This window comes from Streptomyces sp. NPDC014995, assembly GCF_043080745.1.
In the GTDB taxonomy this organism is placed as follows: domain Bacteria; phylum Actinomycetota; class Actinomycetes; order Streptomycetales; family Streptomycetaceae; genus Streptomyces.
Window position 1 is genome coordinate 57,672 of sequence record NZ_JBIBVX010000014.1, and the last position, 55,385, is coordinate 113,056.

Sequence of the window (55,385 nt, forward strand, 5' to 3'; positions counted from 1 at the left end):
CGACCGTCATCCCACTTGCTCCTTACCGCGCTTCAGCTGCTCGTTCATGACGGAGTTCAGGCGGCCCGCGAGGGTGTCGACCGACATGTCCCCCTGCATGGCGGCCGGGGCGGTCTGGTTGAAGAGCGCGAAGAGCGAGTCCGACGTGGCGTACGGCGTGAAGGCGATCACCGAGAAGTGCTCCAGTTCGGCGTTCTGCACCTCCAGGGCCCGTTTCTGGTAGGTCTCCTGGGCGGGCATGAGGGGCCGCAGGGACTTCAGGGTGGGGATGCCCCAGCCGCTGGAGGCGCGGGCCTTTGCCGGCGCCTCGCCGAAGAACCACTCGAAGACCCGCCAGGCGGCGTCCTTGTTCCGTGCCTTCTTCGGCATCCACAGGCCGGTGCCCGCCTGGCAGGAGCTGATCCGCCGGCCGCCCTCGAAGACGGGGGCGGGAGCCAGGCGGGAGACCTGTGCCAGTTTCTTGTCGGTGTTGATCAGGCCGCCGAGCCAGTAACCGTTGCCCGACATGGCCATCCGGCTCGCCTGATAGGTGGGACCGTCCCAGGTGTTGGGGTCGGGCTGGATGATGCTCGGCCCGACCCTGGCCCGGCAGTAGTCGATGTACCAGCCGAGCGCTTTGCGGGCCTCGGGGGTGGTGAAGTCGACCCGGGAGAAGTCGTCACTGAAGAGGTTTCCTCCGGCGGCCACCGTCAGGCTCGCGAGGAGATTCGGAGTTTGCACGCCGTTGTAGCTGCCGCCGAAAACGGTTGTCTGGCCGTTGCTGCGCCGGGTGAGCCGTTTGGCGCTGGCCAGCCACTCCCCGTACGTCACCGGCTCGGTCTCCGGCGGGTGGTCGATGCCCGCCGTGTCGAAGAGCGCGGTGTTGTACCAGTACATGGAGTCCTGGGAGAAGTCCTTGGCCATGCCGTAGCGCGGGCCCTTGCCCTGGGTGCGGCCGTCGTAGCGCCACAGGTCGTTGACCGGGTCCAGGTCGTCGAGGTCGAGGACGCTGCTCCCCGCGAAGTACGGGTCCAGCTCCTGCATGACGTCCCGTGCCGCGAAGTACGGGGCGTCCGTGGCGCCGACACCGCGCACCAGGTCGGGCGGGTTGCCGTTGGTCATCATCCCGATCAGCTTGGTGAGGTCGTACCGCACCGTGACGATCTTGACGCCGATGTCCTTCTGGGCCTGCTTGACCAGTTCCGGGGAGATGTCGTCGGGCTTGACCATCAGCGTGACGGTCTCGCCCGGGCCGCTGACCGCGCTGGACACCTGCATCGCGCAGCCGCTGAGCGCCGCCGCTCCGGCCACGGCACCACCGGCCGACAGGGTGAGGAAGCGTCGACGGCTGGGTGGAGTGCCGGCATGGGAGCGCATGGAGGCCTCGCCTTCTGGATCGGGGTTCGGGTGCGGCGCTGAGATGCACGGAGTGCGGAGCGCGGTGCGGGGAGCGCTGCGCAGGTGTGACGCCAAACGCACAGTGCGTGGTGCGTGATGCGCGGTGCGCGGTGCTCAGGGCGGGGAAGTTCAGTTCTCAGTGCGGGAGACGCAGTAACATGTAGCAACCGGTTGCTAAGGGCAAGTGGGCTGAGCTTCTTCCGCTCCCGGAGGCCCGTCAAGGGTCTGCGCGTACTTTCGAAAACTCTTTGCCCGGGCGATCGGTTCACCGGGGCGCCGCACACGGCCGGCTTTCAGCTCCCCCTCGAACAGCCCTGACCAGCGGGAATCGCGTGCGCTACAGGGAAAGCCGCGTAGGCCCGGCCGGCCCCCTCGGAACTCCGTCACCACCGAAAAGACAGTTCGTGGGCACGACGGCAACCGGCGGGGACAGCGTGCCGGTCACGCGGCTCCGCTCATACGGGAAACACGTTTCCCCGCACCCGCCGAACCTCCCGCACCCATCGCCCTCACCACCCCAACAGCGCCCCTGAAGTGCCCGTTTGCCTGTCTCCCCGGCCGAAATATTTCCCTCCAGGCGATCCGGCCGACCGATTGACCGAGCCTCCACGCCAGACCTACGGTAGAAGACGCTTTCAGAAAACGTTTCCCTCGCGCCTCAGGAGAGTCATGCCCAGCGCCCAGTTGCCCAGGGCCGTGTTCGCCATGGATCCGGTGCACCTGCCCCTGCTGTTCCCCGCGCCGCTCCTGGCCCGGCTGCGGCGGACGGCCGAGATCGACCCGGCGCTCGTCGTACGGGACTTCGCCGACCCCACCGCCGCCTCCGCGCTGGCCGGCGCGGATGTCCTGATCACCGGCTGGGGCTGTCCCCATCTGGGGACGGACACGCTGACCGCGGCACCCCGGCTGCGCACGGTGCTGCACGCCGCCGGCTCCGTCCGCTCCCTGATCGGCGAGCCGTTGTGGAGCCACGGCGTCAGCGTCTCCAGCGCGGTCACCGGCAACGCCGTCCCCGTCGCGGAGTACACCCTCGCGATGATCCTGCTCGCCGGGAAGGACGCCTTCGCCCACCGTGAGCGCTTCCGCCGCAGCCACGCCTACCCCACGCCCGCCGAAACCGCCGCCACCGGCAACCTCGGCCGCCGCGTCGGCGTCATCGGCGCCTCGCGGGTGGGCCGCCGCCTGCTGGAACTGCTACGGCCGTACGACTTCGAGGTCCTGCTGCACGACCCGTACGTCGACGCCGCCGAGGCCGCCGAGCTGGGCGCCCAACTGCTGTCCCTGGAGGACCTGCTGCGGCACAGCGACATCGTCAGCCTGCACGCGCCCGACATCCCCGAGACCCACCACATGCTCGACCGGGCGCGGCTCGCCCTGCTCCGCGACGGCGGCGTCCTGATCAACACCTCGCGGGGGGCCCTGGTCGACCACGCGGCCCTCACCGACGAGCTGGTCTCCGGCCGGTTGCACGCCGTCCTCGACGTCACCGAGCCCGAGCCGCTGCCCGCGGACTCCCCTCTCTACCGGCTCCCGAACGTCTTCCTCACCCCGCACATCGCGGGCTCCCTCGGCAACGAGCTGGAGCGGCTCGGCCGCATCGTCGTCGAGGAGCTGGAACGCCTGGCCGGCGGTCTGCCCCTGGCCCACGAGGTGCGCCACGCGGACCTGGTCCGGGTGGCCTGATGCGGGCCCCGAGGACTGCCCCGGTCGTTGTCCACAGGCCGCCCCCGACCGTTGTCCACAGGCCGCGCGACCTGGAGGAACGGTGGGATACGGTTTCCGCAACGGCGTGGGACCGGGCCCCGGCCCGCCCGGTGAGCGGGGGACGAGGGTGAAGGAGCCACAGCGGTGAGTCAGCGCAAAGTGATCGGTGACGCCGGCCGGGCGACCATCCGGGACGTGGCGGAGCGCGCGGGCGTGTCCGTGGCGAGCGTCTCGCGCGTGCTGTCGGGAAACTACCCGGTCTCCGAGGAGCTGCGCCGCCGGGTGATGAAGGTGGTCCACGACCTGGACTACGTCACGAACGCGCACGCCCGCTCCCTGGCCGGAGGCGGCACACCGACGGTGGCGATCCTCATCAACAACATCACCGGCGCCGCGTTCGCGCATGTGGCGAAGGGTGTCGAGGGCGCGGCCACCCTGCGCGGCTGGCTGTCCCTGGTCGGCACCACCGGCGACGACCCCGAACGCGAACTCGCCCTCGTCAATCTCATGCGCCAGCAGGGCGTGGCCGCGGTGGTCCTGCTCGGCGGGGCCTACGACTTCGAGGAGTACCAGCTGCGCATGGCCCGCTTCGCGCGCTCCCTCGACGCCGCGGGCTCGCAACTCGTCCTGGTGGGCCGGCCGCCCCTGGAGGGCGACGTCCCGGCCACCACGGTCGACTACGACAACGAGTCCGGCGCCTACGCCATGGCCAGCCACCTGCTCTCCGCGGGCCACCGGCGTGTGCTGATCCTGCCGGGGCCGGCCGGACTGACCACGGCGCAGGGCAGGTTGCACGGGGTGAGGCGCGCCTTCGAGGCGTACGGGGTGCCGTTCGACCGGGGTCTGGTGCGGCACGGTCCGTACGACGACGAGCACGGGTACGCGGCCGTGGAGGCGGCGCTGCACGACACGCCGGACTTCACCGCCGTGCTGGCGGGCACCGACGTCGTCGCCGCCGGTTCCCTGCGGGCCCTGCGCGCGGCGGGTCTGCGGGTGCCGGACGACGTGTCGCTCGTCGGCTACGACGACATCCCTCTCGCCTCGCAACTCACCCCCCAGCTGACCACCGTGCACGTGCCGTACGAGGAGATGGGACGCGTCGCCCTGCGCGCGGTGGCCGACCGGCGGGAGGGGACCGGCCCGGGGGGCCGGCGCAAGGGTGGCGGGGACGGCGAGCATCTCGTGCTGGGCACCCATGTGGTCGTACGGGACTCGGTGCGGCCGCCGCGGCGGTAGCGGGGACGCGCGGGGCCACCCCGCCGGTCCTGCCCGAGTCCCGAGCCATTTCGATTCCTCCTGGGTCCTCCCGGTCCCTCCCGGTTTCACCTCCGTTCCCGTTCTTCCCGCCCGAGCTTCCGCCGGGTCTGCGTCGAGTTCCCCTCGGCCCGGCTCGCTTCCGCTCGGCCTGCGGTGAACTCCCCCTCGACCTGGTGCGCTTCCACCGGGCCTGCGTCGAGCTTTCAGCAGCGGACGACATCGTTTCGTAACCGGTTTCCCCTGTCTGACCTCGCATCAGCCAACTTTTTCTTGCACACCTCTTGATAAGGCCGACCCTCTCGGCCTACGGTCCACAGCAACCGGTTACTACGACTTCCGCTTCGGCCGATTCCCCCGCACCGCGAGCCGCTGTCGCCGCCGAGCCGCCCAAGCCGCCGACGTCTTCCGGCCGCCGTTTCCGGCCAGTACCCGAGCCGCCGTTCTCTCGTTCCGAGACGCCTAATTCCCGAAGGATCACGGTCAGATGAACTCCACCAGCCCCCGGAGAAGGTTCGCCCGCGCCGCCGTGGCGGGCATCGCTCTGACAGGTCTGCTCTCCGCCTGCGGCGGATCCGGTGACGGGGACTCCTCGGCCTCCGGCCCGGTCACCCTGCCCTTCTGGGGCTGGGCCAACGGCCAGGAAGCCGTCGTGAAGGCGTTCAACGCCTCTCACAAGGACGTCCAGCTCAAGTACACCAAGGTCACCGACCAGCTGACGATGCAGAAGCAGCTCACCAACGCGGTCAAGGCAGGCAACGCGCCCTGCCTGGTGCAGAACACCGCCGAGTACGTGACGAGCTGGGTCTCGCAGGACGCCCTCGCCGACATCACGAAGTACGTCGAGTCCAGCAAGGACAAGTTCAACCCGGGTTCCTGGGCGGGCGCCCAGGTGCAGGGCAAGCTCTACGGCGTGCCCACCAGTTCCTCCCCCAACTTCACGATCTACCGCACCGACGTCTTCACCAAGTACGGCATCAAGCCCCCCGCCACCTGGGACGACTTCATCGCCGCGGGCAAGGAGCTGAAGAAGCACGGCATCAAGATCACCAACTACGCGGGCGAGGACCCGAGCACCCTGGAGGTGCTCGCCATGCAGGCCGGCGCGCACTGGTACTCCGTCGACGGCGACGCCTGGAAGGTGGACTTCCAGGACGCCGGCACCCTGAAGGCCGCCAAGGTGATCCAGGAGATCATCGACAACGACCTCAACTCCAAGCTGTCCTTCGCCGACTACGCGGCCGTCCAGCGCAACTTCGACAACGGCGGCACCGCCACCCGGCAGATCTCCACCTGGCAGATGGCCGGCATGGTGCAGAACTTCACCAAGTCCTTCGGCAAGTGGGCGCTCACCCCCTGGCCGACCTTCACCGGTGAGGCGGCCAAGACCCCGGCCGGCACCAACCTCACCGGCAGCGTGACCCTGGTGACCAAGGAGTGCGAGCACCAGCAGCAGGCCGCCGAGGCCGCCCTGTGGATGTCCACGGACCCCGGCGCGGTGAAGACGATGGCGAGCCCGGAGACCGGTAACGGTGTGATGCCGGCGCTGGCCGACAGCGACACCTACGTCGCCGAGTCGATCTCGGAGAAGCTGCTCGGCAGCAACTACCAGCCCGCCCAGCAGATCGTGAAGGACAGCCTGAAGACGGTTACTACCGACTGGACCTTCGGTCCGAACTGGACGGCGATGTTCACGGAGATGCAAGCCGGCTGGGCCAAGGTCGTCAGCAAGGAGCAGAAGGTCACCGACCTGCTGGCCCACATGCAGCAATGGACGGTCGCCGATCTGAAGTCCCGCGGCATCAACGTCAAGGGCTGAGGAAGCGTCGATGATCCGCTCCCTGCGCTGGAAGGGTGCCGCCTTCACGGTGCCCTTCCAGCTCGGCTTCGTGTTCCTGTACCTGGTTCCGATCGGGTACGCCGTCTACCAGTCGCTCTTCCGGGAGCAGCAGTCCGGGCTGGGCCTCGGCGGGGCGACGCAGGAGTTCTCCGGGTTCGCCAACTACCGTCAGGGACTGACCGACTCCGCGTTCCTCGGCTCCATCCTGCGCGTGGTGCTGTTCGCCTGTGTGCAGATCCCGGTGATGCTGGTCATCAGCCTCGTCCTGGCGCTGTTGCTGGACGCGCTCACCGCGCGGGCGGCGAGCCGTTTCCGGATCCTGCTCCTGTTGCCGTACATGATCCCGGGCGTGGTCGCGGCGATCGTGTGGATCAACCTCTACAGCCCGGAGGTCGGTCCGCTCACGACGCTGGGCCGGGCACTCGGCTTCGGCTGGGACTTCTTCGCGCCGTCGATGGTGTGGCCGTCGATCGGCAACCTGCTCACCTGGCACGGCATCGGCTACAACATGGTGATCATCTACGGGGCGCTGCAGGCCGTGCCCCGTGAGCTGTTCGAGGCCGCCCGTCTCGACGGCGCCTCGGAGATCCGGATCGCCCGCAGCATCAAGGTGCCGTATGTGCGCGGGGCGCTGGTGCTGACGGGGCTTCTCTCCATCATCCAGATGCTCCAGCTCTTCAATGAGCCCGCGCTGTTCCGGAACGTCACCCCGCAGACGGTGAACGACAGCTTCACCCCCATCATGATCATCTACAACCAGGCGTTCAACGCGTCCAACTACCACTACGCCGCCGCCCTGTCGGTCCTGCTCGCCCTGATCCTGGGTGTGGCGTCCTTCCTCTTCTACCGGCTGACCTCGAGGGAGGCGGACTGATGACGCTCACTCAGGATCCTGCGCAGAAAACGGTGCCGCCGACCGTGCGCCGTCGCACCCGTCCCGATCAGGCCGTCCGCACGCGCGGCAGCCAGCGTTTCCTGCTGCTCGGCCTGATCCTGGCCAGTGTCTACAGCCTGTTCCCGGTGTGGTGGCTGATCGTCGCCGCCACCAAGGACCGCACCGGGCTGTACCAGAGCAACGGCCTGTGGTTCTCCGGGATGCACCTGTGGGACAACCTGCACCAGCTGTTCACGTACCAGGACGGCATCTTCCTGCGCTGGACGGCCAACTCGCTGCTGTACGCGGGGGCCGGCTCGCTGGGCGGCACACTCATCGCCCTCGCCACCGGCTACGGCCTGGCCCGCTTCGACTTCCCCGGCCGCAGTGTCGTGTTCGCCTGTGTGGTGGGTTCCTTCCTGATCCCGATCGCCCTGCTGACCCTCCCGCTGTACCTGCTGTTCTCGGAGATCGGTCTGGTCGACACGCCCTGGGCGATGCTGATCCCCTGCCTGATCAACCCGTTCAGCGTGTACCTCGCCAAGGTGTACACCGAGTCCACGATCCCCTACGAGCTCCTGGAGGCGGCCCGCCTGGACGGCGCGGGCGAGCTGCGGATCTTCGTCAGCATCGTGCTGCGGATGATGACGACCGGCGGCGCCACGGTGTTCCTGCTGGCCTTCGTCAACACCTGGAACGCGTTCTTCCTGCCGCTGACCGTGCTGCGCGGCGAGGAGAACTGGACGCTCAACATCGGCCTGTACAACTGGAGCGGCAAGCGCCTGGAGTCGGGCGTCGACCTGACGAGCCTGGTCCTGACCGGCGCGCTGCTGTCGATCGTGCCGATGGCGATCATGATGGTCGCGATGCGCCGCTACTGGCGGACGGGGGTCACTCTGGGGGCGCTCAAGTGAAGAACGCAGACAGTGGACTGCGTCCTGGAGACCGGCGACGGGATACCGGGCCCATCCGACTGCATACCGAAGACACGACACGGCATACCAGGTCCAGCGGACTGCATACCGGAGACGTCGGACACCACACCGAAGACAGCGGACCCCACACCGAAGGCAGCGGACCGGATACCGAAGGCAGTGGACGGGATGCCAGCCGCGCCATACGGCATACCGGCGACACCGGGCCGACAGTCGACCGCATACACCCGACCGTGGCCCGCAACCCCGTCATCCGCGGCTTCGCCCCCGACCCCTCCCTGGTCCGGGCCGGCGACTGGTACTACGTGGCGACGAGCTCCTTCGAGTGGTTCCCGACCATCCCCATCCACCGTTCACGCGATCTGGCGCACTGGGAGTACGCGGGCCACGTCCAGGGCGCTGCCCCGGGGGGAACGCTGGCCGGCGTGCCCGACTCGGGTGGCATCTGGGCGCCGTCGCTGAGCTGGGACGGTGACCGCTTCTGGGTGGTGTATGCCGTCGTACGGTCCGTCGGCACGCCGTACTTCGACCTGGACACGTATGTCAGTACGGCGCCGGATGTGGCCGGCCCCTGGGCGGAGCCGCGTCGCGTGGCGAGCCATGGTTTCGATCCCGCGCTCTTCCACGAGGACGGCCGGCTGTGGCTGCTCAACCTGCAGAACGACCACCGGCCCGGCGGCCGGCGCTTCGCGGGGATCGTCCTGACGGAACTGGACCGGGAGACGCTCGCCCCGCGCGGGGAGACGCATCTGCTCCTCCAGCACGAACGGCTGATCGAGGGGCCGAAGGTGGTCAGGCGGGACGGCTGGTACCACCTGGTCCTCGCCGAGGGTGGAACCGGTTTCGAGCACGGCGTCCGTACGGCCCGCAGCCGCCGCCTCACCGGGCCGTACGTGCTCGCCGACCTGCCGTTGCTCACCTCCCGGGACGACCCGAAGCTGCCGTTGCAGAAGGCGGGACACGCGGAGCTGGTGGAGACGCCGGGCGGCGAGTGGTTCCTGAGCCACCTCGCGGCCCGTCCTCTCGACACCCCGCACGGCCCGCGCTGCACCCTCGGCCGTGAGACCGCGATCCAGGCGGTGACGTGGGACGCGGAGGGCAACCCCCGTCTGCGACAGGGAGGTTGGCATCCCGCGGTCGAAGTCGATGTCGATGTCGATGTCGACCGCGACCTACCGAAACGACCCCAGCCCCAGCAGCCCCAGCAGCCCCAGTCTCCTTTGGGCTGGCCCTGGAGTTCCCTGCGGGAGCCCCCCGATCCGTCCTGGGCGGACGTCACCTCCCGGCCCGGCTGGATCCGGCTCCGTGGCCGGCACGGGCCGGAGTCGCGCTGGGCGCAGAGTCTGCTGGCGCAGCGCCTCACGGAGCACCGGGCCACCGCGCAGGTCACCGTCGAGGCGAGGCCGTCGAGCTTCACGCAGGCTGCCGGGCTGATCCTGCGGTACGACGCGGAGGCGTATCTGTGTCTCGATCTGACGTGGGCGGAGCCGGAGGGCGAGCCGCAGTGCGGGCAGCAGTGGAGCGGGGGTGGGGGTGGCCGGACGGTGTTGAGTCTGCTGGAACGTGACGAGAGGGGTGCGCGGGAGGCGGCGGTCGTGGAGGTCGATGCGAGCGGGCCGCTCACGCTGGGGGTGACGGTCGAGGGGGTGGAGGCGTGTTTCTGGTACGTCCGTGACGGTGTGCGGGTGCCGGTCGGGCCGTCGCTGGACTGCGGTCGGCTCTCCGACGATCACGGGGATCGGCTCCGTTTCACCGGCACGTTGGCGGGGGTGCATGTGCGGGATCTGGTGGACGCGTCGTTCACGGCGGATTTCCGTGACTTCCGGTTGACGTGCACGCCGTGCTGAGCCGGATGTCCGCGCGGGTGGCGGGACTTGGGGGTCGCGCCATCCGGCCACTCCCGGTGTCTTCCCGTCACGTTGAGGCACACCTAGGATAGCAAGCGCTTTCTGCGAGCCGTCGGTCAGGGTCGGCTCGGAAAGGGCGGTGGTCGAACTTTCGCTGGCCCTCGGGCGGGCCGGAGAGGTGGTTCCCGATGGTCCGCACGGCGAGTGCGAGCGTGGCGGCCGGACCGACGCTGGCGGTCGTGGCCCGTGAGGCGGGAGTGTCCGTGCCGACGGCCTCCAAGGTGGTCAACGGCCGTGAGGACGTGGCTCCGGAGACCCGGCGCCGGGTCACGGAGGCGCTGGACCGGCTCGGGTATGTGCGCAGACCGCGCTTCGACGCGACGAAGCCGCCCCGGCTGGTGGATCTCGTCGTGCACTCGCTGGAGAGTTCCTGGTCGGGTGCGGTGCTGCACGGTGTGGAGGAGGCGGCGCACGACGCGGGTCTGGACGTGGTGGTCTCCGCGTCGCTCTCGCGTACCCGGGCGGATCGCCCGCAGCGCGGCTGGCTGGACAAGCTCACCACGCGGGGTTCGGCGGGGGTGCTGTTCAACCTGGCCGAGTTGACGGAGTCCCAGTACCTGTGGCTGGAGCAGCATCGCATCCCGTTCGTGTTGATCGATCCGGTGGTCGAACCGCCGCCGGGCGTGGTGTCGGTGGGTGCGGCGAACTGGCAGGGCGGGGTGACGGCGACCGAGCATCTGCTGGCCCTCGGTCATGAGCGGATCGCGGTGATCGCGGGTGCGCGCCGGAAGATGTGCAGCGACGCCCGGGTGGCGGGGTACCGTTCGGCGCTGGCCGCGGCGGGTGTGGCACACCGTCCGGAGTACGTCCGGCACGGCGGTTTCGACGAGTCGGCCGCCCGTCGGTGCATGCGTGAGCTGCTGGATCTGCCCGAACCGCCGACGGCGGTGTTCGTCTGTTCCGACCGTATGGCGCTCGGTGTGTACGAGGCGGTGGCGGAGCGGGGGTTGCGGGTTCCGCACGATGTCAGCGTGGTCGGTTTCGACGATCTCCCGGAGTCCCGCTGGTCCAGTCCGGCTCTGACCACGGTCCGTCAGCCGCTGGCGGAGATGGCGGCGACGGCCCTGCGGTTGCTGGTGCGGATGATGGACGGGGAGCGTCCGGAGGGGACGCGGACGGAGTTGTCGACGCGGTTGGTGGAGCGGGCCAGTACGGCGGCGCCCGGGCGGTGAGGCGCCGGCCCCTGTCGCCCTCCCGGACGTCGTGGCGACGCGTGGTGCACGGGCGGCCTGCCGTGCGCGGGCGACGCGCCCTGCGGAGTGAGGTCGGTATCCCTGTCGGCGGGCCCGGGGTGCTTCCTGTGGCTCACGCCCGCGTTCGTTCCCGTTCCGCCCGCGTTCGTTCCCGTTCCGCCCGCGTTCGTTCCCGTCCCGCCCGCGGTCGCGCGCTGTTGCTCTCGGGCAGCCGTGTGGCGGTGTGGACGACGACGCCGGTCGCGTCGTCGGCCTCCGGGAGACGGCCGTCGGTGCGCCGGAGGTCGGTGAGGGCGGTGTGGATCGCTTCGATGGTTCACCGCAGACACGTCACCGGGTGGCCTGTCGGTGCTCGGCTCGGGCCGCCCAGTCGATGCCGCCGCGCAGGTGGGCGAGGAAGTCCGGGTCGTGGTAGGCCTCCGCGGTGTGGCCGAGGGCGGTGTAGAAGACGCGGCCCGCTCCCTGCTCGCGGCACCAGACGAGGGGGTGGTCGGCGCCCATGCCGCCGCCTTCGTACGAGGACTCGTCGGCGGTGGCGAGGACGTGGACCCGGTGGCGGGGGTTGGTGCGGAAGTCGTACCACTCGTCGGTGAAGTCCCAGACGGGGGGCAGGTGGCGGGTGGCGGGGTGGTCGTGGTCCTCGACGACGGCCTTGCCGGGCTGGAGGGCGGGGTGGCGGGCGAAGCGGGCGCCGAGGAGCTCGCCGTAGTACGGCCAGTGGTACTCGGTGCAGGCCGCCGCGTGCACGCCGGTGAAGCCGCCGCCCGTCTCGATGTACTCGGTGAGGCGTTGGCGTCCGGCCGGGGTCAGGACGTCGCCGCTGGTGGAGAGGAAGACGACGGCCGCGTACGCGTCGAGCGGGGCTTCGAGGGCGGTGGGGTCCTCGGTGTGGTCGACGGTGTAGTCGTCCAGTGCGCGCACGGCGGTGACGGCGTCCGGGATGGAGTCGTGGCGGTAGTCGGTGGTGCGGGTGTACACGAGCAGGCGGGCGGTCATGTGTACCGACCCTATGCAGTTGGGGGTTCGAGGCCCAGGGGCGTCGGCGGGGCGAAATTTTCGGGTCTCAGCCGCCGGCGTTCGCGTCGTTGTCGGGTGCGCCGTCGCCCACCGGTGGCAGGTCGCCCCGTTCCACCGGGCCGTTGTCGGACGGGGCGGCAGGAGCGGCCGGGGCGGGTGGGAGGAGGGTGTCGAGTTCGTCGGCGGTGGGCCGGTGGACCTGGTGGGCGGCCTCGCGCAGGACGTCGCGTGGCAGGCCCTCGCCGCCGATCCGGATGAGGAACCCCTTCTTCGGCAGGACGTACTCGGTCCGCTGTCCGCCGCCGCGGTACCAGGCGTCGCCGTCGCGGGTGCAGGTCGCGCGGGTGCCGGAGGAGTCGGCGGGTGGCTGGGTGGGGCAGGTCTCGGCGGTCATCGTGCCGCGGTCGACGGTGAGGTGGAGCTGGGTGCCGTTGTCCTGCGAGACGTAGGTCGCGGAGAAGCCGTCGCCGCCGTACACGCCGACGGACTGCTGGGCGAGGGTGTAGCCGGGGGCCTCGGTGGTGTGCACCAGTTCCGGGGCGATGCCCAGTGCCCGGGCTCTGGCGTTCAGTTCGGCCGGGTCGGCGGCGCCCGCCTCCTGGGTGCCGCACGCGGCGAGGAGGGCGGGGGCCAGGAGCAGCGCCGGAAGGGCGCGTACCGTGCGGATCATCCGGCCATCCTGCCGCACAGGTGTTCCACAGACGCGTCCTTTTCGGCGGTGCGGCGCGTAGGCTCGGGCGGGATGAACACCATTCCTCCTCGACTCGATCACCTCGTCCTCGCAACTCCCGATCTGGCGGCGACGGTCGCCGAGTTCAGCCGGCGTACGGGTGTGGTCCCCGCTCCCGGTGGGGTGCATGTCGGGCTCGGCACCCGCAACCATCTGGTCGGGCTGGGCGGCTGCGCGTACCTGGAGATCATCGGCCCGGATCCGCGGCAGCCGGCGCCGGCCGGTCCGCGGCCGTTCGCCGTCGACGGGCTGGACACCGCGCGGACGATCACCTGGGCGATCAGCCCGCCGGATCTGGACGGTGCGGTGGCGGCGGCGCGGGCACGCGGCTACGACCCGGGTGAGGTGCGGGAGATGAGCCGGCGCCGGCCGGACGGGACCGTGCTGGAGTGGCGGCTGACCGACGGCGGTGATCCGCATCCGTCCGGTCTGGTCCCCTTTCTCATCGACTGGGGTTCCACGGTCCACCCGTCCGCGTCGGGTCTGCCCGTGACTCCGCTGCTGGAGGTGTCGGCGACCGCCCCGGACCCGGACGAGATCCGCCCGCTGCTGACCGCGCTCGGTACCGAGCTGACGCTCCTCGAGGGCCCGGTGGGCCTCTCGTTCACGGTGGACACGCCGAACGGGCCGGTGACGTTCGACTGACGGACCGGGCGGCTCCCGGCCGGCCTCCGGGGCGGGTGACCGGGCGCGGGGCGGGCCTCCGGTCGCGGCGCGGGCGTCCCTCCCAACGCGGGGCGCCCCCCGACACGGGGTGCCCCCCGACGCGGCGCGGGCAGCTCTCCCGATGCGGGCCGGGTGGCGTGGCGTGGCGTGTCCGATTCCTTCAAGACCGGTTGCCGGGTCGCTGCCTACGGTGGCCGTATGAGTCCACGATTCGATGCCATCGGCCTGGTCGTCTCCGACATGGCCGCCTCCGTCGCCTTCTACCGCCGGCTCGGGTTCGCGTTCCCCGAGGGCGCGGAGCGGGAGCCGCATGCCGAGGCGGAACTGCCGGGCGGGCTGCGGCTGTTGCTGGACACCGAGGAGACCGTCCGGTCCTTCCACCCCGCCTGGCGGGCGCCGTCCGGGGGCGGCCGGTCCTCGCTCGCGCTGCGCTGCGAGGGGCCGGCCGAGGTGGACGCGGTGTACGAGGAGCTGGTGGGCGCCGGGTACGACGGCGAGCTGAAGCCGTGGGACGCCTTCTGGGGGCAGCGGTACGCCGTCGTGCACGACCCCGACGGCAACGGCGTCGACCTGTTCGCGCCGCTAGCGCAGTAGTTCCGTCAGCGTCGTCCCGGTGAACTCGCGTACGTCGCGGGCGAGGTGGGCCTGGTCGGCGTAGCCGGCGCGGGCGGCCGTGGCCGCGTACGGCAGTCCTCGGCGGGCCAGTGCGAGGGCTCGTTGGAAGCGCAGGATGCGGGCCAGGGTCTTGGGGCCGTAGCCGAAGGCGGTCAGGGACCGGCGGTGCAAGCGGCGTACGCCGAGGCCGAGTTCGTCGGCGATCGCGGCGACCGGGCGGCCCGCGGCGAGGGCGGTGACCAGGTGGCGCAGGGCGGGGTCGGGTGGGGCCGCCCGTTCCAGTGCCAGTTCCTCCAGTGCCGTCGCGGGGTGCGGGGCGGCCTCGACGCGGGCGCGCAGCCGTCGTACGTCGGCGGCCGGCCACAGGTCGGTCAGGTCCACGCGGCGGTCGCGGAGTTCGTGGGCGGGTACGGCGAGGAGGGCGGGTGCGGTGCCGGGGTGGAAGCGCAGGCCGGCCCAGGGGGTGGGCGGGCCGTCGGGGCGGTGGGCGCGGGTGTCGGGGCCGGCGACCAGCAGTCTGCCCTCGTGCCACAGCAGGTCCATGCAGCCGTCGGGCAGGACGGGCCGCAGGCCCGCGCCCGTCGGGGTGTTCGTCCAGACGACCGCGCCGGCCAGCCGGGAGGGGCGTTCCTGGTACACGCGGCCAGGCTACGCCGCCCCGGTGGTGCGGTGTTCCTGCGGGCTGACGCCGTACGCGCGTGTGAAGGCGCTGGAGAGGGCGAAGGCGCTGCCGTAGCCGACCTGGCGGGCGATGGCGCCGATGGTGTGGTCGGTGTCGCGCAGCAGGTCGGCGGCGAGGGCGAGGCGCCAGCCGGTGAGGTGGGTCATCGGGGGTTCGCCCATGAGTGCGGTGAAGCGGCGGGCGAGGCCGGCCCGGGAGACGCCCGCCTTCGCGGCGAGCGAGGCCACCGTCCAGGGGTGGGCGGGGTCGTCCTGGACGAGGCGCAGGACGCGGCCCACGACCGGGTCGGCCGTCGCCCGGTACCAGGCGGGGGCCTCGGCCTCCGGGCGGGAGAACCAGGCCCGCAGGGCGGCGATGACGAGGAGGTCGAGGAGCCGGTCCAGGACGACTTCCTGGCCGGGTTCGTCGCGGCCGATCTCGTCCGTCAGCAGGGGTGTGAGGGGGCACCGCCAGAGATCGAGGTGACCGGGGCCGCGGCAGGTCGCATAGGGCGGGAGATCGAGGTGACCGGGGCCGCGGCAGGTCGCATGGGGCGGGAGATCGAGGCGGCCGGGCCGCGGCAGGTCGCGTGGGGCGGGGCGGTCGCGGTGATCGCCGCGGCGACGGGGCGGGAGCTGTCGTACCGGTCGGTGCCGACCCGTGCGTGTCGCGGGCCGGTGCCTGCCCGTGCGTGTCGCGAGCGTCTGGTGGGGTTCGGGGTGCCCGCCCGGGAGGCCGACTTCCTCGTGGAGTTGTTCGAGGAACTGCTCGACGGTCACAACGCGGCTCACGGGGGGTGTGCGGCGGGTTCCGGGGCGTGAGCCGCGTGACTTCTCGGAGTTCGTGAAGGAGGCGGCCGCGGCGGGCACCCGGGCGTGAGCGCGCGCGTTCACTTCTCGGGGGGCGGGGGCTCCTCCGCCGTGCCGTTGCCCTTCGGGGAGGTCTTGGCGTGGGTGCGCAGTCGGCCGGTGACGTCGTCGGGGGGCAGGAAGCGGGACCAGCGTTCGGGGAACTCGGAGGGCATGTCGGGGTCGTCGGGGTCGTCGTGGGCGCGGGCGGCGGCCATGCGGGCGACGTACTCGGCGGCCTCCTCCTCGCGGGCGCGTTCGTTGGCGGCGCGCGCCGCGGCCGTGGCGGCGGCCGGCCAGACCCGGTCGATCGCGGCGTTCATGGCGGCGCCGACGAGCACGGCGAACGCGGAGACGCCGATCCACAGCAGGACGGCGACGGCGGCGGCGAGGGAGCCGTAGATGGTGGCGCCCTCGATGGTGTTCTGGAGGTAGATGCGGAGCAGGAAGCTGCCGAGCACCCACATCGCGAGGGCCACCAGGGCACCGGGCACGTCCTCGATCCACGGGGAGCGTACGGGCACGGACACGTGGTACAGGGTGGTCAGGAACGCGATGGACAGGACGATCACGACGGGCCAGTACAGGACCTGGACGACCGTCGTCGACCAGGGCACGACCCGCACGACCGCGTCGGGCCCGGCGACCATCAGGGGCAGTGCGACCGACCCGATGAGCAGGGCGGCGATGAACAGCAGGAACGCCACGAGCCGGGTCTTGACGATGCCGCGGACGCCGTCGAGGCCGTACATGACGGTGATGGTGTCGATGAAGACGTTCACGGCGCGTGAGCCGGACCAGACGGCGAACAGGAAGCCTATGGAGATGACGTCGGGGCGGCCGCCCTTCATGACGTCGTCGAGGATCGGCTGGGCGATCTGTGCGACGCCCGTGTCGGACAGGACGGTGCGGGAGGCGTCGAGGAGGTTGGCCTCGAGGCTGGAGATGGTGTCGGTGCCGGTCCAGTCGTCGACGTAGCCGAGCAGGCCGATGAGGCTGAGCAGCAGCGGCGGCACGGACAGCAGGGTGAAGAACGCGGCCTCGGCGGCGAGGCCGAGGATGCGGTACTCGATGCAGGAGTTGACGGTGTCCTTGAGGAGCAGCCAGGCGGTCCTGCGTTTGGAGACGTTGCGGTAGAGGGCACGTGCGCGGTGGAGACGCCCGGTGGGGCCCTCGGGTCGCTCGGATGACTGACTTGCTGGCTGCACGCCTTAACGGTATCCGCCGTGGATGGCTGCGCTCACCTCCGGTGGGGCGCCGTCCCGGTGTGCCATCGGTGTCCGGTGGGCGTGTGGGCGGGCGTCCTCGTGTCCGGGGGTCATGACCGGCGTACCCGGGGGTACGTTCGCGGTATGGCAGGCAGTACGCACTCTGTGACCAACCAGCCCCCGCCCCTCCTCGGGTACGACGTCTACGGCGCGGACCGGGCCCTGGTGGCGGCCGTGGAGCGGCACCTCGCTCCGGAGCTGCTCGACGAGGCGCGCGGTGAGCTGTCCGCGCTGGGGCGGGCCGCGGGGTCGGCGCAACTCCACGAGTGGGCGATCCAGGCCAATGAGAACCCGCCGACGCTGCGTACGCACGACCGCTACGGCCACCGGATCGACGAGGTGGAGTTCCATCCGGCGTGGCACCGGCTGCTGGGCAAGGGTGTGGGGGCGGGTCTGACGGCGGCGTGGGCGCGGCCGGGCGGGCATGTGCGGCGGGCGGCGGGGTTCGTGGTGTGGACGCAGGTCGAGGCGGGCAACGGCTGCCCGCTGTCGATGACCCATGCGGCGGTGCCCGCGCTGCGCGCCGACGCGGGGCTGGCCGCGGAGTGGGAGCCGCGGCTGACGTCCACGATCTACGAGCGTGAGATGCGGCCCGCGAGCCGGAAGGCGGGGGCGCTGTTCGGGATGGGGATGACGGAGAAGCAGGGCGGCAGTGACGTGCGGGCGAACGCGACGTCGGCGCGGCCGCTCGCCGAGGAGGGGACGTACGAGCTGACCGGACACAAGTGGTTCTGCTCGGCGCCGATGTCGGACGCCTTCCTGGTGCTGGCGCAGGCCCCGGAGGGGCTGACGTGTTTCCTCGTGCCGCGGGTCCTGGAGGACGGCACCCGTAACGTCTTCCGGCTCCAGCGGCTGAAGGACAAGCTGGGCAACCGGTCGAACGCCTCCGCGGAGGTCGAATTCGACGGGACGTGGGCGCGCCGGGTGGGTGCGGAGGGGCGCGGGGTGAGCACCATCATCGGGATGGTCGCGGCGACCCGGCTGGACTGTGTGCTGGGCTCGGCGGGGCTGATGCGGGCGGCCGTCGCGCAGGCCGTGCACCACTGCGCGTACCGTGCGGCGTTCGGCGGGAAGCTCCTCGACAAGCCGCTGATGCGTAATGTTCTGGCCGATCTGGCGCTGGAGGCGGAGGCGGCCACGACGCTTGGGCTGCGGCTTGCGGCGGCCTACGACGACGGCGGTGAGCGGGAGCGGGCGCTGCTGCGGATCGCGGTGCCGGCCGCGAAGTACTGGGTGACCAAGCGGTGTACGCCGGTGACGGTGGAGGCGGCGGAGTGCCTGGGCGGCAACGGGTACGTGGAGGAGTCGGGGATGCCGCGGCTGGTGCGCGAGTCGCCGCTGAACTCGATCTGGGAGGGCGCGGGCAATGTGCAGGCGCTGGATGTGCTGCGGGCGTTGCGGCGGGAGCCGCAGGCGCTGAACGCCTATCTCCAGGAGGTGGGGCAGGCGCGGGGTGCCGATCACCGGCTGGACGCGGCGATCAAGGATCTGCTGACCGAGCTGGCGGATCTGGACGGTGCGGAGGCGCGGGCGCGGCGGCTGGCGGAGCGGTTCGCACTGGTGCTTCAGGGGGCGCTGCTCGTTCGGTTCGCGCCGCCGGAGGTCGCCGACGCGTTCTGTGCGTCGCGGCTGGGCGGTGACGCGGGGGCGGCGTTCGGGACGCTGCCTCCCGGTCTGGATCTCCAGGCGATCGTGGAGCGGGCGCGGCCCGTGCTGTGACCTGGGCCCGGACAGGTGCGGGGGTGGTGCTGCGCCGACACGGCACCACCCCCGCCTCAATGGCCCTGCGAGGCCAGTAACGCCGCTCGGGACGGCGTGCCACAAGTTTCAAACCGGCCGGTGGATGTTGGCCAGGGTTGCAAGGGGTTGCAACGTGTCGGACTCGGGTGTCCGGAGTGGGTCCCTCCGTCACGGGTGGACGGCAAGATGGGACCTCGAGTAAGACCGGAAACAGTCGGCGCAGGAGCTTGACACCCGGTCCTGTGCCCGTGCGCTCTCCGGGGAGGCCCCAGTGGCGAAGTCGCCGATGATCGTGCCGCAGCTCGCGGCCGTCGACGCCGCGCGGGCGGCGCGGATGCTCAGCGAGGTGCGGGAGGCCAGGCTCGCCGGGCAGCGGGCGCGCATCGCGCCGCGTCCCGTGATCGAGCAGTCCTGGGAGCGGATGCTGCGCAGTGGCGTCGATCCGGACCACGATGTCAGAGCCGGGCTGCTCAGTCAGGAGGAGGTGCGGCGGCGGCGGGAGGAGTCGCCGCTGCGGGAGGTTCTGCCGGTGCTGCGGGAGGGGCTGCTGTCGGTCGCGGACGTCGCCCACCACATCATGGTCGTCGCGGACGCGGAGGGCCGGGTGCTGTGGCGGGAGGGCTGTTCCCCGGTGCTGCGCAAGGCGGACGGGCTCGGTTTCGAACTGGGCGCGGACTGGCGGGAGGACGTCGTCGGCACCAACGGTGTGGGCACCCCGGCGGTGGTGCGCCGGCCGGTGCAGGTGTTCGCCGCCGAGCACTTCGTCCGCTCGCACGCCACGTGGACCTGTACCGGCGCACCGATCACCGATCCGCGTGACGGCCGGCTGCTCGGTGTGGTGGACGTCAGCGGGCCGCTGGAGACGATGCACCCGGCGACGCTCGCCTGGGTCGACTCGGTGGCGAAGCTCGCCGAGGCCAGGCTGCGGGAGCGGCACCTGGGGGCGCTGGAGCGGCTGCGCGCGGTGGCGTCGCCGGTGCTGGCCCGGATCGGCGGGCGGGCGGCGGCGGTGGACCGGGACGGCTGGACCGCGGCCGTGTCCGGGATGCCGTACACGAACCGGATCGCGTTGCCCAGGTCCGTCTCGGCGGGCCGTCGGTGGCTGCCGGCGCTGGGCGTGTGTTCGGTGGAGCCGCTGGCGGGGGGCTGGCTGGTGCGGGTGCTGGACGGGGCCGCGGAGCCGCGGCCGCCCGGTGCGACCCGGATCGTGCTGGATGTGACGCGGCCGCGCCGCTGGTCGGTGGCGGTCACCGGCGGGGCGGGTTCGTGGTCGCACGAACTCAGTCCGCGCCATGCCGAGTTGCTGTATCTGCTGGCGGTGCACCGGGGTGGGCGCAGCGCGGCGGCGCTGGCCGCGGACGTGTTCGGTGATCCGGGGCGGACGGTGACGGTGCGGGCCGAGATGTCGCGGGTGCGGCGGTATCTCGGGGGGCTGTTGGAGCATCGGCCTTATCGTTTCTGCGAGGAGGCGGAGGTGGAGGTGCTCCTCCCGGACGACCCCAGGGACCTCCTGCCGCACTCGTCCGCGCCCACGGTGGCGGGGGCGCGGACGACGGGTTCCGCGCCGTAGCGGCGGATTCGGTGCCGTCACAGCGGAGTCCGGGCCGCGACGGCGGATTCGGTGCCGGGACGGCGCCCTGCCGGAACGGCGGTGCTGGGACGGCGCCCCGCCGGGAAGTCGCCCCGCCGAAACGGCGGTAGGGGACGGTGCCCTGCCGAAACGGCGGTATCAGGACGGCGCCCTGCCGGGAAGTCGCCCCGTCGGCGGCCGGTTCTGTGCCATGACGGTGCATCCGGTGCGCGACGGCGGATCCGTGCCCCGGAGGGGCGGCCGCGACGGGTCATTCCGTGCCGCGACAGGCGATTCCGTGCCACGGCGGCGGATTCGGCGCCACATCGGGGATTGCGGACGTGACAGCCGGTTCCGTGCCGGGGCGGCGGATTCCCTGCCGCGAGGGCGGATTCCCTGTCGGGACTACGGATTTCGTACCGAAAGGCCCCTCGGCCGCATCCTTCGCGCGGTGAACCGCCTTACATCACGGCGTGTTCCGTACATGTGCGAGGTCTTCGTCCCGGGCGCACACCGACTGCCGTAGCATCCCCTACGGGTCACCCCACCTGCTCCTCGGTCAACGTACGGATCACACGGCGCAGTTGGCCCGCCTCGGGAGGACGAATGAAGCATCGTGGCCGACACCGTCGGCGCAGGCGGGGAAGGGCCCTGCGCGCGTTCCTGACCGGTACCGCGCTCGCGCTCACCGCCGCCGCCACCATGATCAGCGCTTCCCAGGCCACGGTCACGGACGGGCCCGGGGCCCTGAAGCCGCTCACCGCCTCCGCCGACACGGACGCGCTGCGGCTGACGGAGAGCCTGGTGCCGCGGGCCTCGCTGGACCGGCTCGCCGCGGAGATGGGCCCGCCGGTCGGGGTCGGCGCGGTACTCGGCGGCGCCGACCGCACCCTGCGCGACGCGGTCGACTGCACGGACGCGGAGCGGCGGGCGCTGCCCGTCTCCCCCACCGCCGCGCGCGCCTACTGCTGGAACACCGACGACACCGAGGGCTGGCAGTCGGGGGCGGTCACCACCTCCGGTGACGCGGACGACGACGGGCTGTGGGGCGCCCACCGGGTGATCCTCTCCGGCTGGTCGCGCAGCGCCGGTCCGGCCGCCGACCGGGGCCTGGCCCGGGTGGCCTTCGTCGACGCGGGCAACCTGAACCGCCTCACCTACACCTGGGCGCTGCTCGCCGTCCCGGTCGACGGCGGCCGCGACTACCGGGGCCTGGCCTCCCACGTCTCCGGCATGGTCTGGTACCAGGACAAGCTGCTGGTCACCGCCGACGAGGGGGAGCGGACCGCGCTGTACGTCTACGACGTGAACCGCATCCAGCGGGCCACCGTCACCGGCGAGGCGATCGGCCGGGTGCCCGGCGGCTGGTCGGCGCACGGCTACCGGTACGTGCTACCCGCCGTCGCCTCCTACCGGCTGAGCGGCGGCCCGGACGCCCCGCACCCCGGTGCCCTCTCCCTCGACCGCGGCACCGCCCCCGACAGCCTGGTCGCCGGGGAGTGGACCCTCGACGACGGCGAGCGGGGCGCCCGTCTGTGGCGGTACGCCTTCGACACGGCCCCCGGCCGCGCCGGACTCCTCGCCTCCGACGACGGCGGACGGGTCCGCGCGACCGAGGCGTACCGGACCGAGGCGACCGGAGTGCGGGGTGTGCTCGCGCACGGGTCCGCCTGGTACGTCACCCACGCGGCAGCCCCGGACGGCAGGCACGGGACACTGTGGCGGCAGGACACGGACGGGTCGCGGGCCGCGACGTGCGGCGCCGACAGCAGCCACCACTGCTGGAGCCCCCGGACCGAGTCCCTCTCCTACTGGGCGGAGACCGGCGAGGTGTGGACGCAGTCGGACCGGGTCCTGTTCTCGCTGCCGCTGGCCTCGATCGACGGATCGGCCCGGTAGCGGATCGGGAGGCGGTCGACGGATCGACCCGGCAGCGGATCGGGAGGCGATCGACAGACCGGTGCGGCAGATGATTCCCTGACCGGCATGACCAACATCCCCGTGACCACCTGGTCCCTGGAGCAGACCGCGCCGGGCGACCTCCTGCCGGCCGCCGCGCCCGAGGGTGACGTGCGGATCGTCCGCGCCGAGGTGCCCTCGCCGGAGTTCAGCCGCTTCCTGTACGCGTCCGTCGGCGGCGACATCCGCTGGATCGACCGGCTGGGCTGGACGTACGCGCGGTGGCAGGAGCACCTGGGGCGTCCGGGGGTCGAGACGTGGGTGGCGTACGACCGGGGCACGCCCGCGGGATACGTGGAGCTGGAGCCGCAGGACGACGGTGTGGTGGAGATCGTCTACTTCGGGCTGATCCCGGCCTTCCGGGGCCGTCGCATCGGCGGACACCTGCTGTCGTACGGCGCCGCCCGCGCCTGGGACCTCGCGGACCGCTGGCCGGGGTTGCCGCAGACCAAGCGGGTGTGGCTGCACACGTGCAGCAAGGACGGCGAGCACGCCATGGACAACTATCTGCGCCGGGGGTTCACGCTGTTCGACACCAAGGTCGAGGAGGAGGCCGAGGTACCCGCCCCGGGCCCCTGGCCGGGCGCATACCCCGCCTGACCTGCGCGGACAAGACACCGCGCAGCGCATGTGACCGACACCACCCTTGTCTCACACTTCGGGACAAGGGTGTCCGCATGACGGACGAAGCTGGACTGTGTCCAGATGCCCATGACACGCTTCCGTCATGTCTGGAACTGGAATTGCCTTGGTGAGTCGGCGGCACGTCGACCTCGGCCGCATGTCCAGCGCCATCTGTCCGGCGAGCTGACGCCCCCGCAGTGGCCTTCGGCCACGGGACCAGCACCGCCGACATCCCTTGAGCCAGCCTCCCCGCGCAACGAAGCGCACCACTGCCATGCGCCCGTACGCGCAGGTCAGAGCCTCCCGACCGTCACCCGACCACCACTCCTCACCGACGGCGCCGCGCGCCGGCCCCTCCCCGTCGCTGTCCCGAAGGACGTATTCACCATGGCCGCCACCCCGCAGAACCCTGCCGCCTCCGCGCCCCGCCGCAAGGTGAGTCGTCACCGCGGTGAGGGTCAGTGGGCCGTGGGTCACTTCACCCCGCTCAACGGCAACGAACAGTTCAAGAAGGACGACGACGGTCTCAATGTGCGGACACGCATTGAGACGATCTACTCCAAGCGCGGCTTCGACTCGATCGACCCCAACGACCTGCGCGGCCGGATGCGCTGGTGGGGCCTGTACACGCAGCGCAAGCCCGGGATCGACGGCGGCAAGACCGCGATCCTGGAGCCGGAGGAGCTGGACGACAAGTACTTCATGCTGCGGGTGCGCATCGACGGCGGCCGGCTGACCACCCAGCAGCTGCGGGTGATCGCGGAGATCTCGCAGGAGTTCGCGCGCGGCACCGCGGACATCACCGACCGGCAGAACGTCCAGTACCACTGGATCCGCATCGAGGACGTGCCGGAGATCTGGGACCGCCTGGAGGCGGTCGGCCTGTCCACCACCGAGGCCTGCGGCGACACCCCCCGGGTGATCCTCGGCTCCCCCGTGGCCGGCATCGCCGCGGACGAGATCATCGACGGCACCCCGGCCGTCGAGGAGATCCACCGGCGGATCATCGGCAACCCGGCCTTCTCGAACCTGCCCCGCAAGTTCAAGTCGGCGGTCAGCGGCTCGCCGCTGCTCGACGTGGCGCACGAGATCAACGACGTCGCGTTCGTCGGCGTCGACCACCCCGAGCACGGCCCCGGTTTCGACCTGTGGGTCGGCGGCGGCCTGTCCACCAACCCCAAGATCGGCGTCCGGCTCGGCGCCTGGGTCCCGCTGGACGAGGTCCCGGACGTCTACGAGGGCGTCATCTCGATCTTCCGCGACTACGGCTACCGGCGCCTGCGCACCCGCGCCCGCCTGAAGTTCCTCGTCGCCGACTGGGGCGCGGAGAAGTTCCGCCAGGTGCTGGAGGACGAGTACCTCGAGCGCAAGCTGGTCGACGGCCCCGCCCCCGCCCAGCCGGTGGCGCGCTGGCGCGACCACGTCGGGGTGCACCGGCAGAAGGACGGCCGTTTCTACGTCGGTTTCGCGCCCCGCGTCGGCCGGGTCGACGGCGCCACCCTGGCGAAGATCGCCGACCTCGCCGAGGCGCACGGCTCCGGCCGGGTGCGCACCACCGTCGAGCAGAAGATGATCGTGCTCGACGTCGAGGAGGCGCAGGTCGACTCGCTGGTGTCGGGCCTGGAGTCGCTGGACCTCACGGTCAGCCCCTCCGCCTTCCGGCGCGGCACCATGGCCTGCACCGGCATCGAGTACTGCAAGCTCGCCATCGTCGAGACCAAGCAGCGCGGCATCACCCTGATCGACGAACTCGAGCGCCGCATCCCGGAGTTCGACGAGCCGATCACCATCAACATCAACGGCTGCCCGAACGCCTGCGCCCGTATCCAGGTCGCTGACATCGGTCTCAAGGGCCAGCTCGTCCTCAACGACCAGGGCGAGCAGGTCGAGGGCTACCAGGTGCACCTGGGCGGCGCGCTCGGCCTGGACGCCGGTTTCGGCCGCAAGGTCCGTGGTCTGAAGGTGACCGCGGACGAGCTGCCGGACTACGTCGAGCGCGTCCTGAAGCGGTTCCAGGCGGAGCGCGAGGACGGCGAGCGGTTCGCCACCTGGGCGGCCCGGGCCGGCGAGGAGGCCCTGTCATGAGCGAGCGCGCCGCGCCCTTCTACTGCCCGTACTGCGGCGACGAGGACCTGCGTCCCAGCGAGGAAGGTCATGGCGCCTGGGAATGCGCGGCGTGCAACCGCGCATTCCAGCTGAAGTTCCTCGGGCTGCTCGCCCGGGGCGCTCAGCGCACCGACACGGGAGGGGACCGGATATGACGGCGGTTCGGGAAGACCGCAGCACCGAAGAGCTGAAGGCGCTCGCCGAGCAGGCCGGGCGCGACCTGGAGGACGCCTCGGCGCTGGAGATCCTCCAGTGGGCCGTGGACACCTTCGGCAAGGACTTCTGCGTGACCTCCTCCATGGAGGACGCGGTGGTCGCGCACCTGGCGTCGCGCGTGCTGAAGGGCGTCGACGTGGTGTTCCTCGACACCGGCTACCACTTCCCCGAGACCATCGGCACCCGGGACGCGGTCGAGGCCGTGATGGACGTCAACGTCATCACCCTCACCCCGCGCCAGACGGTCGCGGAGCAGGACGCCGAGTACGGGCCCAGGCTGCACGACCGCGACCCGGACCTGTGCTGCAAGCTGCGCAAGGTGCGGCCGCTGGAGGAGGGCCTCGAGGGCTATTGGGCGTGGGCGACCGGGCTGCGCCGCGACGAGTCCCCGACCCGGGCGAACACCCCGGTCGTCGGCTGGGACGAGAAGCGGCAGAAGGTCAAGATCTCCCCGATCGCCCGCTGGACCCAGGACGACGTCGACGCGTACGTCGCCGAGCACGGCGTGCTGACCAACCCCCTGCTGATGGACGGCTACGCCTCCGTCGGCTGCGCCCCCTGCACCCGCCGGGTCCTGGAGGGCGAGGACGCGCGCGCCGGCCGCTGGGCGGGCCGGGCGAAGACCGAGTGCGGGCTGCACGGATGACCGGGACCACCGCCGCTCACACGACGCCCACAGCCGCGGCTGCTACTGCTGTAACCGATGCGACCACTGCGACCCAGGAGAATCACGTGACGACCGGAGCCACCGTCTGGCTCACGGGTCTGCCGAGTGCCGGCAAGACCACCATCGCGTACGAGCTGGCCGGCCGGCTGCGCGAGGAGGGCCACCTCGTGGAGGTGCTCGACGGCGACGAGATCCGCGAGTTCATCTCGGCGGGCCTCGGCTTCACCCGCGAGGACCGGCACACCAACGTGCAGCGCATCGGCTTCCTCGCCGACCTGCTCGCCCGCAACGGCGTCAAGGCGCTGGTGCCGGTGATCGCGCCGTACGCCGACAGCCGTGACGCGGTGCGCAAGCGGCACGAGGCGAGCGGGACGGCGTACCTGGAGGTGCACGTGGCGACCCCGGTCGAGGTGTGCAGCGAGCGGGACGTCAAGGGCCTGTACGCCAAGCAGGCGGCGGGCGAGCTGACCGGACTCACCGGCGTCGACGACCCGTACGAGGTGCCCGCGTCGCCGGATCTGCGGATCGAGTCCCAGAACCAGACCGTGCAGGAGTCCGCGGCGTCGGTGTACGCCCTGCTCAGCGAAAGGGGACTGGTGTGACGACCGTCGCCAAGGCCGAGGAGGGCACGGCCAGCCCGTACGCCCTCAGCCACCTCGACTCCCTGGAGTCGGAGGCGGTGCACATCTTCCGCGAGGTGGCGGGCGAGTTCGAGAACCCGGTGATCCTGTTCTCCGGCGGCAAGGACTCGATCGTCATGCTGCACCTGGCGCTGAAGGCGTTCACGCCGGCGCCGGTGCCGTTCTCGCTGCTGCACGTGGACACCGGGCACAACTTCCCCGAGGTCATCGAGTACCGCGACCGCACGGTGGCGCAGCACCACCTGCGGCTGCACGTCGCCTCGGTGCAGGACTACATCGACCGGGGTGTGCTGAAGGAGCGTCCGGACGGGACCCGCAACCCGCTGCAGACCCTGCCGCTGACGGAGAAGATCCAGTCGGAGAAGTTCGACGCGGTCTTCGGCGGCGGGCGCCGCGACGAGGAGAAGGCCCGGGCGAAGGAGCGGGTGTTCTCGCTGCGGGACGAGTTCTCCCAGTGGGACCCGCGCCGTCAGCGCCCGGAGCTGTGGAACCTGTACAACGGGCGGCACGCCCCCGGCGAGCACGTCCGGGTGTTCCCGCTGTCCAACTGGACCGAGCTGGACGTCTGGCAGTACATCGCCCGCGAGGGCATCGAACTGCCGGAGATCTACTTCGCGCACGAGCGGGAGGTCTTCCAGCGGGCAGGGATGTGGCTGACCGCCGGCGAGTGGGGCGGGCCCAAGGAGAGCGAGACCGTCGAGAAGCGGCTCGTCCGCTACCGGACCGTCGGTGACATGTCCTGCACGGGTGCCGTCGACTCCGACGCGGTGACGCTGGAACAGGTCATCGCCGAGATCGCCGCGTCCCGGCTGACCGAGCGCGGTGCCACCCGCGCCGACGACAAGCTGTCCGAGGCCGCGATGGAAGACCGCAAGCGCGAGGGGTACTTCTAAGCATGAGCACCATCACGACCGAGGAACTCTCGGCCACGACCCTGCTGCGGTTCGCCACCGCCGGCTCCGTCGACGACGGCAAGTCCACGCTCGTCGGACGGCTGCTGCACGACTCCAAGTCGATCCTCACCGACCAGCTGGAGGCCGTGGAGCGCGCCTCGGCGAGCCGCGGTGCGGAGGGCCCGGACCTCGCGCTGCTCACGGACGGCCTGCGCGCCGAGCGCGAGCAGGGCATCACCATCGACGTGGCCTACCGCTACTTCGCCACGGCCCGGCGCCGGTTCATCCTCGCCGACACGCCCGGCCACGTGCAGTACACCCGCAACATGGTGACGGGTGCCTCCACGGCCGAGCTGACGGTGATCCTGGTCGACGCCCGCAACGGCGTCGTCGAGCAGACCCGCCGGCACGCGGCGATCGCCGCCCTGCTGCGCGTCCCGCACGTCGTGCTCGCGGTGAACAAGATGGACCTGGTCGACCACCAGGAGTCCGTGTTCGCGGCGATCGCCGAGGAGTTCACGGCGTACGCCCTCGAGCTGGGCGTCCCGGAGGTCACCGCGATCCCGATCTCGGCGCTCGCCGGGGACAACGTGGTGGAGCCGTCGGCGAACATGGACTGGTACGGCGGGCCGACCGTCCTGGAGCACCTGGAGACGGTCCCGGTCACCCACGACCTGAGCCACTGCCACGCCCGGCTGCCCGTGCAGTACGTGATCCGGCCGCAGACCGCCGAGCACCCCGACTACCGGGGTTACGCGGGCCAGATCGCGGCCGGTTCCTTCCGGGTCGGCGAGAGCGTGACCGTGCTGCCGTCCGGCCGGGCCACGAAGATCTCCGGCATCGACCTGCTGGGCAAGCCCGTCGACGTCGCCTGGACCACGCAGTCGGTGACCGTCCTGCTGGAGGACGACATCGACATCTCGCGCGGCGACCTGATCGTGCCCAGCAAGGACGCGCCGCCGACCACGCAGGACATCGAGGCGACCGTCTGCCACGTCGCCGACGCCCCGCTGACCGTGGGTCACCGGGTGCTGCTCAAGCACGGCACCCGCACGGTCAAGGCGATCGTCAAGGACATCCCGTCCCGCCTCACGCTCGACGACCTGTCCCTGCACCCGCACCCGGGACAGCTGGTCGCCAACGACATCGGCCGGGTGAAGATCCGCACCGCCGAGCCGCTGCCGGTCGACTCCTACGCCGACTCGCGCCGCACCGGCTCGTTCATCCTGATCGACCCGAACGACGGCACCACCCTGACCGCCGGCATGGTCGGCGAGTCGTTCGCCTCGCCGGAGCCCGTCAAGGACGAGGCCGGCGACGACGGGTGGGACTTCTGACGTGAACTCCACCGACTACTACTCCACGTTCGCCAAGGAGGGCGGCCGCGTCGGCAGCGGCGCCCTCGGCAGCGGGCAGGGCGGAGTGCCGCGATGTGTGTGCTGACGTACGCGCACCGCATGCGCGCCCTCCGCAAGAGACGAAGACCTGCCGACCTCCCGGCCACGACCCGGTAAGGGCGTGAGAGCCGGGCCACCGAGAGGAACACCTCCCGTGCCTGTCACACCCGCCCTCCGCCGCACCCTCGCGGTCATGGCCGCGCTGCCCCTGCTCGCCCTCACCGCCTGCGGTTACGGCTCCCAGGCCGTGGGAAACACCGAGCAGGCCGTCACCGGGGCGGCCAAGGTCGACGGCCTGGACTCCGTGAGGATCGGCTACTTCGGCAACCTGACCCACGCCACGGCGCTGGTCGGCCGGCACGAGGGGTTGTTCCAGAAGGAGTTGGGCGGCACGAAGGCGGAGTACGCCACGTTCAGCGCCGGTCCCTCGGAGATCGAGGCACTGAACTCGGGCTCCATCGACATCGGCTGGATCGGCCCCTCCCCCGCCATCAACGGCTACGTCAAGGCGGGCGGCAAGAACCTGCGCATCATCTCCGGTTCGGCCTCCGGCGGCGTGAAGCTCGTCGTGAACCCGGAGAAGATCACGTCCCTGAAGGACGTCAAGGGCAAGAGGATCGCCACCCCGCAGCTCGGCAACACCCAGGACGTGGCGTTCCTCAACTGGATCGCCGAGCAGGGCTGGAAGGTCGACGCGCAGAGCGGCAAGGGCGACGTCTCCGTGGTCCGCTCCGACAACAAGGTCACCCCGGACCTCTACCGGTCCGGCTCCGTCGACGGCGCGTGGGTACCGGAGCCGACCGCGTCGAAGCTGGTCGCCGAGGGCGCGAAGGTGCTGCTGGACGAGGCCGACCTGTGGCCGGACAAGAAGTTCGTGATCACGAACGTCATCGTGTCGCAGAGCTTCCTGAAGCAGCACCCGAAGGCCGTCGAAGCGGTGCTGAAGGCCTCCGTCGGGGCCAACAAGTGGATCAACGCCAATCCGGAGAAGGCGAAGGCCGCGGCGAACGCGCAGCTGAAGGCGGACACCGGCAAGGAGCTGCCGGCCGACGTCATCGACCCGGCGTGGCCGTCCATCCGGTTCACCGACGATCCGCTGGCGGCCACGCTCGACACCCAGGCCCGGCACGCGGTCAGGGCCGGGCTGCTGCAGAAGCCGGATCTGGCCGGCATCTACGACCTGACCCCGCTGAACAAGGTCCTCGAGGCCGAGGGCGAACCCGAGGTCGACGACGCCGGTCTCGGCGTGACGTCGTGACGGACGTCGTGAAGCACAGCACGGACCCGATGAGTTCACAGGAGGTGACGACCATGGCAACCGCCCTCGCCAAGGCCGCCGACACGGATGTGTCCGTGGGGCACGCCGCGCGCATCGACCACGTCTCGAAGTCCTTCGCCGGCCCGGCCGGACAGCAGCTCGTCCTCGACGACATCTCGCTCGATGTCGCGCCCGGCGAGTTCGTCACCCTCCTCGGGGCCTCCGGCTGCGGCAAGTCGACGCTGCTGAACCTGGTGGCCGGGCTGGACAGGCCCACGGCGGGCGGCATCACGACCGACGGCCGCCCGGCGCTGATGTTCCAGGAGCACGCCCTCTTCCCGTGGCTGACCGCGGGCAAGAACATCGAACTCGCCCTGAGGCTCAGGGGGGTTCCCAAGTCCGAGCGGCGCGGCCGGGCCGAGGAGCTGCTCGAACTCGTCCGGCTGAAGGGCGCCTACGGCAAGCGGGTGCACGAGCTGTCCGGCGGTATGCGGCAGCGTGTCGCCATGGCCCGGGCGCTCGCGCAGGAGAGCAGGCTCCTGCTGATGGACGAGCCGTTCGCCGCGCTGGACGCCATCACCCGGGACGTCCTCCACGACGAGCTGACCCGGATCTGGAGCACGGCGAACACCGGCGGCTCCGCCGCGGGCCCGCTGTCGGTCATCTTCGTCACGCACAACGTGCGCGAGGCGGTCCGGCTCGCGCAGCGCGTGGTGCTGCTGTCCTCGCGCCCGGGACGCATCGCGCGCGAGTGGACGGTCGGCATCCCGCAGCCGCGCCGCATCGAGGACGCCGCCGTGGCGGAGCTGTCCCGGGAGATCACCGAAGAACTGCGTGGGGAGATCCGCCGTCATGGCCAGCACTGAGACGACCGCCAAGGACGGCAACGACCTCGCCGGACTCGAAGCGGGCCTGGACGCCCTGGAGACGGTCCAGACGGGCCGTACGCCCTTCCGCAAGACCCTGACCCAGAAGATCCTGCCGCCGGTCGTCGCCGTCCTGCTGGTGCTGGCGGTCTGGCAGCTGCTGGTGTCGTCCGGGGTCGCCGACGACCCGAGCAAGCTGCCCTCGCCGTCCGACGTGTGGGGGGAGCTGCGGGAGGCCTGGCTGCAGGGCACGCTCCACGAGTACGTCTGGACCAGCGTCTCGCGCGGCCTGCTCGGCTTCCTGATGGCGCTGGCGATCGGTACGCCGCTGGGTCTGCTGGTGGCGCGGGTGAGGTTCGTACGCGCGGCGATCGGGCCGATCCTGTCCGGCCTGCAGTCGCTGCCGTCGGTGGCGTGGGTGCCGCCGGCGGTGATCTGGCTGGGCCTGAACAACCAGATGATGTACGCGGTGATCCTGCTCGGCGCGGTCCCGTCGATCGCCAACGGCCTGGTGTCCGGCGTCGACCAAGTGCCGCCGCTGTTCCTGCGCGCGGGCCGCACCCTGGGCGCGACGGGCCTGAGGGGCACCTGGCACATCCTCATGCCGGCCGCGCTGCCCGGCTATCTGGCCGGTCTGAAGCAGGGCTGGGCCTTCTCCTGGCGCTCGCTGATGGCGGCGGAGATCATCGCGTCCTCCCCCGACCTGGGCGTGGGCCTGGGCCAGCTGCTGGAGAACGGCCGCAACAACAGCTCCATGGCCATGGTCTTCTTCGCGATCCTGCTCATCCTGATCGTCGGTATCGCCATCGACCTGCTGATCTTCAGTCCGCTGGAGCGGTGGGTGCTGCGCAGCCGCGGTCTGCTGCCGAGGAGCTGAGGCACGTCATGCGCGACCCGGTTCTGCTCGTCGTCGCCCACGGCAGCCGCGATCCGCGGCACGCGGCGACCGTCCACGCCCTCGTGCGGCGGGTGCGGTCGCTGCGGCCCGGGCTGCGCGTGGAGACCGGCTTCCTGGACTTCAACGTGCCGTCCGTGCAGGCGGTGCTGGAGTCGCTGGCGGCGGAGGGCGTCCGCGACGTGGTCGCCCTGCCGCTGCTGCTCACCCGCGCGTTCCACGCGAAGGCGGACATCCCGGCGGTCCTGCGGGACGCGCCGCCACGGCTGCGCATCCGTCAGGCGGAGGTGCTGGGCCCGTCGCCGCTGCTGCTGTCCGCCCTCGAACGGCGGTTGTCCGAGGCGGGGCTGACGCCCGCCGACAGGTCCTCGACCGGGGTCGTGCTGGCCTCGGCGGGGTCCACCGACCCGGAGGCGATCGCGGTGATCGCCGACATCGCGCGGGAGTGGTGGCACACCGGTTGGTGCGCCGTGCGACCCGCGTTCGCCTCCGCCTCCCTCCCGCGCACCGAGGACGCGGTGCGCGAACTGCGGGAGCTGGGCTGCTCGACGGTGGCGGTCGCGCCGTACGTCCTGGCCCCCGGCTTCCTCCCGGACCGAATCGCCCGGGGCGCGGCCGGCGCGGACGTGCTGGCCGAGGTGCTGGGGCCGGCGCCGGAGGTGGCGCGGGTGCTGCTGGAGCGGTACGACGCGGCACGGGCACCCCGGCTGGCGGCGGTCGGGGCCTGAGGCGCCGGCCGGCGGATCACAGACCGCCGGCCTCCCACAGACGCCACCCCGCCACCCCCTCCGTCCGTCGCGGGCCACCGCCCGGCCGCCGGGCCGAGCAGGTGTTTCAAGGTCTCCCCAAGGTCCCTCGCAGACCGGCCGAGCAGAGTGGCTCCCGCCGCTCCGGAGATCTCGTGACGGTACGAGGTCGCGCCGGAGCCGCTCATGACCGGAAACCGGATCGAGGGAGGCCACATGTTCCATCGGGTGAGCGACAGTTGCAGGAACGCGGCACGGGCCGCCGGCGTCGTCGCCGCGGGCGCCGCGCTGATGGTGGGCGTCACGGGTGGTACGGCGAACGCGGCCACCGGCTGGACTGCCCAGTACACGTCCGCGGACGTGGTCGGTGCCCACGCCTGGGGCACGATCGAGGAGGGTGAGCGGTACATCCTCAACGTCAACATCAAGGACACCAAGTCGGACAGCCACGGCGCGCGCGTGCGCGTCCGCACCACGTACACCGACGGCGGGGTCCGGGAGGAGAACCTGAGCGCGTCGGGCCTGAACGTCGTGCGGAGCACGACCTGGAACTACGCCGCGAACGCCTACAAGTTCGAGGTCAAGGAATGCCTCACTGAGGCCGGCGTCGACTACCAGTGCGGCGGCTGGTCGACCTTCTACCAGAGCTGACCGGGGCCGTTGCGAGAAAGGCAGGTACCCATGTACCGACGCGGTTCACGCGGTCCCCGCGGTCTGGGTGTGGTGCTGGCGGGCGCACTCGCCTCGGCCGCGCTGGCCGGGGTGTCACCGGCGCAGGCGCAGGCGCAGGAGCAGTGCCGGTCGAACACCAGCACGGTCAGCGGCGCGTCCCTCTCGTTCAGGATGTGCTGGGACTCGTCCGGCACCCGCATCAACTACACGCTGAGGGACACGCTCGCTGACGGCCGGCGCGCCGAGGCGTGGATCTCCAGCCCCGTGGACGGCGTCGACAAGATCGACGAAGTCCTCGGTGCGGGCGACAGTCACGTCGACTGGACGACCTTCACCTTCGCCACCAGCGACGTCTGGATGAGGGCGTGCACCAGCGACGCGAACACCAATCGCAGGTGCGACAGCTGGCGGTGACCCGCGCTGCCACGCGGTGCCACGCACCGCGACGCGACGCCCGGAGGGGCCCGGCATCCGCCGGGCCCCTCCGCTCGTGCGGCGGGTCCGGGTGTCCGGCGTGCGGGTCTAGCAGCAGAGTGCGTCGCCCAGCGGCGTGCGTGCGTACCGTACGGCCCTGCCGCTGCGGGTGCGGCTGAGGAGGCCCGCGTCGTAGAGCACCGCCAGGTGCTGGCTCACCGCGCCCGGGGTGACGTGCAGGCGGTGGGCGAGTTCGGTGGTGGAGGCCGGTTCGGCGAGCAGGAGCAGCAGGCGGGCGCGGGGCCGGCCGAGGAGACGGACGAGGGCGTCGTCGGTGACCGGCGGCGGTGTCTCGGAGAGGGTGGCCCTGCCGCGCGCCGGATACATCAGCACCGGCGGCCGTGACGGGTCGATCAGGGGCTGGGCGCCCCGGGCGAACAGGGTCGGCAGCAGCACCATGCCCCGTCCGGCGATACTGACGTCCGCCCAGGGGGCCTGGAGCAGGAAGTCCCGTGTGGACAGCTGGAGACGGCTGCCGGTCCAGGTGAGCCGGCGGTCGAGGCCGGGCAGCAGCGCGCCCGCGCCCTGCTCGGCCAGCACGCGTCCCCGGTGGGCGAGGTCGGCCTCCAGGATGCTCTGCACCCGCGGCCACCAGTCCGTGGCCAGGCAGGTGTGCCAGTAGGCGTCGAGCGCGTCGGCGATCCGGGTGAGGAACGCGGCGGGTTCGACGAGGCCCCGCGCGACGACGGGCGGCAGGGCGTCCTCGGTCCGGTAGGTGGCGCGGAAGTCGGCGACGACCACCTCGAGCGGGGTGGCACGGACCCGGTCCAGTTCGTCGGCGAAGGCGGGCCGGGCCCGGTCGGGGCGTGGGGTGAGGAAGTCCGGGACCCACAGCCAGGGGGCCACGAGAGCGGTGAGCAGTTCGCGGTCGAGGGTCTCCAGGCGCGGGCGGATGCGGCGCAGCCACGGGCGGTGATGGGGGTAGCGGGCCGCGTCGTGCAGGCAGCGCAGGGAGAAGACCGCCTCCTGGAGCGGGGAGTACGCGAAGGAGGTGGTGGCGAGGTCACCCACGGCGAACCGGATCTCGATCATTCAGTGCCAGGCTAAATCAATGCCGCCACGGCGTCGCCCCCGGGTTGGCTGTGGGCATGACCGCGACACCCGCCTCTTCGGCCTCCTCGGCTTCCGACCGGGGCAGTTCCCCGCAGTCCCCGGCGTCGGGACACGCCGCCCGCCGCTCCGGCCTGCTGCCCACCGACCCCGTGCTGCGCCGCGCCTCCCTGCTGACCCTCGTCAACTCCCTCGGCAACGGCCTCTACTTCCCGCTGGGCGTCCTGTACTTCACCCGGATCGTCGGCCTCGACACGACGGCCGTCGGTCTCGGGATGACGGGCGCGGGACTGGTCGGCGTGGCGGCCGGGGTGCCCGCCGGGCGGGCGGCGGACCGGTGGGGCTCCCGCCGCGTGGCCGCGCTGCTGTGGGCCGGGACCGGGGTGGCGACGGCCGGGTACGTGCTGGTGCACTCGTACACGGGGTTCCTGCTCGCCGTCGTCTGCGCGACGGGCCTGCAGATGGCCTCGCGTGGGGTGCAGGGCGCGCTGTACGCGGACGTGCTGCCGGCGGCGACGCGGGTGGAGGCGCGGGCGTATCTGCGGATGGTGACGAACGTGGGCATGGGCGTGGGCGGCGTGTTCGGGGCGGTCGCGCTCCAACTCGACACGCGTGGCGCCTATGTGGCGGTGATCGTGCTGAACGCCGTGTCGTTCGCGGGGCCCGCGCTGCTGATCCCGGGGCTGCCCCTGGCCGCGCATGCCCTGGACCGCCCGCCCCTCGCCGCGGACGCGCCGGCCGCCGACCGCTGGCGCGCGGTGCGCGACCTGCCGTTCCTCGCGGTGACCGTGCTGAACGCCGTCCTGGTCGTGCAGTACACGCTGTCCGAGGTGGGCCTGCCGCTGTGGATCGTGGAGCGGACCGAGGCGCCGCGCTGGACGGCGGCCCTGCTGATGATCGTGAACTGTGTGCTGGTCGCCCTGCTCCAGGTCCCGGTCGCCCGCCGTTTCTCCCAAGTCCCCGCCGCCGTACGGGCGATGCGCTGGTCGGGCCTGCTGCTGGCCGCCGCCTGCGCGGTCTACGCCCTCTCCGCCGGCCTCTCCCCGGTGTGGGCGGTCCTCGCCCTCACCGCCGGCGCCGTCGTCCACGTCCTCGCCGAGGTCCTCTCCGCGGCCGGCGGCTGGACCCTCGGCTACGCCCTCGCCGACTCCCGCGCCCACGGCGTCTACCAGGGCGTCTTCGGGGCCGGCATGTCCGCGGGGATGATGGCGGGCCCGGCCCTGGTCACCGTGACCGCGATCCGGCACGGCTCGGCCGGCTGGGCGGTGCTCGGCGTGCTGTTCGCGGTGGCGGGACTGGCGATGGGGCCGGTGGTGCGGTGGGCGGGACGGGACGGGTGGCGGGGGGAGGAGGACTGAGAGGACGGCACTCCGGGCGAGGTTCTTCGTCCCTCCCGGCGGTGGGGCGCCTCGGAGGGGTGCCTCCTCCCTCCCCACCGAGGCGACTCGCCTTCCCCGCGGCCCACGGCCCCGCGGCCCCGCAGCCCCTCGTCGTCCCGTCCGAGGCGTCTTTTCCCCTCCGTCCGAGCCGCGCCCGCCACCCCGCCTTCGGTCCCTCAGGCGCCCAGCCGCGGATCCCGGCCGCTCGCCGCCAACGCCCGCTCGAACACCGGCGCGTCGTCCGGCACCGGCACCGGGTCGGCGAAGCCGCCGTACTGGCGGTAGAGGCCGGCGTGGCGTTCGACGACGTCGAGCATCAGGCGGGCGGCGCCCTCGGAGACGTGGAAGGTCTGACCGGTGCGGACGGCAACGTCCCAGCCGTGCACCGCCATCTCCTTGGCGATCATCGAGGCCAGCTCGGCGGCGGGCAGCGCGGCGGGGCCGAGGTCGACCTCGCCCTCCCAGACGGCCGGGTCGGACCAGGCGGCGACCGCGCGGTCGAGCCGGGCGGCGTACGCCTCGGCCCAGTCCGGGTCGGCGGTGAAGTCGCGGGCGAGGAGGTCCTCGGGGAGCTGCCTGCGCAGGGCGCGGTGCTCCAGGCCGTGGGAGGTGTAGAGGACCCAGTGGTTGACCAGGGCGCGCAGGTCCCAGTCGGTGCAGTGGGTGGGGTCGCCCAGCCGGTCGGCCGGGACGCCGCGCGCGACGCGCGCCGCCTCGGCGGCGCATTCGGACAGGTACTGGTGGGTCTCGTCGTACTTCATGCCCTCACGCTAGGAAGCGCGCGGCCGGGACTCTTGAACAAACGCGACAGCTTCGTCGGCCGGGTCGAGCGGTTCCGGCAGCGGCAGCGAGCCGGGGGCCCGGCGCAGGGTGTGTACCCTCCGTCGCATGATCGAGCAGAGTTTCCCGGTGGGGGGTGAGTTCCGGGTCCGTCGGCTCGGCTTCGGCACCGCCCAGCTCACCGGTCCCGGCTACTGGGGTCCGCGCGGTGACGCCCGGGACGCCGTCGCGGTGCTGCGGCGGGCGGTGGAGCGGGGGGTCACGCTGATCGACACCGCGGACAACTACGGCCCGTCCCTCGCGGAGGAGTTGATCGCCGAGGCTCTCCACCCCTACCCCGAGGGCCTGTTGATCGCCACGAAGGGCGGGGTCGTCCGGACGAGCGGGAGCGCCTGGCACGTGGACGGGCGGCCCGAGCGGCTGCGCGCGATGTGCGAGGCGAGCCTGCGCAGACTGCGCCTCGACACCATCGGCCTGTACCAGCTGCACCGGCTCGACCCGGCCGTCCCGATGGCCGAACAACTGGGCGCGCTCGACACGTTGCGGGCGGAGGGCAAGATCCGGCACATCGGCCTGGACACGGTCACGGCCGAACAGCTCGCGGCGGCGGCGGAGTTGACGCGGATCGCGTCCGTGCAGAACCGCTACCACCTTCTCGACCGGGCCTCCGAGCGGCTGCTGCGGCTGTGCGAGGCACGGGGCATCGCCTTCCTGCCGTGGTTCCCGCTGGGCAACGGGACGCTCACGACCGACCCGGTGTGCGCGTCGATCGCCGCCGCGCACGGCGCCAGTCCGGCCCGGATCGCCCTGGCCTGGCTGCTGCACCACTCCCCCGTGCTCTGCCCGGCTCCCGGCACCGGCACCCTCGCCCACCTGGACGACAATCTGGACGCGGCCGCCGTACGTCTCACGGCGCAGGAGATGTCCCGGCTGGACGCCCTGGTCTGACCTGGCCCGTGGGGCAGGGTCCGGGGGTCCGGGCAGGGACGACGGCGGCCTCCGCGATCGCGAGGGTCCGGGATGGAACGACGGCGGCCTCCGCGATCGCGTCGGCCGCCCCCGTCCACGGCCAGCGGTAGGTCACCCTCCCGGCGCCCCTCCCGGCGCCCCTTCCGGCGTCTCCGCCGTCATCTCCACCAGCTTGACCACGGTGTTCCAGTTGCGGGTGGTGGCGATCAGGCCCTTGGTCACCCGGGGCCTGGAGAGTTGTGCGGCGAGCTTGGAGCGGCCCAGGCCGTCGGGGGCGTACAGGTACAGGGCGCGGTCGCCGAGGCGGAACTCCTCGGGCAGGTGGGCCGCCCGGTCGATGCCCGCGAAGCGGTCGGGCCCGACCGGCGCGGAGAAGTAGGTGACGTGGAGCTGCTTGGCCGCGAGGTCGGCGGCGGGGAACGGGCAGGCCTCGGCGACGGCCTTCAGATAGGCGTGGTCGCGGACGATCACGTCGACGCCGAAGCCGAACTGCTTCTCGATCGCCCGCGTGATCTCCCCGGCGAGGCCGTCCTCGTCACCGTGGCCGGCGGAGAAGACGGCCTGGCCGCTCTGGAGGTAGGTGCGCACGTGGTCGTGGCCGAGGCCCTCCAGGAGGGTGCGCAGGGCGGCCATCGGGAGCTTCTTGGCGCCACCCACGTTGATGCCGCGCAGCAGCGCCGCGTACGTCGTCGTCATCCGCCCACGATAAGGCGGCCGCGGTGCCTCGTGGGGGTCGGCCGACGACCGCCGCCCCCGGCCCGTTCGGGCGCGTTGCGGGAACTCCGGCCCGCCGGACGGACCGGGCGGCTCCGCTTCTTCCCTGGTCATCGCCCCCGAGATCCGCGACATAGGTGTAAGGGGCCGCCTCCTCCCCTGCGGTGAGACGGCGCGCTCCGACGGGAGGAGCCGGGTGGCCGGGACGTCACCGGACAGCACGACGAGATGGCTTTATCCGGCCCATACCTTCGAAGTGAAAGGTGGCGGCAGGGGGTCGCCACCGCATCCAAGGGGGCAAGCCCGTCATGGGGAACGGAGATTCGCGGGTGCGGGGCATCGCCGCGCGGGCCGGCGGCTGGAGTGCCCGGCACCGCTGGGCGGCCGTCGGCATCTGGGTGCTGTTCGTCGTCCTGGCCATGGGGCTCGGGTCGGCGGCGGGCCGGGTCGACGTCAAGGACAGTGACCAGCTCAAGGGGGAGACGCACACCGCCGCCAAGATCATCGAGGACGCCGGGATCGAGGAGCCCGCCAGTGAGACGGTCCTCGTGCAGGCGAAGGACGACGGGCTGACGGCCACGGACGCCGAGTTCCGGCAGGCCGTCGAGGCGGTCGTGAAGGCCGTCGAGGGCACCGGCGAGGTCACCGACGTCACCTCGCCGTACGACACGCGGACGATCTCCGAGGACGGGCGCAGCGCGCTGGTGCAGTTCGACATCAGCGGCGACTCCGACACCGCTGGGGAGCGGGTGGAGCCGGTCCTGAAGGCCGTCGAGGGCGTGCAGAAGGAGCACGACGCGCTGCGGATCGAGGAGATCGGCGGCGCCAGCATGATGAAGACGTTCGACGACGCGTTCGGGGACGACTTCCAGAAGGCCGAGTACTCCGCGGCGCCGGTGGCCCTCGGCATTCTGCTCATCGCCTTCGGCGCGCTGGTGGCGGCGGTGCTGCCGGTGCTGCTGGCGATCACCGCGATCATGGCGACGATGGGCCTGATGGGCGTCGTCAGCCACGTCATGCCGATGAGCGACACCGCGAACTCCGTGATGCTGCTGGTGGGTCTGGCGGTCGGCGTCGACTACTGCCTGTTCTACCTGCGCCGGGAGCGCGAGGAGCGGGCCGCGGGCCGGGACGCGCAGACGGCGCTGAGGATCGCCGCCGCGACCAGTGGCCGCGCGATCGTCGTCTCCGGTGTCACGGTGTGCGTGGCCATGGCGGGCATGCTGTTCACCGGGCTCGCCGAGTTCGAGGCGATGGGCCTGGCCTCGCTGATGGTCGTCGCCGTGGCCATGATCGGCTCCGTGACCGTGCTGCCCGCGCTGCTCTCCCTGCTGGGCGAGCGGGTCGAGAAGGGCCGCCTGCCGTTCCTGCGGCGCCGCAGCACCGCCGGCGGCGGCGGGGACAGCCGGTTCTGGACGGCCGTCCTGAAGGGCGTGCTGGCCAAGCCCGTCGTCTCCGTGGTGGTCGCGGCCGGCGCGCTGCTCGCCATCGCGGCGCCCGCGCTCGGCATGAAGACGCAACAGCTCACCCTGGACCAGGAGTTCGGCGACTCGCTGCCCATCGTGCAGACGTACAACCGGCTCAACGAGGCGTTCCCTGGAGGGTCCGAGCCGGCCGAGGTGGTCGTCAAGGCGGACGACATCAACGCGCCCGAGGTGAAGTCCGCGCTGGCCGACTTCCGTGAGCGGGCGATCAGTTCGGGTGCCTCGCGCGGCCCGGTCGAGATCAAGCTGCACGACGCGCAGAACATCGCCTTCGTGTACGTCCCGCTGGTCGGCGGCTCCGACCTGGACAAGGCGGGCGCGAGCCTGGACAGGCTGCGCGACGACGTGCGGCCGGCCACGCTCGGCACGGTGGACGGCGTCGAGGCGCCGATCACCGGGCAGGTCGCCGGGTCGAAGGACTTCAACGACCAGCTGGCCGGAGCGGTCGTCCCGGTCTTCGCGTTCGTCGTGATCTTCGCCTTCGCGCTGATGCTGCTGTCGTTCCGCTCGCTGACGATCGCGCTCACCTCGATCGTGCTGAACCTGCTGTCGGTGGGCGCGGCCTACGGCATCCTCGTGGCGGTGTTCCAGCACGGCTGGGGCGCGTCGCTGGTGGGCGCGGAGGGCGTCGGCGCCATCATCACCTGGCTGCCGCTGTTCCTCTTCGTGATCCTGTTCGGTCTGTCGATGGACTACCACGTGTTCGTGGTCTCCCGGATCCGCGAGGCACGGCTGCGGGGCCGGACGACGAAGGACGCGATCTCGCACGGCGTGGTCACCACGGCGGGTGTCGTGACCAGCGCCGCCGTCATCATGGTGGCCGTGTTCGCGATCTTCGGAACGCTGTCCATGCAGTCCATGAAGCAGATGGGCGTGGGCCTCGCGGCGGCCGTCCTGATCGACGCGACGATCATCCGGGGCGTGCTGCTCCCGGCGGTGATGGCCCTGCTGGGCGAGCGCAACTGGTACCTGCCGAAGTGGCTGCACCGGCTGCCGGACCTCACCCACGACGAGGCGCCGGAGCCGCTCGCGCCGACGGCGCGGGACGACGAGGGTGAGCCGGTGAGGGTCTGAACCCTCCCGTACCGAGGGCCCGTTGACCACCGGGGAGTCAACGGGCCCTCACCCGTGCGGGCCGGGCGGGTCGCCGGGGCCGGTCAGCCGTCGTTCAAGGTGGCTGGGCCACGGACGTCCGGACCTCCAGGACGTGCTCGTCGCAGCGCACGATCTCCAGGATCCGCTCCGGACGCGCACCCCCCTCGAAGGAGAGGGCGACGCGACGGTCCCCCACCTGCCGCCAGCGACCGCGCACCGTGTCGGGGGCGTCACCGCGCCCCACCGGCCGGTCGACGAAGGTGCCGTCGGGGGCGAACTCCATGCCACGGCGGCCCCGCGCCGGAGGGAAGGGGTGATGCTCGGGCCGGAAGACCGTCACGTCGTCGTGGTCCTCCTCGTGGGAGTGCAGCCAGGACCGGAACAGGGCCGCCGGGAGTTCTCGCATGAGCCGCCACCCCTTGCCACCTCGGGCCAATTGGCGGGTTTATGCCTGTTTGCCTAGAATTCCCAGTGTATGGGCTCGTGGGCGGCAGGCAAACGCCCGCCCGGTCGGCGTCTCCGCCCCCAGCAGCGCGTGTCCGACGCGCAGTTCCCAGCCGCGAGCGCGGCTTCCGCACATGTCCCCGAGGGACGCAGCCATGTCCGATGCGCAGTCATTCCTCCGCACCACCTCCGACGACTACAGCCGCTGGTGCGGCACCATGGAGGTACACCGCAGGTTCCTCGACCTGAACCCCGAGTACGCCGGCAACCGGGTCCTGATCGAGAACACCGCGTTCGCCTACGAGCAGGGCGAGCGGTTCGCCGCCCGGCAGGGCGTGATCGACATTCCCGTCGTCGTGCACGTGGTCTTCGACTCCCCCGAGCAGAACATCGGCGACGCCCAGATCCGCAGTCAGATCGACGTCCTGAACCAGGACTTCCGCGGCACGAACCCGGACGTCGGCAACGTGCCCTCGGTGTGGCGGGACCTCGTCGCCGACGCGCGCATCGAGTTCCACCTCGCCCGGACCGACCCGCTGGGGCGGCCCACGTCCGGCATCACGCGCAGGCAGACCGGGAACAGGGACTTCGGCACGGACGACCAGGTCAAGTTCACGCTGAGCGGAGGGCACGACGCCTGGCCCGCGAACGCGTACCTCAACATCTGGGTCTGCCTGCTGCGCCGCGGCCTGCTGGGGTACGCCCAGTTCCCCGGTGGCGCGGCGGCCACGGACGGCGTCGTCATCACCCACACCGGTTTCGGCACCAACGGCACCGCCACCGCGCCGTTCAACGGAGGCCGCACCGCCACGCACGAGATCGGGCACTGGCTCAACCTGCGGCACATCTGGGGCGACGACGACGCGGGGTGCAGCGGCAGCGACTTCGTGGCGGACACCCCCAACCAGGCGGGGCCCAACCTGGGCGCTCCCCGATTCCCGCACGTGACGTGCAACAACGCCCCGAACGGCGACATGTTCGTGAACTACATGGACTACACCGACGACGCGGCGATGGTCATGTTCACCAAGGGCCAGGCGGCGCGCATGGACGCCACGCTCGACAACGCGCGCCTGCCCCTCACCCGCCAGGCCGTTCCCGTGTGACGGCCGCGCCCTCGCGGCGAGCGGCCAGTTCGGCCTCGACGAGGTCGGCCGCCCGGCGCGTGCCGCCCTCCTGGGCCATGCCGGCCTGGATCTCCTTCAGCCGCCGTGCGACCCCGGGGTCGTCGACCAGGGCCAGGGCCGCGGCTCGCAGCGTCCCGGCGGTCGCCTCCTCGGCCGGGACGTGCCGGGCCACACCGAGCGCCTGGAGCATGTCGGCGTTCCCGAACTGGTCCACGGCCTGCGGTACGGCGATCATCGGGGTGGCCGTGGCCAGTCCCTCCTGGCTGCCGCCGGCGCCGGCGTGGGTGACGAACAGGTCCGCCTGGTTCAGGATCGCCAACTGCGGGACCCAGGAGCGCACTTCGACGGTGTCGGGCACCTCCCCCAGCTCGGACGGGTCGACGTGCCTGCCGATCTGGAGCACGAGGTGCCAGCCGGGCAGGCCGGTGAAGGCCCGCACGCAGGCGCGGTAGAAGTCCGGCTGACGGGTGAAGGTCGATCCGAGCGAGACGAGGACGACCTTGTCGGCGCCGGCGGGCCGCGCCCACCCGCCCTCGGCGGCACGGTCGCCCTGGCAGGCGCCGACGAAGGTGTACACGCTCTCGTCGACCCGGTCGGCGTGCGGCTGGAGCGCCTTCGGGATGAGGACCAGGGAACGGGCGGGCCGGCCGGTGAACGAGTCGGGGTGCTCGGTGATCCCGTTCTCCTCCAGCCAGGCCTCGAAGCGGGCGTAGTAGGCCCGGCCGCGCTCGGTCTTCCGGGGTTCCGCCCACATCGGCTCGGCGACCTCCTCCTCGTAGCCCTCCCAGGCGACGAGGTTGGGCGAGAGGGAGATCGCGGGCACGCCCCAGCGGTGGGCGAGGACGCGGGCCGGGTAGGAGGTGATGTCGTGCAGGACGAGGTCGGGTTCGTCCCCGTCGTAGGCCTCGGTCAGCTGGGGCAGCGCCTGGACGGCGTCGGCCAGGAAGGGCTCCACGTGGTCGAGGAGGGTGGTGCCCCAGGCCGACGGGTCGGCGTCGGGCGAGGGCAGGGTGGAGCGCCACGGCTTCACCTCGGCGCCGGTCGCGGCGACCTTGCCGGCGAAGGCGGGCGGGACGGCGTAGGTGACCCGGTGCCCGCGCGCGACGAGTTCCCGGATCACCTCCAGGCTGGGGTTCACATGGCCGTGGGCGGCGATGGAGAACATGGCGATGTGCGCGGGAGCGGTCATGCCCCCGACAGTACGCGAGACGAGACGTCTCGTACAACTAATGTGAGCGGGTCCTTCCCGCCCCGACGACGGACACCTCGGCCGGCACCGGCGGAGATGACACGGCATCACCGCACCGGAGTGCCGCCCGTGTTCCGGATCATCCGCCGGAGCACCTTCAGGGCGGTGACGTAGTCGGCGTCGTCGATGCCCTGGTGGATGCGGTCGCGGATGGCCGGCGCGTGCCGCTTCATCCCGGCGCGGGCATCCTCGCCCGCCTCGGTGATCCACAGCCGTCCCCCGGCGTCGCGGGTGAGCCAGCCGCGCTCCAGCAGGACGTCCGCCTCGGCCTCCAGGTCGTCCTCGGCCCTGAGATAGGAGCCCATGGCCCGCTGGAGCTCGGTGACGGTCTTGCCCTGGCCGTCGGGCGAGATGTCGTTCTTCGACAGGTTGCGCAGCAGCCAGTACTGCGGCTGGGTGAAACCCAGCTCGGCCTGCCGGGCCCGGGTGAACGCGATGAGGGCCTCGTAGGCCACTCCGGTCCAGTAGGCGGCCGGCTGTGCGGCGAGTTCGGCGTCGGTGATCTGCTGGCTCGTCATGTGCGGAGCTCCCCACGGGTGATCGCTGATGCGGGCACCGTAGGACCTGAAGTTATGTTGAGGTCAAGGTGTTGCGGGCCGGCCCCGGCGGCCTCACGGGCCGGGCAGGAGCCGGGCATGTCGAGGACCGGGCCGAGGACCGCGGGGACACCGCGGTCCGGCCAGGTCAGCGCTGGTACCGCGCCAGCACCAGGTTCCCGTCCTCCTCCAGTCGTCTGTGCAGGTCACCGAGGCCGATCGAGCCGCTGTAGTACTCCTGGAAGGCGGGTGTGGCGACCTTGTCCTTCCACTCCGGGTAGCCGCGGACGGACTGCGCGGGTGCCGGGCGCAGGTGTGCGGCCAGCGCCGTGCCGGTGGCCCAGTCGTCCTTCGTGGTGTGCAGGGCCGGGTCGGCGAGCGCCCGGGTGCCGGTGGGCAGCATCCAGTCGCCCAGCGCGAGCCGGACCATGTTCCGCGGCCGGAGCAGGAAGTCGATGAAGGCGACGGCCTCCTCCCGGTGCGGGCTGTCCTCGGCGACGGACAGGGTCTGCGGGCTGACGCCCTGGGTGAGCCCGTCGGCGCCGGCCGGGGCGGGCAGGACCTGCCAGTCGAAGCCCTCCGGCGCCTGCTGGACGATCTGCTGGCGGTAGGAGAAGCCGAGCGGGACCATCGCGTACTTGCCGGCGAAGAATCCGGGCAGGGTGTCCGAGCCGCCGCTGCCCAGCAGCGAGCCCGGCGCGCTGCCGTCCACGCCGACCTGGTCGTGGACGGTGCGCGGCACGACCTCGTCGCCGGCCCCGAAGCGGACCGTGACCCTGCCGTCGGCGCCCCGGTGGAAGAGCTGTCCGCCCGCCGACAGGGAGAGGTTGAGGGTGGCGGAGACGGGGTCCTTCAGCGGCCAGGCCACGCCGTACCTGCCGTCACCGCTGAGCCGTGCGGTGATGTCACGGAACTCCGCCCAGCTCCACGGCCGTTCGGGGGTCGGGTTCCGCACCCCCGACTCCTTCAGCCAGGTGGCGTTGGCGATGAGGACGCGCGGCTCCTGGAGGAAGGGCACACCGTAGATGCCGTCCCCGAAGGTCGTCGTCTCCCAGCTGCGCCGCGGGATGTCCGCCCTGAGCCGCTCGGGCAGCAGGTCGGTCAGGTCGGCGAGGTAGCCGCCGTAGGCGAAGTCCGCGAGGTCGTCGGAGGCGTCGTGGATGACGTCCGGCGCCTCGCCGCCCTCGAAGGAGGTGAGGAGCTGGTCGTGGACGCTGTCCCAACTGCCCTGTACGTACTCGACCTTGACGTCCGGGTGGCTCGCGTTCCACTCCCGTACGAGGTCCTTGGTGGCCTGGACGGACTCCTCCTGCCAGGCCAGGGACTGGAAGCGCAGGGTGATCGGGCCGGTGCCGGAGTCGCCGCCGCCCGTGCAGCCGGCGAGCAGCAGGCTCAGGACGAGCAGGACGGTCCATCGTGTGCGCATCAGCTCTTCACCGCCCCGGCGAGCATGCCGCTGGTGATCCGACGCTGGATGACCGCGAAGACGGCCAGCGAGGGAAGGGTGGCGAGGAAGGCGGCGGCGGCCAGCGGGCCGAGGTCGGCGACGCCCTCCGCGCCGATGAAATGGGTGAGCACGACCGGCAGGGTCTGCTTCTCCGGCGACTTCAGCAGCACCAGCGCGAAGAAGAACTCGTTCCACGCCGTGATGAACGAGAACAGCCCCGTCGCCACGATCCCCGGCGCGAGCAGCGGCGCCGTCACCGACACCAGCGTCCTGAGCCGCCCGGCGCCGTCGACGGCCGCCGCCTCCTCCAGCTCGACGGGCACCGCGCGGACGTACCCGGCCAGCATCCACAGCGCGAACGGCAGGGCCCACACCACGTACACCAGGATGAGGCCGGGCAGGGAGTCGATCAGCCTCAGGTTCTTCAGCACCAGGAACAGCGGGATGATCACCAGCACGAGGGGGAAGGCCTGGCTGACCACCACCCAGCCGGTCGCGGCCCGCGCGAGCCGTGTGCGGTGCCGGGCGATGACGTAGGCCAGCGGGGTCGCGATCAGTACGGCGATCAGTGCGGCCCCGGCGGCGGCGAGCAGGGAGTTGCCCGCGGCGCGCAGCAGCGGCTGTTCGTCGAAGGCCTGCCGGAAGTTGTCGAGGGTGGGCTCCTCCGGGATCCAGGTGGGGTGCAGACTGCCCAACTCCCGGGGTGACTTGAAGGCCGTGGAGAGGAGCCAGAGGAAGGGGAAGGCGAGGAAGACGAGGTAGGCGAGCAGGGCGAGGTACTGGCCGGCGCGGCCCGTGGTGCTGGTCCTCATGCCTCGTCACCTCCCCTGAGCCGGCCCACCAGGAACAGGGCGAGGAGCACCGACACCACCGCGACCAGCACGCATCCCATCGCCGCCGCGTAGCCGAACTGCCCGTAGCGGAACGCCTCCTCGTAGGCGAAGAGCATGGGCAGCCGGGTGCGGCCGCCGGGTCCGCCGCTGGTCAGGACGTAGACCAGGGCGAAGGAGTTGACGTTCCAGATGAAGTTCAGGGCGGTGACGGCGAGCGCGACGGGGCGCAGCGCGGGCCAGGTGACCGTGCGGAAGCGGCGCCAGGCGCCCGCTCCGTCGACGGCGGCGGCCTCGTGGAGTTCGCGCGGGGTGTTCTGCAGACCGGCGAGCAGGGCGACGGTCGTCTGCGGCATGCCCGCCCAGACGCCGACGACGATCACGGCGGGCAGGGCGGTCGTCAGCCCGCTCAGCCAGTCCCGTCCGTCGCCGAGGCCCAGGTCGCGCAGTGTCTCGTTGAGGACACCGGCGTCGGGGCTGTAGACGAGCCGCCACATGATGCCGACGACGACCTCGGGCATCGCCCAGGGAACGATCGCGAGGGCGCGGGCCAGCCAGCGCAGCCGTAACTCCTGGTGGAGCAGCAGGGCCAGGCCGAGGGCGAGCAGGAACTGCGGGACGGTCACCCCGACCGCCCAGACCAGCCCGATGCGGAACGACTCCCAGAACAGCGTGTCGTGCCACAGGTCCCGGAAGTTGAGCCCGCCGATCCACTGCGTGGGCGCCGTCCGGCCCGACTGGGCGTCGGTGAACGCCAGCAGGATCCCGTACAGCAGCGGGCCGACGCTCAGCACGAGGACGGGGATCAGCGCGGGCAGGACGAGGAACCAGGCGCCGTGGCCGGCGGCGAGGCGTGGCGGCGGCCCGGTGCGGGACGCCCGCCGCGCGGCCCTTGTCCCCTCGCCTCTTCCCTCGGCGCTCCTCCCCTCGCGCCCGTTCCCCTCGCGCCCTCTCTCCCCGGTCGTCCCCTCGGTCGTCGACGGCACGATGCGGTCCCCCTTCCCGCGGTGGTGACGGGCCCCGCCATGGTCGTGAAGCCGGTGTACGCCGTCAAGGCACCGCGCAGGGGCCCGACCTGTACGAATGCGAGACTGGCCGTCGGATGGCCGGAACCCGACGCCGTCCCTGGAGCAGCGGGCACACGACGACACGGAGGCGGACGATGGACGAGGCACGCGCGCGGGAGGTACTGGCCGCGGCGGGAGTGCTGCCCGGCCCGGCACGGGACGCGCGGCTCCTCGCCCTGGGCGAGAACGCGGTGTTCGCCGCCGGGGACCTGGTGGTGAAGGTGGGCCGCGACGCCGAACTCCTCGACCGGGCGAGGCGCGAGCTGGACGTCGCGGCGTGGCTCGCCGAGGCGGACGTCCCCGCGGTGCGGGCGGCCGAGCCGAAGGCCCTGCTGGCCGAGGGGCACCCGGTGACGGTGTGGCACCGGCTGCCCGACCCGGTACGGCCCGCCGAGCCGCGGGATCTGGCCGGACTCCTGCGGATCGTGCACGCCCTGCCCTCCCCCTCCTTCGCCCTGCCCGCGCGCGACCTGCTGGCCGGCGTGGAGCGCTGGCTGCGGCTCGCGGGCGACGCGATCGATCCGGCGGACGCCGCGTATCTGCGTGAGCGCCGGGACGGCTTCGCGGCGGCCGCCGCCGCGCTCACCCCGCACCTCACGCCCGGCCCGATCCACGGCGACGCGTTGCCCCGCAATGTCCACGTCGGTCCCGACGGCCCGGTCCTGGTCGACCTGGAGACCTTCTCCGCCGACCTGCGCGAGCACGACCTGGTCGTGATGGCCCTCTCCCGCGACCGCTACGGCCTGCCGGCCGAGGCCTACGACTCCTTCACCTCGGCGTACGGCTGGGATGTGCGGGAGTGGGAGGGCTGTTCGGTGCTGCGGGGCGCCCGCGAGACGGCGAGCTGCGCCTGGGTCGCCCAGCACGCGCCGGCCAACCCGAGGGCACTGGAGGAGTTCCGGCGCCGGGTGGCATCGCTGCGGGACGGGGACGAGGCGGTGCGCTGGTACCCGTTCTGAGCGGTTCCCGCACGGGGAGCTGCGCCGGGCCGGAACGGTGGTGATGGCCAGGACGGTCCCCGGCGCCGCGAGAAGGAGTCAGGCGGGGGCGCCGTCCAGCACCTTGTGGGACAGGGTGCCCGCGGTGCTCGTCGAGCTCCCTGTCGCCTCATGCCCGGGTCCGCCGCGGGCTCGCCCGCACCTTCCGCAGCGACGGCACGGGGCGGGCGCCCCGGGGTTCGCGGTCGGGACCCGGGGTCCCGCGGCGCCGCGGGACCGTCCCGCTCACGGACGGACGCGGTCGTCCGCCGGCTCCCGCACCGGCCAGGTCCCGTCGACCACCGCCCCCGCGTCGCCCTTGCGGCGCAGGAAGTCCTGGAAGTCCGCCGCCCACTCGGCGTACCACTCGATCTGGCGGCGGTGCAGCTCCGCCGGGCCGAGGGCCGCGACCTTGGGGTGGCGCTCGGCTATCGCGCAGGCCAGGCGGGCCGCGGCGAGGGCGTCGGCGGAGGCGTCGTGCGCCGTGTCCAGGGCGACGCCGTACTCGGCGCAGACCGCTTCGAGGTTGCGTTTGCCGCGGCGGTAGCGGTCGGCCCAGCGGTCGATGGTGTACGGGTCGACGACCGGGGCCGGGTCGAGGCCGCCGAGCCGCTCGCGCAGGGACGGCAGTGCGTACCGCCGCAGTTCGGCGGAGAGGAGGGTCAGGTCGAAGGCGGCGTTGTAGGCGACGACCGGGACGCCCGCCCTCCAGTACGTCACGAGGATGTCGGCGATCGCGTCCGCGACCCGGTCGGCGGGGCGGCCCTCGGTGGCCGCCCGCTCGTTGCTGATCCCGTGGACCGCCACCGCGTCCGCCGGGATCTCCACGCCCGGGTCCGCCAGCCACTCCCGGCGCCCCAGAACCTGCCCGTCCCTGACCTCGATCACGGCCCCCGTGACGATGCGCGCCTCGCGCGGATCCGTCCCGGTCGTCTCCAGGTCGAAGCCGATGAGCAGCTCGCGGTGCCAGGCCATGGTGGCCCCCCTTCTTGGTGGTGCTTCCCCCAGTGGTCTCCACCTTCGCATGCCCCACTGACAATCAGAGGATCGCGTTCCGCTTACGGCGGGAGCCTCGGGGGAGATACCGGACGGGTCAGGACACCGGGCGTGAATCCGCCCAGGCCAGCTCGAACTCCTCGCGGTAGGCCGCGAAGAGTCCGCCCTCGTCGGCCTCGCCCGACTTGACCACCCGGCTGCCGTTGCGCAGCACCAGGACCGGTGCCTCCATGCCGCGCATGCGCCGCAGATAGGACTGGACGACCGCGATGCCGTCGGAGCCGTCGCCGTCGACGAGGTAGGCGGTGAAGCGGGGCGTCTCGTCGTAGACCTGGATCTGGAAGGCGTCCGGGTCGCGCAGCCGGGAGCGGACCCGGCGCATGTGCAGGATGTTCATCTCCACCGCACGGCTCAACTCACCGCGTTTCATGCCCAGTTCGCGCTCGCGGCGCTTGACCGCGCTGGAGGCCGGGTTGAGGAAGAGCAGCCGGACGCGGGCTCCGGTCCCGGCGAGGCGGACCAGACGGCGGCCGGAGAAGTTCTGCACGAGCAGGTTGAGGCCGATGCCGATGGCGTCGAGGCGGCGGGCGCCGTCGAAGATGTCCTCGGCGGGGAACCGGCGCAGCAGCCGCACCCGGTCGGAGTGGACGGCGACCACGTCCGCGTAGCGGTCGCCCACGAGGTCCTCGACGGCGTCGACGGGCAGCCGGCGCGCGGACGGCACGTCGCCGCCGGTGCCGAGCATCTCCAGCAGCCGCGCGGAGGCCCGTTCGGCCTGGTTCAGCACGGCCTCGGACAGCGCCCGGTTGCGGGAGACGACGTTGCGGGTGACCTCGAGTTCGTCCAGGGCGAGTTCGACGTCCCGGCGGTCGTCGAAGTACGGCTCGAAGCACGGCCAGTGCTGCACCATCAGCTCGCGCAGCTGGGGCAGGGTGAGGAAGGAGATCACGTTGTCGTCGGCCGGGTCGAGCAAGTACCCCTTGCGGCGGCTGACTTCGCGTACGGCGACCGCGCGCTGCACCCACTCCTGTCCGGCGGGGCCGGCCGCGGCGACCACCCAGTCGTCGCCGTGGACGGGTTCGTAGATGGGCCGCAGCACGGCGGCCACGACGGCACGCAGCCGCTGTTCGACGAGGTTCAGCCAGATGTAGGCCCGGCCGGCCCGCTGGGCGCGGGTGCGTACCTCCCGCCAGGCGTCGGCGTCCCAGTCCAGCTCCGGCCCGATCGCGCCCTCCATCGGCCGGGCCAGGGACACCGTGCCGGGCGGGACGTCTGTGGAGGAGCCTCCCTCGTGACCCTCGTCACCAGGGGGCAGTTCCCGCCCTCCCGAGCCCACCCAAGCACCGCCTTCCGCTCCCCCGAGCACTCCCCGTCCCAACGATCAAGGAAGGGTACTCCGGGAGCGGTCGGCGGTGCAGCCGGATGGACAGGTCGTTTCTCAACTACCGGTGTCGGGCCGCCCGTTCTGGCCCGCGAGGGCGGACGGCGTGAGCGGATTCATAGCGGTGACGTCCCTCGGGGCGATCGAGAAGCCCTGCCAGTGGACCGGCATGGGCTGCTGGTCCTCGTCGCGCGCGATGTGGTGGAAGCCGACGTTCACCCAGGCCACGGGGTGCGTGAGGGCTTGGCCGTTCACCCACTTGTCGACGGAGTAGCCGTGCCGGGGGCTGCCGCAGTCGCGCACGTTGTTGCTGGCGTACTGCTCGCACTTGTTGTACTGCGTGAAGTAGACGTCGTGCTGGGTGAAGGAGCGTCCCGGGTACTTCGTGGTGGCGCCGGGGACGATCTCGTACGAGCGCGGGTGGCCGTCCTTGTTCTTGCCGGTCGCGCTGACCATGCGCCACCAGCGCATGTTCTGGGCGTCGCCCGCGAGTTCCTTGGTGACGGTGGTGCGGGTGGTCTTGGTGGTCGGACCCTGCCGGCCGGGGACGGCCGGGCTGACCACCGAGTCGTACTGCTCGACCTTGGTGTTCGACGAGCCGTCGAGGCCGAAGTCGAGCCGCCAGAACACGTTGTGGTTGTGGCTGGTGGAGTAGGCCTTGGCGCCCTTGCCTATGGGCCAGCCGCGGCCGTCACCGGCGTCGTAGTCGAAGGGCGAGAGGCTGCCGGTGGCGCCGACGTTCATCTGGACGGTGCCGTCGTCGGAGAAGCGCCACTCGGTGATGTACTCGTACCAGCTGACCTTGTTGACGGTGTAGACCAGCAGGTCCTTGCCCTGGGCCTGGTAGACCTTGCCCGAGTCGGTCTGCATGCGGTAGGCGTGCCCCCGCGCGCGGGTCGTGGTGCACAGACCCTTCACGTTCGGGTTCTCGGAGTTGTAGGCCTCGGGGACCTTCACCGTCTTGATGGTGCCGCCGGGGCACTCGCCGGGGGCCATGTTCACCAGGCCCGAGCCGAAGTTGTAGTCGGTGATGTCGTTGTACTCGTTCTTGCCGTCGTCGTACGGCACGTGGATCTGGGCGATCTTGGCGCTGTTGAGGACCCGGATGGGACGGGCCTCGCCGGGCGGCTGGTAGGAGACGTTCTCCAGGATGAGGCCGGACTTGGCCTCGTAGCGCCAGCACATGCGCCAGGTGGTGCCGGAGGCGAGTTTCTGCTGGATGCGGTAGGCGGCGCTGCAGTCGGCGGCGGCCGCCGGGGCCGCCTTCGGCTGGGCGGCGGCCGGCCCGGTGCCGGTGGTCGTCGCACCGGCGGCCAGCGCGGCCACGGACAGACCGAGGGCCGCCCCCTTGCGGGCACGGCTGATTCTCCGCGGCGCAAGGCCGCTGACGGAGTACTTCACGCGCATGAGGACATGACTCCCTGTCCCTCCCTGCGGCGGGAGGGTGAAGGCTGGAAAGTGGACGGACGGGCGGCTCAGCCGGTGAGCCGGCCCACGGTGCGGGTGCTGAGGTCGATCACCAGGGACCGGGCGTCGATCCACGGTCCGTTCTTGACCTTCGGCAGCAGCCGGACGCAGCGGTGGACGCCGCACTGGTCGAAGGCGGCGGGCTGGGCGCCCGGCGAGGCGCGGTACACCATGCCGGCGAGGACCAGCTGGTCCGGGGAGGTGAGCTCCTTGCCGGTGGCGTCCTTGTAGTCCGCCTTCAGGCCCGCGCCCAGCGGGTCGGCGATCAGCAGCCGGGCCGCCTCGTCCTGCTCCGCCGAGCTCAGCGGCGGCTGGACACCCTGCTGGGTGCCGGTGCTCTCGACCTTGCCGGTGTCGAGGTTGACGGTCTTCGTGACGAGGGTGTCGTCCTTGTAGTCGTAGAACGTCACCTCCGCGCGCCGGGGCGCGTCCGCGTCGTCCACCTCGTCCGCCTCGGGCTCGGCGAGGTCCACGCTCAGGCGCTGCGGGCCGCGGTCGCCGTCGACGTTCTCACTGGCGTCGAGGAGCTGCCGGTTGAGCGCGATGCGTTCGACCCGCGTGATCTCGTCGTCGGTCAGCGGGTCGCGGCCCTTGCCCCGCGCGCCCTCGGCGGGCGCCTCCTCGACGACGCCGGGCTCCACCGCGGCCGCTCCGCCCTGCTGCCCGGCGCCCTGGCCGGCCCCCTGTTGTCCGGCCGCCGCTCCCGCGGCCTGCCCGGTGCTCCCTCCGGTTCCGTCCGCCCCTGCCGTGCCCGGCAGGGTGACCGCGACCATCGCGGCCGTAGCGGCCACCGCGATGGCCGTTCCTGCCACCACCTTGCCCAGGTGGCGGCGCACTGTCGTGCGCACATCTTCCCCCTACTCCCCCATTGACCCGGGAGTACGTGATTGCCCCACTGGTTCGGCACACCCGTTCACCGGCGTGTGCACTGGTCGACGGGTAAGAGGGGCGTAAGTCACAGGTGGTTCCATCACTTTCCGGGAGACTCGATGCCAAGGCACCCCCAGCGGGGCGGCACACCTGAAAGAGTCGTATCCATGCAGGTCTGGCCTGGAGAGGCATATCCCCTCGGCGCCACGTACGACGGCGCCGGTACGAACTTCGCGGTCTTCACCGAGGCCGCGGACCGAGTAGAGCTGTGTCTGCTGCACGACGACGGCTCCGAGACGGCGGTGGAACTGCGGGAGAGCGACGCGTTCGTGCGGCACGCGTACCTGCCGGGCATCATGCCGGGGCAGCGCTACGGCTTCCGCGTGCACGGCCCGTACGCGCCCGAGCGGGGGCTGCGCTGCAACTCGGCGAAGCTGCTGCTCGACCCGTACGCGAAGGCGATCAGCGGTTCGGTCCGGTGGGGCGAGGAGGTGTACGGCTACCACTTCGGCGCGCCCGAGCGGCGCAACGACCTGGACTCGGCGCCGCACACGATGACGTCGGTCGTGGTCAACCCGTACTTCGACTGGGGCGACGACCGGCCCCCGCGCACGGAGTACCACCACACGGTCATCTACGAGGCCCATGTGAAGGGCCTGACGATGCGCCACCCGGGGCTGCCGGAGGAGCTGCGCGGCACCTACGCCGCCCTCGCGCACCCGGCGATCATCGAACACCTCACCGAACTGGGCGTCACGGCCCTGGAGCTGATGCCCGTACACCAGTTCGTCAACGACCACCGTCTGGTCGACATGGGCCTGAACAACTACTGGGGCTACAACACCATCGGCTTCTTCGCCCCGCACAACGCCTACGCCTCCTGGGGCGACCGCGGCCAGCAGGTGCTGGAGTTCAAGTCGGCGGTGCGGGCGCTGCACGAGGCGGGGATCGAGGTCATCCTCGACGTGGTCTACAACCACACCGCCGAGGGCAACCACCTGGGTCCGACGCTGTCCTTCCGGGGCCTCGACAACCCGTCGTACTACCGGCTGGCCGACGACCCGCGCTACTACATGGACACCACGGGGACCGGGAACTCGCTGCTCATGCGGTCCCCGCACGTGCTCCAGCTGATCATGGACTCGCTGCGGTACTGGGTCACCGAGATGCACGTCGACGGGTTCCGCTTCGACCTCGCGGCGACCCTGGCCCGCCAGTTCCACGAGGTGGACCGGCTGTCGTCGTTCTTCGACCTGGTGCAGCAGGACCCGGTCGTCTCCCAGGTGAAGCTGATCGCCGAGCCGTGGGACGTCGGCGAGGGCGGCTACCAGGTGGGCAACTTCCCGCCGCTGTGGACCGAGTGGAACGGCAAGTACCGCGACACCGTGCGGGACCTGTGGCGGGGCGAGCCGCGCACCCTCGCGGAGTTCGCCTCCCGGCTGACCGGCTCGTCCGACCTCTACCAGGACGACGGCCGCCGCCCGCTGGCCTCGATCAACTTCGTGACCTGCCACGACGGGTTCACCCTGCACGACCTGGTGTCGTACAACCACAAGCACAACGACGCCAACGGTGAGGACAACCGGGACGGCGAGAGCCACAACCGGTCCTGGAACTGCGGGGTGGAGGGCGACACCGACGACCCGGCGGTGCTGGAGCTGCGCGCCCGGCAGATGCGGAACTTCATGGCCACGCTGATGCTGTCCCAGGGCGTGCCCATGATCAGTCACGGCGACGAGGTGGCGCGCACCCAGCGCGGCAACAACAACGCCTACTGCCAGGACAGCGAGCTGTCGTGGGTGGAGTGGCCCGACCCCGACCGGGACGGCGGCGACCTGCTGGAGTTCACGCGCGCGATCGTGCGGCTGCGCAAGGAGCACCCCGTCTTCCGCCGCCGCCGCTTCTTCCAC

Annotated in this window: 51 protein-coding genes and 1 pseudogene (2 of these 52 cut by a window edge); 32 read left to right on the plus strand and 20 right to left on the minus strand. The window is 71.8% G+C overall.

The genetic code is table 11. The features are described 5' to 3' along the window. Positions 1-10 carry the 5' end (the start) of a carbohydrate ABC transporter permease gene (locus tag ACF1A1_RS26880; protein ID WP_392003432.1) on the minus strand. Its footprint begins 992 nt before the window's first position, so 10 of the gene's 1,002 nt are visible here — the first part of the coding sequence; it begins with the start codon at positions 8-10; its stop codon lies off the left edge, out of view. Beyond that, a complete protein-coding gene (locus ACF1A1_RS26885; protein ID WP_392003433.1) occupies positions 7-1,356 on the minus strand; it encodes an extracellular solute-binding protein in 1,350 nt (449 codons plus the stop codon). The genes ACF1A1_RS26880 and ACF1A1_RS26885 overlap by 4 nt, the downstream gene beginning before the upstream one ends. Positions 1,357-2,046: 690 nt before the next feature. Between ACF1A1_RS26885 and ACF1A1_RS26890 the strand changes: the two genes are divergently transcribed. The 7 genes from ACF1A1_RS26890 to ACF1A1_RS26920 all read left to right on the plus strand — a co-directional run bounded on the left by ACF1A1_RS26890 (position 2,047) and on the right by ACF1A1_RS26920 (position 11,063). After that, positions 2,047-3,060: a hydroxyacid dehydrogenase gene (locus ACF1A1_RS26890; protein ID WP_392003434.1), complete on the plus strand. Its 1,014-nt coding sequence runs from the start codon at positions 2,047-2,049 to the stop codon at positions 3,058-3,060. Between the two features lie 165 nt (positions 3,061-3,225). After that, the gene (locus ACF1A1_RS26895; RefSeq protein ID WP_392003435.1) at positions 3,226-4,317 is read left to right on the plus strand and encodes a LacI family DNA-binding transcriptional regulator; all 1,092 of its coding nucleotides are present in this window, start codon (positions 3,226-3,228) and stop codon (positions 4,315-4,317) included. Between the two features lie 505 nt (positions 4,318-4,822). Further along, positions 4,823-6,154 carry an ABC transporter substrate-binding protein gene (locus tag ACF1A1_RS26900; RefSeq protein WP_392003436.1) on the plus strand — a complete coding sequence of 444 codons (1,332 nt, stop codon included), beginning with the start codon at positions 4,823-4,825 and terminating at the stop codon, positions 6,152-6,154. A 10-nt stretch (positions 6,155-6,164) separates the two neighbouring features. After that, on the plus strand, positions 6,165-7,049 hold the full coding sequence (locus ACF1A1_RS26905) for a carbohydrate ABC transporter permease (RefSeq protein WP_392003437.1): 885 nt from the start codon (positions 6,165-6,167) through the stop codon (positions 7,047-7,049). Further along, on the plus strand, positions 7,049-7,963 hold the full coding sequence (locus ACF1A1_RS26910) for a carbohydrate ABC transporter permease (protein WP_392003438.1): 915 nt from the start codon (positions 7,049-7,051) through the stop codon (positions 7,961-7,963). The genes ACF1A1_RS26905 and ACF1A1_RS26910 overlap by 1 nt, the downstream gene beginning before the upstream one ends. A 254-nt stretch (positions 7,964-8,217) precedes the next feature. Further along, positions 8,218-9,831, plus strand: coding sequence for a family 43 glycosylhydrolase (locus ACF1A1_RS26915; protein WP_392003440.1), 1,614 nt, complete (start codon positions 8,218-8,220; stop codon positions 9,829-9,831). A gap of 188 nt (positions 9,832-10,019) precedes the next feature. Continuing rightward, positions 10,020-11,063, plus strand: a complete 1,044-nt coding sequence (locus ACF1A1_RS26920; RefSeq protein WP_392003441.1) for a LacI family DNA-binding transcriptional regulator — start codon at positions 10,020-10,022, stop codon at positions 11,061-11,063. Positions 11,064-11,414: 351 nt separating this feature from the next. Here ACF1A1_RS26920 and ACF1A1_RS26925 read toward each other — a convergent pair whose 3' ends face one another. Continuing rightward, positions 11,415-12,080 (minus strand): ThuA domain-containing protein, encoded by a 666-nt coding sequence (locus ACF1A1_RS26925; RefSeq protein ID WP_392003442.1) that lies wholly within the window; start codon positions 12,078-12,080, stop codon positions 11,415-11,417. Positions 12,081-12,147: 67 nt separating this feature from the next. After that, positions 12,148-12,771, minus strand: coding sequence for a hypothetical protein (locus ACF1A1_RS26930; protein ID WP_392003443.1), 624 nt, complete (start codon positions 12,769-12,771; stop codon positions 12,148-12,150). A 72-nt stretch (positions 12,772-12,843) separates the two neighbouring features. Here ACF1A1_RS26930 and ACF1A1_RS26935 point away from each other — a divergent pair, with 72 nt between their 5' ends. Next, complete coding sequence (locus ACF1A1_RS26935; protein ID WP_392003445.1) at positions 12,844-13,476, plus strand: VOC family protein; 633 nt, start codon at positions 12,844-12,846, stop codon at positions 13,474-13,476. Between the two features lie 219 nt (positions 13,477-13,695). Then, on the plus strand, positions 13,696-14,091 hold the full coding sequence (locus ACF1A1_RS26940) for a VOC family protein (protein WP_392003446.1): 396 nt from the start codon (positions 13,696-13,698) through the stop codon (positions 14,089-14,091). Here the strand turns inward: ACF1A1_RS26940 and ACF1A1_RS26945 are convergent. From ACF1A1_RS26945 to ACF1A1_RS26955, 3 genes are all read right to left on the minus strand, one after another. Continuing rightward, complete coding sequence (locus ACF1A1_RS26945) at positions 14,080-14,751, minus strand: helix-turn-helix domain-containing protein (protein ID WP_392003448.1); 672 nt, start codon at positions 14,749-14,751, stop codon at positions 14,080-14,082. The two genes, ACF1A1_RS26940 and ACF1A1_RS26945, sit on opposite strands and share 12 nt — an antisense overlap. Before the next feature lie 9 nt (positions 14,752-14,760). After that, entirely contained in the window at positions 14,761-15,564 is an 804-nt protein-coding gene (locus tag ACF1A1_RS26950; RefSeq protein WP_392003450.1) for a helix-turn-helix transcriptional regulator, read from the minus strand. Positions 15,565-15,662: 98 nt separating this feature from the next. Beyond that, positions 15,663-16,829: a YihY/virulence factor BrkB family protein gene (locus tag ACF1A1_RS26955; protein ID WP_392003451.1), complete on the minus strand. Its 1,167-nt coding sequence runs from the start codon at positions 16,827-16,829 to the stop codon at positions 15,663-15,665. Between the two features lie 144 nt (positions 16,830-16,973). Between ACF1A1_RS26955 and ACF1A1_RS26960 the strand changes: the two genes are divergently transcribed. The 17 genes from ACF1A1_RS26960 to ACF1A1_RS27040 all read left to right on the plus strand — a co-directional run bounded on the left by ACF1A1_RS26960 (position 16,974) and on the right by ACF1A1_RS27040 (position 33,553). Further along, positions 16,974-18,608 (plus strand): acyl-CoA dehydrogenase family protein, encoded by a 1,635-nt coding sequence (locus ACF1A1_RS26960; protein ID WP_392003452.1) that lies wholly within the window; start codon positions 16,974-16,976, stop codon positions 18,606-18,608. Positions 18,609-18,915: 307 nt separating this feature from the next. Further along, positions 18,916-20,199: a GAF domain-containing protein gene (locus ACF1A1_RS26965; protein WP_392003754.1), complete on the plus strand. Its 1,284-nt coding sequence runs from the start codon at positions 18,916-18,918 to the stop codon at positions 20,197-20,199. 606 nt (positions 20,200-20,805) lie between these two features. Further along, positions 20,806-22,098: a hypothetical protein gene (locus ACF1A1_RS26970; RefSeq protein ID WP_392003453.1), complete on the plus strand. Its 1,293-nt coding sequence runs from the start codon at positions 20,806-20,808 to the stop codon at positions 22,096-22,098. Between the two features lie 87 nt (positions 22,099-22,185). After that, on the plus strand, positions 22,186-22,758 hold the full coding sequence (locus ACF1A1_RS26975; RefSeq protein ID WP_392003454.1) for a GNAT family N-acetyltransferase: 573 nt from the start codon (positions 22,186-22,188) through the stop codon (positions 22,756-22,758). A 127-nt stretch (positions 22,759-22,885) separates the two neighbouring features. Next, a complete protein-coding gene (locus tag ACF1A1_RS26980) occupies positions 22,886-22,969 on the plus strand; it encodes a putative leader peptide (protein ID WP_309486338.1) in 84 nt (27 codons plus the stop codon). Between the two features lie 200 nt (positions 22,970-23,169). After that, positions 23,170-24,867 carry a nitrite/sulfite reductase gene (locus tag ACF1A1_RS26985; protein WP_392003455.1) on the plus strand — a complete coding sequence of 566 codons (1,698 nt, stop codon included), beginning with the start codon at positions 23,170-23,172 and terminating at the stop codon, positions 24,865-24,867. Continuing rightward, positions 24,864-25,043, plus strand: coding sequence for a hypothetical protein (locus ACF1A1_RS26990; protein WP_392003456.1), 180 nt, complete (start codon positions 24,864-24,866; stop codon positions 25,041-25,043). Before ACF1A1_RS26985 ends, ACF1A1_RS26990 begins: the two co-directional genes overlap by 4 nt. After that, positions 25,040-25,750, plus strand: a complete 711-nt coding sequence (locus ACF1A1_RS26995) for a phosphoadenylyl-sulfate reductase (protein ID WP_392003457.1) — start codon at positions 25,040-25,042, stop codon at positions 25,748-25,750. Before ACF1A1_RS26990 ends, ACF1A1_RS26995 begins: the two co-directional genes overlap by 4 nt. After that, positions 25,747-26,373, plus strand: coding sequence for an adenylyl-sulfate kinase (cysC, locus tag ACF1A1_RS27000; protein ID WP_392003459.1), 627 nt, complete (start codon positions 25,747-25,749; stop codon positions 26,371-26,373). Before ACF1A1_RS26995 ends, cysC begins: the two co-directional genes overlap by 4 nt. Continuing rightward, positions 26,370-27,305 (plus strand): sulfate adenylyltransferase subunit CysD, encoded by a 936-nt coding sequence (cysD, locus tag ACF1A1_RS27005; protein ID WP_392003460.1) that lies wholly within the window; start codon positions 26,370-26,372, stop codon positions 27,303-27,305. Before cysC ends, cysD begins: the two co-directional genes overlap by 4 nt. A 2-nt stretch (positions 27,306-27,307) precedes the next feature. Then, positions 27,308-28,642 (plus strand): sulfate adenylyltransferase subunit 1, encoded by a 1,335-nt coding sequence (locus ACF1A1_RS27010; RefSeq protein ID WP_392003462.1) that lies wholly within the window; start codon positions 27,308-27,310, stop codon positions 28,640-28,642. 214 nt (positions 28,643-28,856) lie between these two features. Beyond that, entirely contained in the window at positions 28,857-29,960 is a 1,104-nt protein-coding gene (locus ACF1A1_RS27015; RefSeq protein ID WP_392003464.1) for an aliphatic sulfonate ABC transporter substrate-binding protein, read from the plus strand. A gap of 53 nt (positions 29,961-30,013) precedes the next feature. After that, positions 30,014-30,826 carry an ABC transporter ATP-binding protein gene (locus ACF1A1_RS27020; protein ID WP_392003466.1) on the plus strand — a complete coding sequence of 271 codons (813 nt, stop codon included), beginning with the start codon at positions 30,014-30,016 and terminating at the stop codon, positions 30,824-30,826. Beyond that, positions 30,813-31,703 (plus strand): ABC transporter permease, encoded by an 891-nt coding sequence (locus ACF1A1_RS27025; protein WP_392003468.1) that lies wholly within the window; start codon positions 30,813-30,815, stop codon positions 31,701-31,703. Before ACF1A1_RS27020 ends, ACF1A1_RS27025 begins: the two co-directional genes overlap by 14 nt. Before the next feature lie 8 nt (positions 31,704-31,711). After that, positions 31,712-32,449: a sirohydrochlorin chelatase gene (locus ACF1A1_RS27030; protein WP_392003469.1), complete on the plus strand. Its 738-nt coding sequence runs from the start codon at positions 31,712-31,714 to the stop codon at positions 32,447-32,449. A gap of 234 nt (positions 32,450-32,683) precedes the next feature. Continuing rightward, on the plus strand, positions 32,684-33,118 hold the full coding sequence (locus ACF1A1_RS27035) for a hypothetical protein (RefSeq protein WP_392003471.1): 435 nt from the start codon (positions 32,684-32,686) through the stop codon (positions 33,116-33,118). A 30-nt stretch (positions 33,119-33,148) separates the two neighbouring features. After that, positions 33,149-33,553 (plus strand): hypothetical protein, encoded by a 405-nt coding sequence (locus ACF1A1_RS27040; RefSeq protein ID WP_392003473.1) that lies wholly within the window; start codon positions 33,149-33,151, stop codon positions 33,551-33,553. 108 nt (positions 33,554-33,661) lie between these two features. Here ACF1A1_RS27040 and ACF1A1_RS27045 read toward each other — a convergent pair whose 3' ends face one another. Continuing rightward, a complete protein-coding gene (locus ACF1A1_RS27045) occupies positions 33,662-34,645 on the minus strand; it encodes an ArsR family transcriptional regulator (protein WP_392003474.1) in 984 nt (327 codons plus the stop codon). A gap of 56 nt (positions 34,646-34,701) precedes the next feature. Between ACF1A1_RS27045 and ACF1A1_RS27050 the strand changes: the two genes are divergently transcribed. Further along, entirely contained in the window at positions 34,702-36,021 is a 1,320-nt protein-coding gene (locus ACF1A1_RS27050) for an MFS transporter (protein WP_392003476.1), read from the plus strand. A gap of 197 nt (positions 36,022-36,218) precedes the next feature. Here the strand turns inward: ACF1A1_RS27050 and ACF1A1_RS27055 are convergent, their stop codons facing one another. Further along, complete coding sequence (locus ACF1A1_RS27055) at positions 36,219-36,803, minus strand: TIGR03086 family metal-binding protein (RefSeq protein ID WP_392003478.1); 585 nt, start codon at positions 36,801-36,803, stop codon at positions 36,219-36,221. A 127-nt stretch (positions 36,804-36,930) separates the two neighbouring features. Between ACF1A1_RS27055 and ACF1A1_RS27060 the strand changes: the two genes are divergently transcribed. Then, on the plus strand, positions 36,931-37,770 hold the full coding sequence (locus ACF1A1_RS27060; RefSeq protein WP_392003479.1) for an aldo/keto reductase: 840 nt from the start codon (positions 36,931-36,933) through the stop codon (positions 37,768-37,770). Positions 37,771-37,902: 132 nt separating this feature from the next. On the opposite strand, the gene ACF1A1_RS27065 is transcribed toward ACF1A1_RS27060, so the two are convergent. Beyond that, on the minus strand, positions 37,903-38,487 hold the full coding sequence (locus tag ACF1A1_RS27065; protein ID WP_392003481.1) for a DUF1697 domain-containing protein: 585 nt from the start codon (positions 38,485-38,487) through the stop codon (positions 37,903-37,905). A gap of 326 nt (positions 38,488-38,813) precedes the next feature. Between ACF1A1_RS27065 and ACF1A1_RS27070 the strand changes: the two genes are divergently transcribed. After that, positions 38,814-41,063, plus strand: coding sequence for an MMPL family transporter (locus ACF1A1_RS27070; protein WP_392003482.1), 2,250 nt, complete (start codon positions 38,814-38,816; stop codon positions 41,061-41,063). 94 nt (positions 41,064-41,157) lie between these two features. On the opposite strand, the gene ACF1A1_RS27075 is transcribed toward ACF1A1_RS27070, so the two are convergent. Further along, positions 41,158-41,490 carry a hypothetical protein gene (locus ACF1A1_RS27075; protein ID WP_392003483.1) on the minus strand — a complete coding sequence of 111 codons (333 nt, stop codon included), beginning with the start codon at positions 41,488-41,490 and terminating at the stop codon, positions 41,158-41,160. 193 nt (positions 41,491-41,683) lie between these two features. Here ACF1A1_RS27075 and ACF1A1_RS27080 point away from each other — a divergent pair, with 193 nt between their 5' ends. Continuing rightward, positions 41,684-42,634: a zinc metalloprotease gene (locus ACF1A1_RS27080; protein ID WP_392003485.1), complete on the plus strand. Its 951-nt coding sequence runs from the start codon at positions 41,684-41,686 to the stop codon at positions 42,632-42,634. On the opposite strand, the pseudogene mgt reads toward ACF1A1_RS27080, so the two are convergent. The 5 genes and pseudogenes from mgt to ACF1A1_RS27105 form a co-directional block, all read right to left on the minus strand. Continuing rightward, a pseudogene (gene mgt, locus ACF1A1_RS27085) lies at positions 42,609-43,881 on the minus strand (macrolide-inactivating glycosyltransferase). The gene ACF1A1_RS27080 and the pseudogene mgt sit on opposite strands and share 26 nt — an antisense overlap. 70 nt (positions 43,882-43,951) lie before the next feature. Then, entirely contained in the window at positions 43,952-44,422 is a 471-nt protein-coding gene (locus ACF1A1_RS27090) for a MarR family transcriptional regulator (protein ID WP_392003486.1), read from the minus strand. Positions 44,423-44,588: 166 nt separating this feature from the next. After that, positions 44,589-45,866: an ABC transporter substrate-binding protein gene (locus ACF1A1_RS27095; RefSeq protein WP_392003488.1), complete on the minus strand. Its 1,278-nt coding sequence runs from the start codon at positions 45,864-45,866 to the stop codon at positions 44,589-44,591. Next, the gene (locus tag ACF1A1_RS27100; protein ID WP_392003489.1) at positions 45,866-46,699 is read right to left on the minus strand and encodes a carbohydrate ABC transporter permease; all 834 of its coding nucleotides are present in this window, start codon (positions 46,697-46,699) and stop codon (positions 45,866-45,868) included. Before ACF1A1_RS27100 ends, ACF1A1_RS27095 begins: the two co-directional genes overlap by 1 nt. Further along, positions 46,696-47,703, minus strand: a complete 1,008-nt coding sequence (locus tag ACF1A1_RS27105) for a carbohydrate ABC transporter permease (protein ID WP_392003491.1) — start codon at positions 47,701-47,703, stop codon at positions 46,696-46,698. The genes ACF1A1_RS27100 and ACF1A1_RS27105 overlap by 4 nt, the downstream gene beginning before the upstream one ends. 176 nt (positions 47,704-47,879) lie before the next feature. On the opposite strand from ACF1A1_RS27105, the gene ACF1A1_RS27110 reads away from it, so the two are divergent. Next, positions 47,880-48,743 (plus strand): phosphotransferase enzyme family protein, encoded by an 864-nt coding sequence (locus tag ACF1A1_RS27110; protein WP_392003493.1) that lies wholly within the window; start codon positions 47,880-47,882, stop codon positions 48,741-48,743. A 264-nt stretch (positions 48,744-49,007) separates the two neighbouring features. Here the strand turns inward: ACF1A1_RS27110 and ACF1A1_RS27115 are convergent, their stop codons facing one another. The 4 genes from ACF1A1_RS27115 to ACF1A1_RS27130 form a co-directional block, all read right to left on the minus strand. Then, entirely contained in the window at positions 49,008-49,736 is a 729-nt protein-coding gene (locus tag ACF1A1_RS27115; protein WP_392003495.1) for a 3'-5' exonuclease, read from the minus strand. A 118-nt stretch (positions 49,737-49,854) separates the two neighbouring features. Continuing rightward, positions 49,855-51,093: an SAV2148 family HEPN domain-containing protein gene (locus tag ACF1A1_RS27120; protein WP_392003496.1), complete on the minus strand. Its 1,239-nt coding sequence runs from the start codon at positions 51,091-51,093 to the stop codon at positions 49,855-49,857. Between the two features lie 102 nt (positions 51,094-51,195). Continuing rightward, a complete protein-coding gene (locus tag ACF1A1_RS27125; protein WP_392003498.1) occupies positions 51,196-52,545 on the minus strand; it encodes a copper amine oxidase in 1,350 nt (449 codons plus the stop codon). A gap of 68 nt (positions 52,546-52,613) precedes the next feature. Next, entirely contained in the window at positions 52,614-53,453 is an 840-nt protein-coding gene (locus tag ACF1A1_RS27130; protein ID WP_392003500.1) for a Tat pathway signal sequence domain protein, read from the minus strand. Positions 53,454-53,642: 189 nt separating this feature from the next. On the opposite strand from ACF1A1_RS27130, the gene glgX reads away from it, so the two are divergent. Beyond that, positions 53,643-55,385, plus strand: partial view of a glycogen debranching protein GlgX gene (gene glgX, locus ACF1A1_RS27135; protein ID WP_392003502.1) — the 5' portion only. 375 nt of this gene lie beyond the right edge of the window; the window shows 1,743 of its 2,118 coding nt (coding positions 1-1,743); its start codon is at positions 53,643-53,645; its stop codon lies off the right edge, out of view.

What these genes read in the sequence shown, in the direction of transcription:
- ACF1A1_RS26885 (WP_392003433.1), bottom strand. Translation starts at nt 1,356, where the DNA reads ATGCGCTCCCATGCCGGCACTCCACCCAGCCGTCGACGCTTCCTCACC.
- ACF1A1_RS26890 (WP_392003434.1), top strand. Translation starts at nt 2,047, where the DNA reads ATGCCCAGCGCCCAGTTGCCCAGGGCCGTGTTCGCCATGGATCCGGTG.
- ACF1A1_RS26900 (WP_392003436.1), top strand. Translation starts at nt 4,823, where the DNA reads ATGAACTCCACCAGCCCCCGGAGAAGGTTCGCCCGCGCCGCCGTGGCG.
- ACF1A1_RS26905 (WP_392003437.1), top strand. Translation starts at nt 6,165, where the DNA reads ATGATCCGCTCCCTGCGCTGGAAGGGTGCCGCCTTCACGGTGCCCTTC.
- ACF1A1_RS26910 (WP_392003438.1), top strand. Translation starts at nt 7,049, where the DNA reads ATGACGCTCACTCAGGATCCTGCGCAGAAAACGGTGCCGCCGACCGTG.
- ACF1A1_RS26920 (WP_392003441.1), top strand. Translation starts at nt 10,020, where the DNA reads ATGGTCCGCACGGCGAGTGCGAGCGTGGCGGCCGGACCGACGCTGGCG.
- ACF1A1_RS26925 (WP_392003442.1), bottom strand. Translation starts at nt 12,080, where the DNA reads ATGACCGCCCGCCTGCTCGTGTACACCCGCACCACCGACTACCGCCAC.
- ACF1A1_RS26930 (WP_392003443.1), bottom strand. Translation starts at nt 12,771, where the DNA reads ATGATCCGCACGGTACGCGCCCTTCCGGCGCTGCTCCTGGCCCCCGCC.
- ACF1A1_RS26935 (WP_392003445.1), top strand. Translation starts at nt 12,844, where the DNA reads ATGAACACCATTCCTCCTCGACTCGATCACCTCGTCCTCGCAACTCCC.
- ACF1A1_RS26940 (WP_392003446.1), top strand. Translation starts at nt 13,696, where the DNA reads ATGAGTCCACGATTCGATGCCATCGGCCTGGTCGTCTCCGACATGGCC.
- ACF1A1_RS26960 (WP_392003452.1), top strand. Translation starts at nt 16,974, where the DNA reads ATGGCAGGCAGTACGCACTCTGTGACCAACCAGCCCCCGCCCCTCCTC.
- ACF1A1_RS26965 (WP_392003754.1), top strand. Translation starts at nt 18,916, where the DNA reads ATGATCGTGCCGCAGCTCGCGGCCGTCGACGCCGCGCGGGCGGCGCGG.
- ACF1A1_RS26970 (WP_392003453.1), top strand. Translation starts at nt 20,806, where the DNA reads ATGAAGCATCGTGGCCGACACCGTCGGCGCAGGCGGGGAAGGGCCCTG.
- ACF1A1_RS26975 (WP_392003454.1), top strand. Translation starts at nt 22,186, where the DNA reads ATGACCAACATCCCCGTGACCACCTGGTCCCTGGAGCAGACCGCGCCG.
- ACF1A1_RS26980 (WP_309486338.1), top strand. Translation starts at nt 22,886, where the DNA reads ATGTCTGGAACTGGAATTGCCTTGGTGAGTCGGCGGCACGTCGACCTC.
- ACF1A1_RS26985 (WP_392003455.1), top strand. Translation starts at nt 23,170, where the DNA reads ATGGCCGCCACCCCGCAGAACCCTGCCGCCTCCGCGCCCCGCCGCAAG.
- ACF1A1_RS26990 (WP_392003456.1), top strand. Translation starts at nt 24,864, where the DNA reads ATGAGCGAGCGCGCCGCGCCCTTCTACTGCCCGTACTGCGGCGACGAG.
- ACF1A1_RS26995 (WP_392003457.1), top strand. Translation starts at nt 25,040, where the DNA reads ATGACGGCGGTTCGGGAAGACCGCAGCACCGAAGAGCTGAAGGCGCTC.
- cysC (WP_392003459.1), top strand. Translation starts at nt 25,747, where the DNA reads ATGACCGGGACCACCGCCGCTCACACGACGCCCACAGCCGCGGCTGCT.
- ACF1A1_RS27010 (WP_392003462.1), top strand. Translation starts at nt 27,308, where the DNA reads ATGAGCACCATCACGACCGAGGAACTCTCGGCCACGACCCTGCTGCGG.
- ACF1A1_RS27020 (WP_392003466.1), top strand. Translation starts at nt 30,014, where the DNA reads ATGGCAACCGCCCTCGCCAAGGCCGCCGACACGGATGTGTCCGTGGGG.
- ACF1A1_RS27025 (WP_392003468.1), top strand. Translation starts at nt 30,813, where the DNA reads ATGGCCAGCACTGAGACGACCGCCAAGGACGGCAACGACCTCGCCGGA.
- ACF1A1_RS27030 (WP_392003469.1), top strand. Translation starts at nt 31,712, where the DNA reads ATGCGCGACCCGGTTCTGCTCGTCGTCGCCCACGGCAGCCGCGATCCG.
- ACF1A1_RS27035 (WP_392003471.1), top strand. Translation starts at nt 32,684, where the DNA reads ATGTTCCATCGGGTGAGCGACAGTTGCAGGAACGCGGCACGGGCCGCC.
- ACF1A1_RS27040 (WP_392003473.1), top strand. Translation starts at nt 33,149, where the DNA reads ATGTACCGACGCGGTTCACGCGGTCCCCGCGGTCTGGGTGTGGTGCTG.
- ACF1A1_RS27045 (WP_392003474.1), bottom strand. Translation starts at nt 34,645, where the DNA reads ATGATCGAGATCCGGTTCGCCGTGGGTGACCTCGCCACCACCTCCTTC.
- ACF1A1_RS27050 (WP_392003476.1), top strand. Translation starts at nt 34,702, where the DNA reads ATGACCGCGACACCCGCCTCTTCGGCCTCCTCGGCTTCCGACCGGGGC.
- ACF1A1_RS27055 (WP_392003478.1), bottom strand. Translation starts at nt 36,803, where the DNA reads ATGAAGTACGACGAGACCCACCAGTACCTGTCCGAATGCGCCGCCGAG.
- ACF1A1_RS27060 (WP_392003479.1), top strand. Translation starts at nt 36,931, where the DNA reads ATGATCGAGCAGAGTTTCCCGGTGGGGGGTGAGTTCCGGGTCCGTCGG.
- ACF1A1_RS27065 (WP_392003481.1), bottom strand. Translation starts at nt 38,487, where the DNA reads ATGACGACGACGTACGCGGCGCTGCTGCGCGGCATCAACGTGGGTGGC.
- ACF1A1_RS27070 (WP_392003482.1), top strand. Translation starts at nt 38,814, where the DNA reads ATGGGGAACGGAGATTCGCGGGTGCGGGGCATCGCCGCGCGGGCCGGC.
- ACF1A1_RS27075 (WP_392003483.1), bottom strand. Translation starts at nt 41,490, where the DNA reads ATGCGAGAACTCCCGGCGGCCCTGTTCCGGTCCTGGCTGCACTCCCAC.
- ACF1A1_RS27080 (WP_392003485.1), top strand. Translation starts at nt 41,684, where the DNA reads ATGTCCGATGCGCAGTCATTCCTCCGCACCACCTCCGACGACTACAGC.
- ACF1A1_RS27090 (WP_392003486.1), bottom strand. Translation starts at nt 44,422, where the DNA reads ATGACGAGCCAGCAGATCACCGACGCCGAACTCGCCGCACAGCCGGCC.
- ACF1A1_RS27095 (WP_392003488.1), bottom strand. Translation starts at nt 45,866, where the DNA reads ATGCGCACACGATGGACCGTCCTGCTCGTCCTGAGCCTGCTGCTCGCC.
- ACF1A1_RS27100 (WP_392003489.1), bottom strand. Translation starts at nt 46,699, where the DNA reads ATGAGGACCAGCACCACGGGCCGCGCCGGCCAGTACCTCGCCCTGCTC.
- ACF1A1_RS27110 (WP_392003493.1), top strand. Translation starts at nt 47,880, where the DNA reads ATGGACGAGGCACGCGCGCGGGAGGTACTGGCCGCGGCGGGAGTGCTG.
- ACF1A1_RS27115 (WP_392003495.1), bottom strand. Translation starts at nt 49,736, where the DNA reads ATGGCCTGGCACCGCGAGCTGCTCATCGGCTTCGACCTGGAGACGACC.
- ACF1A1_RS27125 (WP_392003498.1), bottom strand. Translation starts at nt 52,545, where the DNA reads ATGCGCGTGAAGTACTCCGTCAGCGGCCTTGCGCCGCGGAGAATCAGC.